The organism is Halomonas sp. RT37 (genome assembly GCF_040070525.1).
Taxonomy (GTDB): Bacteria; Pseudomonadota; Gammaproteobacteria; order Pseudomonadales; family Halomonadaceae; genus Halomonas; species Halomonas litopenaei.
Map to the genome: position 1 here is coordinate 4,864,969 of NZ_CP098827.1, position 57,671 is coordinate 4,922,639.

A 57,671-nucleotide genomic window follows, 5' to 3' on the forward strand; every position below is an offset into this window, starting at 1 on the left:
GCGCCACTCCGCGGGGCGTCGAGGACCCGGTGGAGGTAGAAGGCCTCAAGCTCGACCCGGTCAGCCATCGCGTCAGCGTCGACGGCAAGTCACTGGACATGGGCCCCACCGAATATCGCCTGCTGCAGTTCTTCATGACCCACCAGGAGCGCGCCTACACCCGTGGCCAGTTGCTCGATCAGGTCTGGGGTGGCAACGTCTACGTGGAAGAACGTACCGTCGACGTGCATATCCGCCGCCTGCGCAAGGCCCTGGGGGAACCCCATCAGCAACTGATCCAGACCGTACGCGGTACCGGTTATCGCTTTTCGGCCAAGGTCTGAGCGAGCCATCGACGCAACGCAGCACCAGGAGGGATGAGGTGAACGGAGCCGAGAACTGACGTGGGTCGTCTGTGGAGACGAGAAGTCTGGCGCCTGGCCGTGCTGGTGGGTCTCGGCGCCTTGCTGGGCTGGCCCTTCTCGCTGTCCAGCGTAGGCATCGGCCTGGGCCTGGCGCTTGGGCTCAGCTATCACCTGCGCAACCTGCACGCGATGCACGACTGGCTGACCCACCGCCCCCAGCAGGAACCTCCCACCGCCAGTGGCCTGTGGGGCGAGCTGTTCGATCGCCTCTATCGCTATCAAAAGGGCCAGCGGATCACCCAGCGCCGCCTGCGCTCGACCCTCCAGCGTATCCAGGAGTCATCCGAGGCAATGCGCGACAGCGTGGTGATGCTCGATCGCCACGGCGACCTGGAGTGGTGGAACAGCTCCGCCGAGCGCATGCTCGGCCTGAAGCCGGCGCTGGACCGCGGCCAGCACATCACCAACCTGCTGCGCGACCCGCGCTTCGTCGGCTACTTCAATGCCCGTGACTACCGCGAACCGCTGAGCCTGCCCTCCCCCATCGACGAGAACATGATCCTGCAGTTCCAGATCACCCTGTACGGTGACGATGAACGCCTGGTCATGGCCCGCGATATCACCCGTCTGCATCGCCTGGAACAGATGCGCCGCGACTTCGTCGCCAACGTCTCCCACGAGCTGCGCACGCCGTTGACCGTGCTCACCGGCTACCTGGAGACCTACAGCGACATGGCCGGCATGCTGCCGGAGCGCCTGGGCAAGGGGGTCGCCCAGATGCAGAGCCAGACGCGCCGCATGCAGAATCTGGTCAACGACCTGCTGCTGCTGTCACGACTCGAGAACGACCAGGGCGGCAGCGATCACGTTCGCCTCGACCCCACCACCCTGCTGCAGGCGGTCAAGCGCGACGCCGAGGCGTTGTCAGGCGGCCGCCAGCAGATCGAGGTCGTCGTCGAAGAATCGCGCAGCCTCACCGGCAGCGAGAAGGAGATGCACAGCGCGGTCTCCAACCTGGCCTTCAATGCGGTGCGCTACGCCGGTGACGGCGCCCATATCACGCTACGCTGGCGTGCCTACGGCGAAGGCGCCTGCCTCGAGGTGGAAGACGACGGCGAAGGCATCGATCCGAGGCACCTGCCACGCCTTACCGAACGCTTCTACCGGGTCGACAAGGGCCGCAGCACCGCCACCGGTGGTACCGGTCTGGGGCTTGCCATCGTCAAGCACGTGCTGCTGCGCCACGAGGCACGCCTGGATATCGACTCCCGGCTCGGCGAGGGCGCAACCTTCCGCTGCATCTTTCCCTCGAGCCGGCTGGCAGCGGCCGACCCGGTGGCGCTCGGCCGCGCAGGCGCTGTGCACTAGGCCCCGCCAGAACGAACCGAGCGTGCTCCCATCAGCTCCTGGGCCCCAGCAGGATGACCGCGGCACCCACCAGACACAGCGCGCCCCCGATCAGGTCCCAGCGATCCGGCAGGCGCTGCTCGACCCACCACAGCCAGCCCAGTGACGCCACGATGTAGACGCCCCCGTAAGCGGCAAAGGCACGCCCGGCGTAGTCGGCATCGATCTGACTGAGCAGCCAGGCGAAGGCCATCAGACTCGCCATCGCGGGCAGCAGCCACCATGCCGAGGCGTCATCTCGCCACCAGCGCCACACCGCAAAGCAGCCGGCGATCTCGGCCAGCGCCGCCGCGATATAGAGCAAAAGACTTGGCAACAGCGCCGTCATGGCCACTCCCTGCTATCCCCTTTTGACGCCGCACCATTATCGGCAGCACCGACAGTGCTGCTCAACGCCATACGTCCACAGGAAGTGCCTCTCAACGCCGAACCACCGGCAACTGCCGATAGTGCTGATCCCACATCAGCACCGCGCCGGCCACGGCCCCGGGGATCAGAAACAGGTTGGCCAGCGGGATCCAGGTGATCAAGGTCACCAGGCCACCGAAGCTGAGACTCGGCCACCAGCGCGCCGACAGGCGCTTGCGCATATCGGCGAAGCTGACCTTGTTGTTATCCATCGGGTAGTCGAGGTAGGTGATCGCCATGACCCAGGCGCTGAAGGCCGCCCACAACAGCGGCGCGATCAGGTTGATCACCGGAATCCAGCTCAGGATAAACAGCCCGATCATGCGCGGCAGGATGTAGGCCAGCTTCAACAGCTCCCTGCCCAGGGCGTCGAGACCGGTCTTGAGCCAGCCACGATCATCGATGGGCTCGCGGCCGGTCAGCTCGACCTCGGCCCGGGCCGCCAGGAAGCCGTAGAAGGGGGCGGCGATCAGGTGGGTAACCAGGGTAAAGCTGAAGAACACGATCAGCACGAGGCTGACCACAAACAACGGCCAGATCAGCCAGTCGAGCCATTCCAGCCAGCTCGGCACCATGGCCATCCAGCTATCGAGCCAGCCACCGAACTCACCGAGCACGTAGCTGAGCATGCCGGCGTAGACCAGCAGGTTGACCAGAATGGGAAGAAACACATAACGACGCAGGCCCTGGCTATAGACCAGGCGGGTTCCGCGGCGGACCGCCTCGAGGGCATTCAGCATGACATCGATCCTTGGCAGTGGCTGAAGATGACAGTGCCCCAACGACATCGGGCCATCGTCTCGACGATGGCCCGATGCTCAGAGTGCAGGCAACGACCCTGACGGGGCCGGCCTATTGACGCCGCTCAGGGCGTCGAGGTCAAGACGTGCTGCTGTCGTCGAGCAGTTCCTGGTTGAGGTCGTCAGGGGCGATGTGACGGATATCAAGGCCCTTGACCAGATAGATGACGTACTCGGCCAGGTTGTTGGCGTGATCGCCGACACGCTCCAGCGCGCGCAGGATCCACATGATGCCCAGTACCGGAGAGATCGAACGCGCATCCTCCATCATGAAGGTCATCAGCGAGCGCATGGCGCTCTGATACTCGCTGTCGACCCGCTCGTCTTCCTGCACCACCTGCATCGCCAGTTCGGTGTCGAAACGCGCGAAGGAGGTCAGGGCGTCACGCATCATGTGACGCACGTGCTCGCTGATATTGCGCACCTCGACGAAGCCGCGGGTGCCGTTGTTGCCGTCGACCAGTTCGATGGCGTTGCGCGCGATCTTGCTGGCCTCATCACCGATGCGCTCGAGATCCGACGCCGCACGAATCACCGCCAGTACCAGTCGCAGGTCCGAGGCCGCCGGCTGACGGCGTGCCAGCACGCGGGTGCACTCGTCGTCGATCTTGACCTGCATGTCATTGACCGCACGGTCGTTGTCGACCACACGAGAGGCCAGTGCAGAGTCGGCGTCGAGCAACGAACTGACGGCATCCTGCACCTGCTTTTCCACCAGGCCACCCATGGCCATCAGGTGGGTCTTGAGTTCCTCGAGCTCATGATTGAACTGCCTCGAGATGTGCTGGCTGTGGGTATCGCTGGTGATATCCATGAAGGTCTCCTGAAGAAGCATGGGACGGGACGCTAGCCCACCATGCGTCCAGTGATGTAGTTTTCGGTGCGCCTCAGGCGCGGATGCGTGAACAGGGTGTCGGTCGGGCCGTACTCCACCAGCTCACCGTTGTGCAAAAACGCCGTATAGTCCGACACCCGCGCCGCCTGCTGCATGTTGTGGGTCACCAGCACCAGGGTCAGGTGCGGCTTGAGTGTGCGAATCAGCTCCTCGATCTTCAGCGTCGAGATCGGATCCAGGGCCGAGGCCGGCTCATCGAGCAACAGCACCTCGGGTTCCACCGCCAGGGTCCGGGCAATGACCAGACGCTGCTGCTGGCCTCCCGAGAGCGACCAGGCCGACGCCCGTAGACGCCCCTTCACCTCCTCCCACAGCGCCGCCGACTTCAGCGCCCATTCGACCACGTCGTCGATGCGACGCTTGCTCAAGCCTCCCTGCAGGCGCAGGCCAAAGGCGACGTTGTCGTAGATCGACATGGGGAAGGGATTCGGTGCCTGAAACACCATGCCCACCCGACGCCTGAGCTCGGCCACCGCCACCCTGGGGTCATGGATATCGTGGCCATCCAGATGAATCTGACCCTGACGACTGACGTCCTCATTGAGGTCGTGCAGACGATTCAGGGCGCGCAACAGCGTCGACTTGCCGCAGCCGGACGGCCCGATAAAGGCCGTGACCCGATGGCGTGGAATGCGCAGGGTCAGATCCTTGAGCGCCGTCTTGCCGCCATAGGCCAGGGTCAAACCCTGGATATCCAGGCAGGTATCGGCCGCGGAAAACTCCATGACCGCCCCGCGTCGATTTCCCAGTCTTGCCTGGGCCAGCTGACGCTTGGGCAGCTCGCCATCGATGGACATTGCCTCTCCCTGCATCATCGGCGCACCGGGGCACCATGACGCTTACGCAAATAGTGACGCATGAATATTGCAGTCAGGTTAAGCACCAGAATCACCGTGACCAACAGTAGCGCTGTGGCATATACCAGCGGCATCGCCGCCTGGACATCGCTGGAGTGAAAGGCCGCGTCATAGATGTGATACCCCAGGTGCATGAACTTCCTTTCAAGGTGGAGGAAGGGGAACTCCCCGTCCAGCGGCACCTGTGGCGCCAGCTTGGCGACCCCGACCAGCATCAGCGGCGCTACCTCGCCGGCGGCCCGGGCCACCGCCAGGATCAGGCCGGTCAGCATCGCCGGCGTGGCCATCGGCAACACCACCCGGGTCAAGGTCTCGAAGCGCGTGGCCCCAAGCGCCAGAGCGCCTTCACGCTGGTGCAGCGGGATCCGCGAAAGACCTTCTTCGGTGGCCACGATCACCACCGGCAAGGTCAACAGCGCCAGGGTCAGCGAGGCCCACAGCAGCCCGCCGGTGCCGAAGGTCGGCGAGGGCAGCGTCGATTCGAAGAACCAGCGATCGATGCTGCCGCCGATGCCATAGACGAAGACCCCCAGGCCGAACACGCCGTAGACGATGGACGGCACCCCGGCCAGATTACGCACGCCGATCCGGACCAGTCGGGTCAATCGACCCTGGTGGGCGACCTCATTGAGATAGACCGCCGCCAGCACCCCAAAGGGCGTGACCAGAATCGACATCAACAGCACCATCAGGATGGTGCCGAAGATCGCCGGCCAGACGCCACCAGCGGTATTGGCGTCGCGTGGCCCCTGGGACAGAAACTGCCACAGCTCCCGCACCCAGTGGCCGAGTTTTTCATGCCAGGCCATGGCGTTGGGGCGCCAGGCCTCGAGTATCTCGGCAAGGGCTTGTTCCTGACGGCGCCCTTGACCATTCTCGAGCACCACCAGGTCACCCTGCATGCGCTGCTGAAGCTCACTGGCCCGGCGCTGCAGGTCGGCCAGACGCCGATCCTCCGAGCGGTGGCCATCCTGGTCTTCCATGCTGCGGATCAGCGGTAATATCTCGTCGTGGGTCAGACGCCGACGTTCGTCGCGCAGGGCATTGATCTCCTTCAGCCGGGACTCGAGCACCGTCCAGGCATCCGGACCGGTCAAGCGCTGATCACCCGACTGCAAGGCCACCAGACGCCCCAGGAAGGTGCCCCAGTGGCGCCGCTCCAGCACCACCAGATCCTCCGGCGTGGTGTCTTCGGTGATCTGGTCATTGGCGAGCCACCGCCAGATGCCACCGCCGTCATCACGATTGGCGGTCAGATAGCGCCGCTCCAGCCCCTGCCCGGAGGGTAGTTCGCGGGTCTCCAGGGGAACCCCTATCACCATCTCACCGCTCTTCAGGGTCAACTGGTGGACCGTCGCTGGCCAGAAATTGGCCAGGCCCTTGACGCTCAACAGCACCAGCAAGGCCCCCAGCATGATCAGCGACAGCGCCACCGAGGCCGCTGCCAACCAGGCCCAGGGGCCCTCTCGGGTGCGCCGCTTGCCGGGCATGCCCACCGCGGTGTGGCCGGGAATCTTCATGCGTCCCCCTTACGCCGGGTAAAACGACGCTTCAGGCGGGCGCGCACCACCTCGGCCAGGGTGTTGACCAGAAAGGTGAAGGCAAACAGGGCCAGCGCCGCCAGCAGCAACAGCCGATAGTGGCTGCCCCCGGGTGCGGCTTCCGGCAGTTCGATGGCGATGCTCGAGGCCAGCGACCTCAAGCCATCCAGCGGGCTCGCCGTCATCAGCGCGCTGTTGCCGCTGGCCATCAGCACGATCATGGTCTCGCCCACGGCGCGCCCGGCGCCGATCATGATCGCCGAAAAGACACCTGGCAGCGCCACCGGCAGCATCACCCGGGTGAGCGTCTGCCAGCGGGTCGCGCCCATGGCCTGGGCGCCTTCGGCCAACTCCCGAGGCACATCGCTCAGCGCATCCTCGGCAAGCGCGTAGATGCCGGGAATCACGGCAAAACCCATGGCCAGCCCGACGATCAAGGCGTTGCGTGCCTGCACGTCGAGCCCCCAGGACTCCTCGACCCACAGGCGCAGGTCGCCATCGAACCACCATCCTTCCCACATCGGCGCCACACTCATCGCCAGCCACACCAGCAGCAACAGACAGGGTATCAACCACAGGGCCGCCCAGCGTAACGTCAGGGCAGCCTTCAGCCGATCGGGCAACCACCGGTAGCCCAACGCCAGCAGCACCACCGCCGCGGGCAGCACCACCACAATCGACAGCGACTGCGCCAGGTGACGTTCGACCCAGGGCCCCAGCGCCAGACCCGCGATAAACCCCAGCACCACGCTGGGCATCGCCTCCATCAGCTCCAGCGTCGGCTTGAGCCGTGCGCGCAGGCCGGGAGACATGTACAGGCTGGAGTGCGCCGCAGCACCCAGGGCCAAGGGAATCGCCACCACCAACGCCCAGGCGGCCGCTTCCAGGGTGCCCCACAACAGCGGGGCCAGGCTCGCCTGGGGCACCGCGGCGTCATCCAGCCGATGGGGCAGCCAGCGATACTCGGGCTCGCCGCTCACGTCTGGCGATGACCACAGCGCCTCCAGCGGAAAGCTAGCGCCATCCGGCCAGAACAGCGGCAGCACTTCGACCAGCAGAAATACCGCAATGGCGACCACCGCCAACAGCACGCCAACCCCTCCGGCCGTGATCAGCATGGTCGCCAGGCGGTCACGTCGCTGTCTCGTCTGGTGCAGTGAGGTTATCGGAGAAGGGTCAGACATTGATCTTGGGCCATCGGTGTATAGCGAAAGATTACGACAACTTCATGACACCCAGATGACAACCCGGCCGGGGCCTGGCATCTCTCAAGGCCCGTCCCGTGGCAGTTCAGCCAGCCCCAGGGCATGTCGCTGAGCGGCCAGCACAGACGGCGGCAGCGCCACGAAACCCAGCTCCTTGACCACCCGTTGGCCCGAGGGTGACAGCACCATGTCGAGAAAGGCCCGTTCGACGTCGGGAAGCTCGCCCTCGGGTGGGCGATTGACGTAGATCAACAGGTCCCGTGACAACGGATAGCCGCCGCTTCGCAGCGATTGTCGGCGCGGAAGAATCCCGCCTTCGGCGTTGCCGATCGCTACCGCCTTGACGTCCGCATTCAAGTGATTCAGGCCGGCGTAACCGATGCCTGCGGGATCGTCACCCACGGCGGCCACCACGGCGGCAGAGCCCGCCGACACCATGACCGATACCTTGAATTCGCCGTCACACAGGGCGCGGCGACGAAACAATCCATGGGTGCCGGAGACCGCGTTGCGGCCATACAGGTGGATGGTGCCCCCCGGGCGCTCGAGCCCCAGCTGCTGCCAGCGCTCGATGCTCTCGCTGGCACCGCACGCGAGGGTGTCGGAAAAGATCGCATCGAGCTCTGCTCGAGACAGTCGAGACAAGGGGTTGTGGCGATTGACCACCACCACCAGGGCATCCTTGCCGACCACCACCGGCGTCGGCGCGTAGCCATGGCGCTCGAGAAAGGCCGCGGACTCGTCCTCCTGCATGGGTCTGGACATGGGGCCCAGCAGGGTGGTGCCGGCGATCAGGGCAGGCGGTGCACTGGCCGAACCGGCCACCTGAAGCTGCAGCCTGACCCCCGGTCGCTGTTCTTCGAACTGCTCGCCCCAACGTAGCATCAACTCCGCCATGGTATCCGAGCCTACCGCATCGAGAGAGCCGGCCACGTCATGGGCGGCAACCTTCGCCGACACCAGCATGGCGGAAAGCACCAGGCCCGAGACCAGCCTCGACGCCACTCTTGGCGCCACTCCCGGCGCCACTCTCGACACCGCTGCCGGCGCTTCGCTCGACACCGCTATCGACAGCGTTCTCGGCCCCCGGCTGGGAGCCAACAGCGTGCGCTTGAGCGCACCTATGCAACGCGACAACCTAGACATGCGCTCCCCTGGGCGTTTCATGACACCAACGGTAGAGAAAGACTGACCCGGGTGGGTACCATGACGACACAACAACATCCACGACCAGGCGCCGCCCACCATGATGACAGAACTCGATGACGTTCCCGTGCCAAAGGGACAGCTGACGCTCCAGCTGGCCGCGACACGACAGCATACCAATGCCCACGGCGATATCCCGGCAGGTTGGCTGGTGGGCCTGATGGATCAGGCCGCGGAATGGACCGCCAGCCGCGAGGCGATGGGACGTACCGCCACCGTCGCCATCGAAGGCATGGACTTTCTGTGCCCGGTGCGTGTCGGCTCGCTGGTCTGCGTCTACACCGAGGTGCGCGATATCGGCCACAGTTCCATCAAGATCGACGTGGAGGTCTGGATCCGGTCCCTCCAGGACGCCGAAGACGCCGACCTGCATAAGGTCACCGAGGCGCGCCATGTGATGGTGGCACTGGATGACAACGGGCGTATACGCGGCGTCCGATCCGATACCTGAGCGATACCTCAGCAAGAGCTGGGAACGCGACCGGCGAGAGAGAGGTGCGAGCTAGACCTGCAAGATAGCCCTTCAAGAGAGGCGCGCCCGTGGCGCGCCTGGTTTTCCGTCGCTAGCCTTCATCACCTCGCCAGGCCCGTCACCGCCGGGTCTGCGCCACCACTTTTGAGCCTTGCCTGGCGTCAGGACTCGCCTTGGCCAAGCACGCTATCGCGGGCCTTCAGGTAGGCGAACTCACCGACGTCAGAGAACTTGCGGACCTGGCGCTGGAAATTGCGATAGGACTCGTAGATCCGCGCCGACGCCTCGTCGTTGTCGACCTGCTTCTGCAGTACCTGCTGCGAGGAGTCATGCAGGGCCGCCAGTACTTCCTCCGGAAACGAGCGCAGCTTGACGCCATGCTCGTTGACCAGAGCGTCCAGGGCCTCGGCGTTGCGGAAGGCAAATTCGCTGATCATGGCCAGGTTGGAGGCCTTGGCGGCTTCGTTGACCACCGCCTTGAGGTCATCGGGCAGCGCATTCCAGGCATCCAGGTTGACCGTGCCTTCCAGCACCGCGCTGGGTTCATTCCAGGCCGAGGTGTAGTAGTAGTCCGCCACCTGATGCAGACCAAAGGCCAGATCATTGTAGGGCCCCACCCAGTCGGCGGCATCGAGCACGCCGGTCTGCAGGGAGGTGAAGATCTCGCTACCCGGAATGGTCAGGGTGGTCACGCCGATCCCGGCCATCGCCTCGCCGGCGAGCCCTGGCAGACGCAGCTTGAGGCCCTGCATATCCTCGAGCGAGTTGATTTCCTTCTTGAACCAGCCAGCCATCTGGGTGCCGGTGTTACCCACCGCGAAAGGCTTGAGGTTGTGGTCGGCGTAGAGCTCGTCCCACAGCTCCTGGCCGCCGCCGTAGTACAGCCAGGCGTTGGTCTCGGTGGTGGTCATGCCGAAGGGCACGGCGGTAAAGAACTGAGAAGCCGCGACCTTTCCCCGCCAGTAGTAGGAAGCGGAGTGGCCCATCTCGGCGGTTCCCTGGGACACGGCGTCAAAGACCTCCATCGGCGGTACCATCTCGCCGGCACCATGGACCCTGACCTTCATGCGTCCGCCGGACATCCGCTCGATACGCGCTGCCAGATCGTTGGCTCCGGTGCCGAGGGCCGGAAAGTTCTTGGGCCAGGACGTCACCATGTTCCAGGTGATGGTTTCCTGTGCGCTGGCGGTATTGACGAAGGGGGCGGCGGCCACGCCGGCGGCGCCGAGGCCGGCTGTCCTGAGGAAGGAACGACGTTCCATGGGGCGAGCTCCTGAAGCTTGTAGTGTCGACGCCGGGAGCGCAGAGAGCCGCGCTGAAGCGCCATTCCCCGCGCTCGGCGTGGTGTCCGCCAAGCAGTATGCGGCAAAGCGAAATTCGCCTGCAAGCCACCACCATGCAGGTCGGCCCGGCGATGGCCGGGCCGGTTTCCTGCGTCTTGCTCAAGTCACCTCAGGTCGCCTGCTCGCCCACCGGTCGAGCGCTTCCGATCAGGCGGTAGACAAGCGCACCCAGCACACCACCGATCAGCGGCGCCACCCAGAATAACCACAGCTGCGCCAGCGCCCAGTCACCCACGAACACCGCCACCGCCGTGCTGCGCGCCGGATTGACCGAGGTGTTGGTCACCGGGATGCTGATCAGATGGATCAGTGTCAGCAGGCCCATGGCGGTCACCGGCGCCTTGATGACTAGACTGAGACCCCGCTACAGTGCCTCCAGCTTGGCGAAGCCCAGCACCAGCCACTTGTCGCCGTGGCCTTCGAAGCTGACCTGGACACGGGCCCGCTCGCCCTCTCCTTCGGCGTTGAGGATGACCCCCTCACCGAATACCGGATGGCGCACCCGCTGGCCCAGCGACAAGGCAGGTAGATCGCCGCTCGCCTCCACGGTCGTCTGGGCGAAGCGCGACGGCGCTGGCCGGGCGCTGACCGGACGCGATACCTGGCCACGCAGACGCACCTCCTCGAGCAGCGACTCCGGCAGCTCACGCAGAAAGCGTGACGGGCGCTGAAAGGTCTCCTTGCCATGCATGCGCCGGATCTCGGCGTGGGTGAGGTAGAGCTTCTGCATGGCGCGCGTGACCCCGACGTAGCAGAGCCTGCGCTCCTCCTCCAGGCGCCCGGGTTCTTCCAGCGACATGCGGTGGGGAAACAGGCCTTCCTCGACCCCGGCCACGAACACGATGGGAAATTCGAGTCCCTTGGCCGAGTGCAGCGTCATCAACTGGACGCTGTCCTCGAATTCGTCGGCCTCGTGCTCGCCGGCGTTGAGGGCAGCTTCGGCCAGAAAGGCTTCCAGCGCGGCCATGCCCTCCCCCGCTTCGACGTTGTCCAGCGTCTCACCCTGGGTGAAGGCACGGGCGGCGTTGATCAGCTCTTCCAGGTTCTCGACCCGGGCCTGCCCCTTTTCACCCTTCTCGCTCAGATGATGGTCGATCAGTCCACTGCGCTGATTCACGTGGGCGATGATCTCGTGAAGCGCCATCCCCGAGGTGTCGTTGTCGAGGCCTTCGATCAAATTGGCAAAGGCACCCACGGCGTTGGCCGCACGCCCCTTGAGCGAGCCTTCGGCCAGGGTGTCGTGGATCGCCTGCCACAGCGACACTTCGGTACGACGGGCACGATCGCGCAGTCCCTCCACGGTGCGGGTACCGATACCGCGGGCAGGGACATTGATCACCCGCTCCAGCGAGGCATCGTCGTCGCGGTTGAGCAGCAGCCGCAGGTAGGCCAGGGCGTTCTTGATCTCGAGGCGCTCGTAGAAGCGCTGGCCCCCGTAGATGCGGTAGGGCATGCCCTGGCGGATCAGGGTCTCCTCGATGACGCGGGACTGGGCGTTGGAGCGATAGAGGATGGCCACCTCCTGGCGCTTGAACCCCTCGTCGACCTTTTCCTTGATGGTGTCGACGATGAAGCGCGCCTCCTCCATGTCGTTGAAACCGGCGTAGACCGAAATCGGTTCGCCACGACTGCCGGCGGTCCACAGCTCCTTGCCCATGCGATCCGAGTTCTGCTTGATCAGGGCGTTGGCGGCGTCGAGGATGGCGCTGGTGGAGCGATAGTTCTGCTCCAGGCGCACCGTTTTGGTGTCGCTGAACTCCTGCTCGAAGCGACGAATGTTCTCCACCCGTGCCCCGCGCCAGCCGTAGATCGACTGGTCGTCATCGCCGACTACCGTCATCGGCGTGCGCTGTCCGGTCAACAGCTTCAGCCAGGCATACTGCAGGGTGTTGGTATCCTGGAACTCGTCGACCAGTACGTGGGCGAAGCGCTCCTGATAGTGGGCCAGCAGAGCAGGATTGTCGCGCAACAGCTCGAGGCTCCTGAGCAGCAGCTCGCCAAAGTCGACCAGGCCGCCACGTTCGCAGGTCAGCTGGTAGACGTCATACAGCGCCACCATCTGCTCCACGTAGGCGTCACCGTTGATCCGGACCTGGTGAGGACGCAATCCCTCCTCTTTGCAGCCGCTGATAAACGACTGCACCTGACGGGGCGGAAAACGCTCGTCGTCGATCTTGTTGTCCTTCAACAGGCGCTTGATCAGACGTAGCTGATCATCGGAGTCGATGATCTGGAAGTGCTGGGGCAGACGAGCGTCCTGCCAATGGGTACGCAGCAGGCGGTGGGCGATGGAGTGAAAGGTACCCACCCAGACGTGGCGCAGCGAGATCCCCAGCAACGCCTCCAGGCGAGTGCGCATTTCCCTGGCGGCCTTGTTGGTGAAGGTCACCGCCAGCACCGCGTAGGGCGAGAGACCTTCCGCCTGCATCAGCCAGGCGATGCGATGGACCAGCACGCGGGTCTTGCCAGAACCGGCGCCGGCGAGCACCAGCATATTGCCCTGGGGAGCGCAGACCGCCTCATGCTGCGCCGCATTGAGGCCGTCGATGATCGCCGTGACGTCGTCCATGGAGAAGGCACCGCTCGAGATCGAAAATGGGCGCCCAGTCTATCACAGCGATGCTGGATAAATGGACAGGCAGGGCGCCCTCGGTCAGGAAGGATCGGACTCCGGATAGCGCAGTGGGTTGAGGCTGCGCTTTACCGCCTTGAGCTGCTCGGCGAGCTTGGGGCCCCGGGTCTTCGCCACTCCCACCGCCAGCACGTCGACCAGTACCAGATGGGCGATGCGGGAACTCATGGGCGTGTAGATCTCGGTGTCTTCGGGCACATCGATGTACAGCGGCAGGTCGACTTCGTCCGCCAGGGGGGAGCCGCTGGGACAAAGACCGACCACGGTGGCGCCCGCCTCCCGTGCCAGCTTGACGCTGGCCACCAGTGCCCGGGTGCGGCCGGTCTGCGAGATCGCCACCACCACGTCGCCTTCCTTGAGGGTCACCGCCGACATGTTCTGCATGTGCGGATCGGCGTAGGCGGCGGTGGAAATCTGCAGCCTGAAAAACTTGTGCTGAGCATCGAAGGCCACCGCACCGGAAGCTCCGTAGCCGTAGAACTCGACGCGATTGGCCATGGCCAGGGCGTTGATCGTCTTGTTCAACGCCTCGTTGTCGAGCCGGTCCCTGATCGACAGCAGGGTCCCCACCGTGGAATCGAAGATGCTGTGGGAAAACTCGGCCACGGAGTCGCTGTCATTCATCGAGAACTGCGCGAACTGGCTGCCCGACGCCAGCATCTGCGCCAACTTCAGCTTGAAGTCCTGAAAGCCGTTGCAGCCCAGGGCCCGGCAGAAGCGTACCACCGTGGGCTCGCTGACCTTGGCCTCGGTGGCCAGATCGACGATACGCATGTGGATAACTTCGTCGGGGTTGCGCAATACGAAGCGTGCGACCTTCTGCTCCGACCGACGGAAGTGCTCCATGCGACGTCGCATTTCATCAAACAGCGCGCGACTCACCCTCTACTCCTTTGACTGGCTGGGAGGACCCGGAGCTGGCAGGGCGCAATGCCCGTCGCTATCGATCCGGTCTGGTTCCAGTATGCCCCATGACGGCGTCAAATGCGCCCTGTGCTGCGTCATGCATCGAGCCCCCAGGCCGCCCCTGCTCAACCGGATGGATTTTTTTCTAGCGTTGGCAGAACGTTGCAGGATTGACGTCCACACCGTCATCTTTTTGTCAACTGGGGTATAGTAAAAGGGCAGTGTCGCGCAGCGTCCTGGATGCCGGCACATTCACTGCATAGGAGAATCGATCATGCGTAATGTCGAAAGGTTATCCTCCGTCAAGAGTGAACTCCTCGACATCTTCATGAGCATGGAAGTCGCCGAACACGAAAGGCGCTCCCGCACCGCGGCCCAACGCAACCTGCGAGCCCGCCGCGGCATCGAGCTTCATCGGGAATTCAAGCGTCTATCCGAAGACATCGCCGAACTGCCAGAAGACGGCAACGACGACGAAATGCACTGACCCGGTAGACTGAACCAGCACGCGTGGCCGCCGGCCCGACGTGCGCCAGACCGCCAACAACGCGGGTCTGTACCATAATTCGGGGCCTGGCCGCTGGCTCGAGCGACGGCCGGCCCATCCCTTGCGAGAATCGCACCGACGAGACTCGCCATCAGGTGTCTGTCGCCTGAAAGCCCCAGGCGCGTCAAAGGCACCGCCAAGCGTCCCTCCTGGCATGCTCTCCCAAATGCATGCCTTTGGCTGCAGGCATCAATGAACAAGCACTGACGTCTCGTTGGGCTCCCGCTGAGGCCCCACTGCCACCTCGTTGACGTCCGCCTCTGGTCACTCTGTACGGGCAGTCTTGCCCTGCCGCCCGGTTCCGATGGATCGCCTGGCATTGCCTGTCAACGCAGAGACCCGGCACAAGGCCGGGTCTCTGGTCTGGCATGCAGCAATGACGCCTGTTACAGGCTGGAGATGAACACCACCGCCACACCGATGGGCGCCACGAAGCGGGTCAAGGCGACCCACAGGGCTTCCTTGCCACCGGACAGACCGAGGTCTTCGGCCACGCCTTCGCGGTTGAGGAACCAGCCCGCGAACAGGATGGCACCCAGGCCGGTCAACGGCAGCATGAACTTGCTGGTCAGCTTGTCCAGCAGGTCGAACACCCCGAGGCCAAACAGTACCGGGTCACTCCACACGTTGAAGGACAGCAGAGCGGCGATACCCAGCGCCCAGGCGCCGATGCCGGAGACCACCGCCGACGCGGAACGCGACAACGGCGTGCGCTCTTCGACAAACTCGACCACCGGCTCGAGCAGCGAAATGGCCGAGGTCAGGGCGGCGAAGGTCAGCAACAGGAAGAACATCAGGCCCAGGATCAGGCCACCGCCCATATTGCCGAAGGCCAGCGGCAGGGTGACGAAGATCAGGCTCGGGCCGGAGGCCAGGTCGAGCTGATTGGCAAACACGATCGGGAAGATCGCCAGGCCCGCGCCGAGTGCGATCACGGTATCCATGATCACCACGGTGCGCGCGGTCTTGATCAGGTCGACCTTCTCGCCGAGGTAGGAACCGTAGGCGATCATGATGCCCATGCCCAGTGACAGGGTGAAGAAGGCGTGTCCCAGCGCTGCCAGTACCACCTCACCATTGAGTGCTGTCCAGTCCGGGTTGAACAGATAGTTCAACGCCTCACCGAAATGGCCGGTGGTCATGCCGTAGCCCACCAGCACCACCAGCAGCAGCGCCAGGGCCGGCATCAACACGTTGACCGCGCCTTCCAGGCCCTTGGTCACGCCGCGAGCAACGATACCGATGACCAGCAGCATGAAGATGGAGTGCCACAGCAGCAGCAGACCGGGGCTTGCCAGCATGCCGCTGAACAAGGCGCCGATACCGTCGGCGTCCTGGCCGCTGAAGTCACCGGTCACGCTGCCGAGGGTGTAGTACAGCGACCAGCCACCGATCACGCTGTAGAACGACAGGATCAGGAAGGCACCGATGACCCCGGCGACGCCGACCAGGGCCCAGACCTTGGGCTGACCGGCCTTGGCCGCGACGCTGGCCATGGCATTGACCGGATTGCTTTGCCCACGCCGACCGATCATCCACTCGGTGACCAGGATCGGCAGGCCGATCAGGCCGATGCACAGCAGGTAGACGAGCACGAAGGCGGCACCACCGCTCTCGCCCACCATGTAGGGAAACTTCCAGATATTACCAAGCCCGACAGCGGAACCGGTGGCGGCGAGGATAAAGGAAAAGCGCGATGACCACTGCGCGTGTGTCGTTTTGGACATAAATCACCCTTCGGATACGTGTCGTCATCGATCGATCGGATGCAATGACGGCGTTGTGTTTGTAGTCGCCACGTCCTCGATGGTCCGGGTCACGGATCCACCGATGTACAAGGGGTCTGACGGATGTCAGCAGGATCACTGCCGGCACACCACTCTTCCCCAGCGCAGGGTTCGCGCTGGTCGAGACCGGTGGGTCCAGGCGAGTCACCATCCAAGGATAAGGAGGCGACCGTCTCTGGCCCGTGGCAAGTGACGAACAGCCGACAAAACTAGCGTATGACAATAACAAACGCCAGCCAACAATGGTCAAAGCAGCTGATTCTGTCGATCTCCCGGAAACCCGGGCAATGCTTGCCACCCCATTCTATCGGCGACTCTGGCGTACAGGTTTCTGGCCAGTTCCGGAGCCTCGCGATTATCCGCCGTATGCACAAAAAGAAAAGGGGTTTTCCCCTGTTTTATCCACAAGGCGAGCTGGTCTATCCAGGGGGTGAAATAGTGCTCGTTGATGGCGCTGTCAAGATGGCCAATGAAACGTATCACAGGAAATTTTGCTGTAGAGATCACGTGTAGTGGGCGTCTTGGCTTTTCCGCACGAGCCTGGATCAATCCCGAATGGGCCTCGGGCGGTCCGGAAAACAACGGCCTGACATCCAGCATCACGCGATCGGCGCCATGACTTATCAACAGGGCGTTGATATCTCTCTCGGCGCTCCCCTTGTGGAAAAATTCACTGTGGCGCAGTTCTACTGCGCAGGGTACGTCTTGTGGCCAATCTCTTAGAACCTTCTCCAGAGCAGGCACCTCCTCAGGACCAAAGTCCCTGGGGAGCTGAATCATGACCGGCCCGAGGCGGTCCTTCAGTGGCCACAGGGCCTCGACGAAGTCACCCACATCGGTCTCGACCTGGCGTAATCGTTTTGCATGTGTCAGCGCCTGGGGCAGCTTGAAGCAGAAGCGAAAGCCCGGTGGCGCTTGGCGGGACCAGCCTTCCACCGTCCGTGGCCTGGGCGCCCCGCTGTAGAAGGTGGTATTTCCCTCGACGGCGTTGAATACGGCGGCGTAGTCGTTGAGCCAACCCTCGCGCCCGGCGTGGGGTGGGTAGAGACCACCACGCCAGTCTGGATTGGCCCACATCGGCAGACCAATGTACATGGGTGGTTGCGCTGATCGATCGTTCAAGAAGGCAGACTCGACGGTTTCAGGGGCGCCAGCATAGCATCGCCCCGCCCGGTGTTGCCGAACGTGGCGATGCTGACAAGCTTCAAGCGGCACCGAGCGTCGGAGCTTCTTTCCCTCAGCCGGGACTCTGTCCGAAAAGCCGACGGGTACAGGGGCTTTTCAGCCTTCTAGGCGCTGTCCGAAAAGTCGACGAGCGAAGGTTAGACAAGGCAAAAATCGGTGAGAAAGCGCAGTTTACGGGGTGTAAATGAGCATTTTGATCCGATTTTTAACGCCGTATTACCGAGCGCAGGCACTTTTCAGACAAGCCCTAGAAGTCGTACTTGGCGGAGAACTGAACCCTGTCCAGGTCGAAGGTATCGCCGTCCACCTCATCCAGGTCGTAGCGCTGGTACTCCGCCGACAGCGTGGTGTTGGCAAAGGGCGACCACATCAGGTTGAGGAAGAAGCTGTCGTAGCTGTCGGTGTCGTCGCCGGAACCGTTGCTGTCGAGTTCAGTCGCCGAGTAGGCGATGCTCGAGCGCAGCGTGTCGGTCCAGTAGTGACGATAGATGGCCGAGGCGCCCCAGGACTCCACCATCTTGATCTGACCGTCCTCCACCTTGGCGTTGGGGTAGGCGCCCAGCGCCATGTAACGCCCCAGGTTGCCGTAGTTGGCCTGCAGCATGAGGTCGTCTTTTTCGAACACCGGGAATCGACCGGTCAGGCTGTAACCGGCCCCCCAGCGACTGTCGTCGTCCTCGGCGTCATCCAGGCTGAAGCGCCTGACCACGGTGGCCGCTGAAACATGCCCCCACTCCTGATCCACATTGACCCGGGCCACCATGTCTGGGGTGTCCTGGTCATCGTCGCCGTCCTCGGGATTCTCCACCGCGAACTGCAGGCTGCCCCAATCCAGCGGGTAGGTATAGCGAAGCTGTGGCTGGCGCACGAAGATCGAGCCGGTATGGGTACTGAAGGCGTCGATCTCGCCGAGTCCCTTGAGGTCCATGAAGGTGGACCAGTACTGCCCGGCCAGCCAGTTGCCCCAGCTCAGGTAGGCGTGGCGCAGGCGCGGCGCGTAGGAGTGCGAAACAAATTCGTTGGCTTCGTCGTCGGCGCCATAGAAATCCGTCTCGATATAGGTCTTCATGGTATCGCCACCGAGCGGTGTACTGGTACCGAAGCTCAGACGCGTTTCCCGCGCACTGAAACTGACGCGGTTGTCGGCATCGTCGTCGGTGGCGCGCAACAGCCCCGCCGTCACCGTCTCGTTGGCCTTGCCGTCGCTGAGTCCATTGTCGGAGAACGCCGCCTGAGCCTTGATGTAGCCGCCAAAGGACACCGTGGTATCTCCCACCAGGAAGTCGCCACTGTCGGTGCGCTTGACCACGTTCTCGCTGACGTCGGCGACATCCTCCTGCATGCTGGCCTGCTGGTTGATCAGGTTATCGATCTGGGCCTGCTGCTGTTCAACCAGTTGCATGGCCGCCTGCTGTTGGGCCTTGAGCTGTTCGATCTGGGCCTTCAGGTCATTGAGTTCCTGCATCGACGTCTGCGCCTCGGCCACGATCGGCATCAGCACACAAAGGCCGGTTCCCGTCAGCAAGGCGCTTGTGGATCGCAATCCGCTCATCGCCGTCTCCCTTCATTATCGTTGTCGTGGCGGTCGTCATGGCAGCTGTCGCTGAACTGAATCACCGACGCCTGCACGCTCGGAGACCCAGGCATGACCGGCAATCCACTCGCAGGGATGGCGACCACGTATAACCAAGCGCTTAACTAACGACTATAGAAATGAAGGTTAGAGAACGGCGTTTGATATTGTGCCCAATGGAGCACGCAAAAGAAGCGTCCGAATTAGCAAAACAATAGAAATATATCTTATAAATTCATAATGCTAGAACCGAAAAATATGGAAAATTCTGAGCTTTCTTCTTTATTAAGTACCGGTACTGCATATATCGATAGGCAGTAGAAGCTGCGCCCAGGTTCTCGGGCCGGCAGCGCGGAGCCTGTCAACACAGATGACACATGAAATGCTTCTGACTCTTTAACACCCTGCCGCCAGGGGCGCCGCATTCCTCTCGGGATTCAGGTGCGCTACCTCTGGCAGGCCGAGGTTTCCGATGTCCCAGGACCAACACTCCGGATAAAGCTGCTTTGTCGCCTCAAAGACCTCCCGGCGCTGCGCCAGGATACCTATGGCCTCGCAGCTATGACGCTGACCCGTCGCGCCGTCGACGATACCTCGCTGCCGACGTCACTCTGGAAAGAGCTCTTCGTCACTTCATGTGGATTTGGGCTGCCGGCACCGAGCGCGTCACGCTCCAAGCGCCTATCTAGAAAAACTGAGTTAATTACCATCAATGACTTGAACATTGATCTATCGAGCTAAGCGGAGCCATACCCCGGTAGACGGAATATCGCGTTGTCCTCGACCGCACCTCCTGAATCTGTGGCGACACTTGAGCCTACGCTTCTCTCAGCACTACACAACAGGAAGGGAACAAGCCCGACCTGGTGAGGCCGGGCAAAGTTGAATGCAGCAAAACGGGATCAGTCGACGTTGTTGTGACAGCAGATAGAGTATTTACAACCGAGAAAATCCGACAGATTTCGCATGATGAGAGGACTCAGCCACCCCGGCGGCGTAACTGACGAAGCTCGCCGTTCAGCGCCTTGATGATGGTGTAGCACATCACAATCATCACCACCGAGAAGGGGATCGCGGTGGCCGTGACTCCGGCCTGGAGCGCCGAGAGTCCGCCGCCGATCAGCAGTACGATGGCAATCAGGCCTTCCACCGTGGCCCAGAACATGCGCTGAGGGCGCGGTGCATCAATCTTGCCACCGGCGGTGATGGTATCGATCACCAGCGAGCCGGAATCCGACGAGGTGACGAAGAAGATCAGCGCCAGGATGATGCCCAGGGTCGACATCAGGCCCGACAGCGGCAGCTCGTTGAGCATGCCGAACAGCGACAGCTCGGGGCTGTAGCTGTCGATCACGTATTCCTTGACCAGGCTGCCGGCCGGATTGGCATATAGCTGGTCGAGGGCGGTGGCGCCGAACACGCCCATCCAGATGAAGATGAACAGACTCGGGATCACCAGCACACAGATCACGAACTCACGCACCGTGCGCCCCCGGGAGACGCGGGCGATAAACATGCCGACGAAAGGCGCCCAGCTGATCCACCAGGCCCAGTAGAAGATGGTCCAGGATTGGCGATAGGCGTCGTCCTCGCGGCCGAAGGGGGCCGACAGCGGGATGAACTTCGTCACGTAGGTCTCAAGGCCGGCCCAGAAGCCGGCGAGCGCTGCCAGGGTCGGGCCGGCGAACAGCACGAAGAAGAAGAACAGCACGGCCATTCCCATGTTGATCTCGGAAAGCCGCTTCACGCCACCTTCCAGACCGCGCCACACCGAGACCAGCGCCACAGCGGTGACGGCTGCGATCACGACCACCTGAGTGGTGATGCTGACGTCCAGGCCGAAGACGAAGTTCATGCCGGCGTTGGCCTGCTGGGCGCCGAGGCCGAGCGAGGTGGCCAGGCCAAACAGGGTCGAGAATACCGCCAGGATGTCGATGACGTGGCCCCACCAGCCCCAGACGCGATCACCCAGCAGCGGGAAGAACGCCGAACGGATGGAGAAGGGCAGGCCCTTGTTGTAGGTAAAGATGGACAGCGCCAGCGCCATCACCACGTAGACGGCCCAGCCGTGGATGCCCCAGTGCAGATAGGTGCCGGCCAGCCCCATGGCGGTGGCGTCGGCGACGGCCTCAGCGTTCAGTTCCCCGTCGCTGCCGAAGGGCGAGGGCGTGCCCAGCGGCGAGGAGACGTTGGCGTGATAGACCGGTTCCAGCACGCCGAAGAACAGCAGGCCGATGCCAATGCCGGCCGCGAACAGCATCGCAAACCAGGACAGGTAGCCATACTCCGGCGTGGCGTCGGGGCCGCCCAGGCGGACCTTGCCGTATGGCAGCACGACCAGTGCCAGACAGAACAGGATGAAGCCGTCCACCACGATCATGAAGTAGCTGTCGAGGGTGCCGGTGGAGAAGCTGACAATGGACTGAAAGAGATTACCGGCTCGCTCGGGGAACAGCAGCGTCAGCACGATGAAGACAATCGAGGCCAGCGCCGAGATGGCGAAGACCCGGTTGTGTATATCGAAGCCGATAGGCCCCAGGCTGCCCTCTAAGTTGTCCTGCCCGACGGTATAGTCCGTCTGCATGTCGTCCGAAACCGGGGTTGGAGCCTGCTCGCTTTGAGTACTCATGAATGATGCTCCTGTGGATGGAAACACACTGGCCGAGTGAGTCTCGCACACGTCAGCTGTTGGTGTGACAGGACAAGCGATGAGAGCTGAGGCTCCCTTACCAGTAGCGGAAAGATTGAGCTCTCGGCGTCACTATGTGCACCGGAAACAGCAGCCCTCCCCTGAAACCATCTACCCCGTGCAGGTCAGCACAACAGGGGGGACCGCAAATAACGCGTGGAAATATCAACGAAAGCGACGCCGCTTTCCGTTCAGCGCCTTGATGACTGTATAGCACATCAGAATCATCACCACCGAGAACGGAACGAGATATCGTCAAATCCGGTGCCGGACTATTTGGCGGCAGTCCTGTCTGATTGTTCGGTGACTTGCTCTCCATCCTTGAACTGAAGCGGCCCCCATTCCCAGGCAAAAAAGAGCGCGGGACACCGGGGTGTCACCGCACTCTCTTTAGCCTCCAAGAACAAGAACGGACTGCATCAACACCTTCTCTGGAGTTGATGGGAAGATTTCCCTTCCGTCACGCCGAGTCTGCGACCGCTGCCGTACTATCGCTAGACGGTATGTCTACTCCACCGTCACCGACTTGGCCAGATTACGCGGCTGATCGACGTCGGTACCCTTGAGCACCGCCACGTGGTACGACAATAGCTGCAGCGGCAGGGTGTAGAGGATCGGCGCCAGTGCCTCGTGGACGTGGGGCAGATGCAGCACCTGGATGCCCTCGCTGGCGTTCAGGCCGACGTTCTCGTCGGCGAACACATAAAGCTCGCCGCCTCGAGCCCTGACCTCCTGCAGATTGGACTTGAGCTTGTCCAGCAGTTCGTCGTTGGGCGCCACCGAGATCACCGGCATCTCGCTGTCCACCAGCGCCAGAGGGCCGTGCTTGAGCTCGCCCGCCGGGTAGGCCTCGGCGTGAATGTAGGAAATTTCCTTGAGCTTCAAGGCGCCTTCCTGGGCGATGGGGAAGTGGGCGCCACGTCCCAGAAACAGTGCATGGTGCTTCTCGGCGAAGGCCGTGGACAGACGCTCGATGGCCTCGTCCAGCCCCAGCACCTGGCTGCACAGCGCCGGCAGGGTCCGCAGTGCGGCGACAATATCCGCCTGCTCGTCCTCATCCATGCCTCGCACTCGGCCGAGCGCCAGGGCGAACAGCATCAGCGCGGTCAACTGGGTGGTGAAGGCCTTGGTGGAGGCCACACCGATCTCGGGGCCGGCCTGGGTCATCAAAGTGAGGTCGGCTTCGCGCACCAGCGAGCTGCCCGGTACGTTGCAGATACCCAGGCTGCCCAGGTAGTTGTCCTGCTCCATGGCAAAACGCAGCGCAGCCAGGGTGTCGGCGGTCTCGCCGGACTGGGACAGGGTCACGAACAGGGTGCCCTGGGGCACCACCACCTTGCGGTAGCGATACTCGGAGGCGACCTCCACCTGCACCGGGATGCCGGTATAGCGCTCGAGCCAGTAGCGCGCCACCATGCCGGCGTGATAGCTGGTGCCGCAGGCCACGATATGGATCTGGCGGACCTGCTGGAACAGACGCTCGGCGTCGGGGCCGAAGCTTTCCACCAGCACCGACCGGTCGCCCAGGCGGCCTTCCAGCGCCGCAGCGATCACCGCCGGCTGTTCGTGGATTTCCTTGAGCATGAAGTGGCGGTACTCGCCCTTGCTGGCGGCGCCGTCACCATGCTCGAAGGTCTGGACCTCACGCTCGACCGCGGACCCCTCGGAATCGAATATCTCGATGCGACCATTGGCGGACAGGCGAACCACGTCGCCTTCACGCAGATAGATGAAACGATCGGTCACCGGCAGCAGCGCCAGCGGGTCGGACGCCAGGAAGGCCTCACCGATGCCGACGCCGACCACCAGCGGGCTGCCCTTGCGCGCGCCGACCACCACATCGGGCTCGTCCACCGCCAAGACGCCCAGGGCGTAGGCGCCGTCGAGGCCAGCGACGACCCGCTGGAAGGCGCTGAGCAGATCACCGTCGCGGCGAGACTCTCGCTCCAGCAGGTGGGCGATCACCTCGGTATCGGTCTCGGACTCGAACACATAGCCCTGATCGGTGAGTTCCCGACGCAGCTGCTCGTGATTTTCGATGATGCCGTTATGCACCACCGCCAGGCGGTCCCGCGACTGGTGAGGATGGGCGTTGGGCTCGCTGGGACGGCCATGAGTCGCCCAGCGGGTGTGGGCAATGCCACTGAGTCCCAGCAGTGCACACTCTTCCAGTCGCTCCTCGAGCGCGGCCACCTTGCCCACCGCGCGCTGTCGCTCCAGAGTCCCCCTGGAGCTGCGTACCGCCATGCCGGCACTGTCATAGCCGCGGTACTCGAGGCGCTTGAGGCCTTCGAGCAGAATGTTCTGTACGTTGCGCTGGGCCACCGCGGCGACGATGCCACACATAGGCGTCACTCCTTGAAAGTATCGTTATTGGCTACCACTGAACGGCGAAACAGGGACACCGCAGCGATAAAACCGGGCTCGCCGGCGATCGGCTGGCTGTCTAGCCCGGATCGGCGGCCATATCTCCGCCATCAGTCGTCCTTGAGCCCTTGGCCTTGGCCATCTGGCGGGGACGGCCCGCCAGATTGACGCCAAGCTGACAGGGACAGCGAATGTCCCTCAGTTCTCGTCCTTGGTCGGCCTCGGCCAGTTGGCCTTGGCGATCTGACGAGACCTCGTCACCGCCAGGCTATGATCGGCGACGTCGCGGCTGATGGTGGAACCGGCGCCGACGGTGGCACCCTCGCCGACACTGACCGGGGCCACCAGCGCCGAATTGGAACCGATGAAGGCGGCGTCACCGATCTCGGTGCGGTGCTTGTTGGCGCCGTCATAGTTGCAGGTGATGGTGCCGGCGCCGATGTTGACCTCGCGTCCCAGGCGGGCGTCACCCACGTAGCTCAGGTGGTTGATCTTGCTGCCCTCGCCCACTTCGGCGTTCTTGGTCTCGACGAAGTTGCCGACCTTGGCCTTGACCGCCAGGCGTGAACCGGGGCGCAGGCGGGCGAAGGGACCGATCTGGTTCAGCCCGGCCATTACTGCACCGTCGACGATGCTGTGGGCCTCGATGACGCTTTCGGCGCCGACATGGCTATTGCGTATCACCGTGTAGGGGCCGATGCGCACGCCTTCGCCGAGCTCCACCTCGCCTTCGAACACGCACCCCACGTCGATGAAGACGTCGTGCCCGCAGCTCAGCTTGCCACGCACATCCAGACGCTCAGGATCAGCCAGGGCCACGCCCTTTTCCATCAGTGCGTCGGCGATATCACGCTGGTGAGCGCGTTCAAGCCTCGCCATCTGCGCGCGATTGTTGACGCCTTCCACCTCCATCGGCCGCGACGGCTGGGCGGTAGCCACGGCGATACCCTCGGCGGCGGCCATGGCGATCACATCGGTCAGGTAGTACTCGCCCTGGGCGTTGTCCGACGAAAGCTCCGGCAGCCAGCGCTTCAGCTGGGCGCTGGTCATGGCCATGATGCCGGTGTTGCACTCGGTGATCGCAAGCTCGCTTTCAGAGGCATCCTTCTGCTCGACGATAGCCACCACCTCGCCTTGGTCGTCACGCACGATGCGACCGTACCCCGCCGGGTCGTCCAGGGTCACGGTCAGAAGCCCCATATGGCGCTCGTCTACCTGCTCCAGCAAGGCCGCCAGCGTTTGCCGACGGATCAACGGCACATCGCCGTAGAGCACCAGCACCTTGCCATCGCCGAGCTGGCCCAGCGCCTGGGCGACGGCGTGACCGGTACCCTTCTGCTCGGCCTGGTGGGCAAAGCGAACCTCGGTGTCGGCCAGGGCATCGCGCACCCGCTCGCCACCGTGCCCGATGACCACGTGGGTGCGATCCGCGTCGAGACCCTGGGCGGTATCGACCACATGACGGACCATCGGCTTGCCCGCCAGGGTATGCAGCACCTTGGGCAGGCTCGAGCGCATGCGGGTGCCCTGTCCGGCGGCGAGAATCACCACATCGAGGCTCATCGTGACTCCTTGTCAAAAACAAAAGATCGAAGCGAATATCGCTACAGTATCGAAGCTGAACCGCCAAACGGCGCCAGGGACCGATTGCATGAGAACAGCGCTTCTATTCTAGCGGGGTGTCGTCATCCGTCACCACCGTCAGCCCCAGCGTATCGACCATCTCCTGCCCGAAACGGGTCACAAAGGCGGGGCTGACCCGACTTTCCCACCCCTCACCCTGACGCACCAGCATCACCACCGGCAACTCCTGGTCGATGGCGGCCTGCATGCCTTCATCTTCGCCCATCACGCTCAGCGCGGTGGCCCAGGCGTCGGCCCATGCATTGGACGGATGCACCACCGTGACAGAGGCCAGGCGATGGGTGATCGGTCGCCCGTTTCGAGGATCGATGGTATGCGAGTATCGCTTGCCGTCGGCCTCAAAGTAGTGACGGTAGTCACCAGAAGTCGCCACCGAGACGTCATCGAGGCCAACCACGTGCTGAGCCTTGGGGGTGCCGTTCTCGGGCACCTCGATACCGATGCGCCACAGGCCCTTGCCGCCGTCACGCCGCCCCTTGACCTTGACCTCCCCGCCGAGGTTGACCAGGTAGTTGGCGATTCCCTGGCGATCCAGGTAAGCCGCCACCTCGTCGGTGGCAAAGCCCTTGGCCACCCCGGACAGGTCGACGTAGACGTCACGCAGGCGACGGGCCTGGGCCTCGGCGGTATCGATCTCGAGCGCGTCCATGCCGACCTGAGACAAGCGCTGCTCGAGTACGGCTTCATCGGGAATTTCCCGGGGACGGGCCTCGGGGCCAAAGCTCCACAGATTGACCAGGCTACCGACGGTGACGTCGAAGGCGCCGTGGCTCTGCTGGTTGACCGACTGGCTGATGGCCAGCACTTCCATGAATTCGTCGGAGATCGGCTGCCACTCCCCCAGCGGCGACTGATTGAAGGCAGACAGCTCCGAATCCTCGCGCCAGGTCGACATAGAGGCGTCGACCGCGTGCATCTCGTCGAGCACGCCCTGCTCGATCTCCTCGACCTGCTCGCGTGTCAGCGGGTCGGCCAGGGTGATCTGGTAGAAGGTGCCGAAGATGTCGCCTTCCAGGGTGATCGGCGAACGGGTAGTGGTCTCTTCGCTGCAACCGGACACCAGCAGTGCCATCAGGAGGGGCGCCAGCCAGGTTGTCAGCCATCCACGCCGAGCGGTCTTGAATCCAGTCATGAGGGGTCTCTTCAGATATATCAGCCAAACAGCCAGATCAAGGCGATACCAAGCAGCAGGCGATAGACGACGAAGGGCTGCATGCCGATGCGCTTGATGAACGACAGGAAGAAATGGATGCACAGGTAGGCGCTGACGCCGGACAGCAGCGTGCCGAGCGCCATGTCACCCCAGTGCACATCGACACCCGTCTGAATCAGCTCGCAGGCCTCGAGTCCCCCCGCCAGCACGATCACCGGAATCGACAGCAGAAACGAGAAGCGGGCCGCGGCTTCGCGCCCCATGCCCAGCATCAGTGCCACGGTGATGGTGATGCCGGAGCGCGAAGTGCCGGGGATCAGCGCCAGCGCCTGGCCGATGCCGATCCACAGGGCATCGCTCCAGCGCAGCTGATACTCGCTGCGCGAGCCCCTGAAGCGCCAGTCGGCCAGCCCCAGCAGCAGGCCGAAGAAGATCAGACCGAACGCCAGCACCATGGGCGAGCGGGCATACTGCTCGATGACGTCCTTGAACAGCAGTCCGGCCAGCCCCACCGGAACGGTGGCGAGGATCACCCACCAGGCCAACCGAGCGTCCTGATCGGAGCCGCGACCGGCGACGCTGGCACACCAGCTCGTCAGCATGCGCAGGATCTCGTCGCGGAAATAGATGACCACCGCGCCAAGGCTACCCAGGTGCAGCGCCACGTCGAAGGCCAGTCCCTGGTCCGGCCAGTCGCTGAACACGGGGACCAGTATCAGGTGGGCGGAGCTCGATACCGGAAGAAATTCGGTGATTCCCTGAATCAGGGAGAGAACGACAATCTGTAGCCAATCCATGGAGTGACCCGTAAGCGAGGGGTAACAGGCAAAACGCCCGCAAGAGCATACACTCCACGGGCGTTCTTGTCCGCTGTCAGGGGGCCCCTGGCCGCCCCCGCTGCGGTCGATCAAGTTCCCATCAGTACCAGCGTGGCGATGGAAAAGTAGATGACCACCCCGGAGGCGTCGATCAGGGTGGTGACCAGCGGTGCCGAGGCGGTGGCCGGATCCCAGCCCAGCCGATCGAGCACGAACGGCAGGCACATGCCGAGCAGGCTGCCGAACAAGACGATGCAGATCATGCTGATGGCCACCACCAAGGCCACCGCCTCACCACCTCGAATGACCCCGATGGGGGCCACCGCCAGGGCCATGGTCAGTCCCAGCGAGCCTGCCACCAGCAGTTCTCGGCCGAGCAGCTTGCTCCAGTCCTTGATGCCGACATCGCCGGTGGCCATGCCTCGCACCATCAGGGTAGCGGCCTGGGCGCCGGCGTTGCCACCGCTGCCGATCAACAGCGGCAGAAAGAACACCAGGGTCACCTGAGCGGCGATGGTGTCCTCGAAGTGGGCGATGCCGGCTCCCGAGAAGAGGTTGCCGAACACCAGCAATACCAGCCAGATCACTCGCTTGCGATACAGGCTCCACAGCGGCACCCGGGACACGCCGCCTTCCAGCTGGCCGATCGACATGCCCTTGTGGATGTCCTCGGTAGCCTCGGATTCGACCACGTCCATGGCGTCATCGTGGGTGACGATGCCGACCAGTCGCTCGTCGGTGTCCGTCACCGGCAACGCCAGCAGGTCGTAGCGCGCCACCACCCGGGCGACCTCTTCCTGCTCGGCGTCCACACCGATGCTGATGACGTCGTGGATCATCAGCTCGTCGATGATCGCCTGGGGCCGTGCCACCATCAGCTGTCTCAGTGACATGGTGCCGGCCAGGCGACCGTGCTCGTCCACCACGTACAGCTGGTAGACGGTCTCGGCGTCGGGAGCGGTCTGGCGCACCCGCATCATCGCCCGGGACACGGTGAGCCCCATCGGGATCGCCACATAGTCGGCGGTCATCAGGGCGCCGGCGGTGCCCTCCTCATAGCTCGCCAGGCGCTTGAGCGCCTCGCGCTCGCGCCTTGCCATGCGCCGTAACAGCGCCTCCTTGCGATCATCTCCCAGCACCTTGAACAGGTCGGCACGTTCGTCCGAGCCCATCTTGTCGAGGATTCGCGACAGCCAGGCGTCCTCGATGCGCGACGCCATGGCATCCTGGGCCTCGAACGGCAGGTGACCAAACACGCTGGCCTGGCGCCCCACCGGCAGGCAGGCCAACAGCGCCACGGCGCTGTCCAGGCGGTCCTCATCCTCGATCAGTCGCTCGAGGATCTCGGCCAGATCCGCCGAGCGAATCTCGGGCAGGCGGGCTTCCAGCGTTTTGCTGTCGCGGGGATCGAGGGCACGCAGCAGCACCTGCTTGTGCGCATCCAGGCTGGGGGTCAGATTCATGGGCGTCTCCTCATGGCCGGCGTCCTTGCCGCAAATCGCTGAGGCGCAGTGTCCCCAAGAGACGACCTATCGGGGCTGCTCGAAAAGGCGACATGATGCCACGTCTGGATGAACATTAGACACAAGGCAAGCATCGAAGAAGCGTCAGTCGCGGTTCGCTGTGGCCATCACCAACGAAAACGCCCCCCGAATGTCAGCCATTCGGGGGGCGTGGGGCATCGGCGCCAGGGAACTTAGCCCTTGCCGGCCTTCCTGCGCAGCTGCTGGATGGTACGCAGCTGGGCCAGGGCCTCGGAGAGTTCCGCCGCGGCGCGGGTGTAATCCAGCTCCGCCGACTTGTCCTCCATGGCCTTGATGGCCTGCTTGCGGGCCTCTTCGGCGGCCGCTTCATCCAGATCGGATGCGCGAACCGCCGTGTCGGCCAGCACGATCACCTTCTCGGGCTGCACTTCGATAAAGCCGCCGGAGACGTAGAAGTGCTCCTCGCTGCCTTCGTTGAGCACCCGCACAGGGCCCGGAGCCAGCTCGGTCAGCAGCGGCGTGTGGCCGGCCAGGATGCCAAGATCCCCCAGGATGCCAGCCGCCACCACCTGCTCGGCACTACCGGAGTAGACCGAGGCTTCGGCACTGACGATCTCGCATTGGATGGTTTTCGTCATGATGACGTCTCCCGGTTAGAGGGATTACTTCATCTGGTTGGCTTTCTCGACGGCCTCGTCGATGGTGCCGACCATGTAGAAGGCCTGCTCGGGCAGCTCGTCGTACTCGCCGTCCAGGATGCCCTGGAAACCACGGATGGTCTCCTTCAGCGACACGTACTTGCCGGGAGAGCCGGTGAACACCTCGGCAACGAAGAACGGCTGTGACAGGAAGCGCTGGATCTTACGCGCACGTGCCACGATCTGCTTGTCTTCGTCGGACAGCTCGTCCATACCCAGGATGGCGATGATGTCCTTGAGCTCCTTGTAGCGCTGGAGCACGCCCTGAACACCGCGCGCGACGTTGTAGTGCTCGTCGCCCACCACCAGCGGATCGAGCTGGCGAGAGGTGGAGTCCAGCGGGTCGATGGCCGGATAGATACCCAGCTCGGCGATGGAACGCGCCAGTACCACGGTGGCGTCCAGGTGCGAGAAGGTGGTCGCCGGAGACGGGTCGGTCAAGTCATCCGCGGGCACGTAGACGGCCTGCACGGAGGTGATCGAGCCGGTTTTGGTGGAGGTGATACGCTCCTGCAGAACGCCCATCTCCTCGGCCAGGGTCGGCTGGTAACCCACCGCGGACGGCATACGGCCCAGCAGTGCGGACACCTCGGTACCGGCCAGGGTGTAACGGTAGATGTTGTCGACGAACAACAGTACGTCACGACCTTCGTCACGGAACTTCTCGGCGATGGTCAGACCGGTCAGGGCCACACGCAGGCGGTTCCCGGGCGGCTCGTTCATCTGGCCGTAGACCAGTGCCACCTTGTCGAGAACGTTGGACTCCTGCATCTCGTGGTAGAAGTCGTTACCTTCACGAGTACGCTCACCGACACCGGCGAACACGGAGTAACCGCTGTGCTCGGTGGCGATGTTACGGATCAGCTCCATCATGTTGACGGTCTTGCCGACACCGGCGCCGCCGAACAGACCGACCTTGCCGCCCTTGGCGAACGGGCACACCAGGTCGATGACCTTGATGCCGGTCTCGAGCAGCTCGTTGGTGGCCGCCTGGTCGGCGTAGCCCGGAGCCTCGCGGTGGATCGGCATGCGCTCTTGCTCGCCGATCTCACCGGCTTCGTCGATCGGCTCGCCGAGCACGTTCATGATGCGGCCCAGGGTTTCCTGGCCGACCGGGACGGAGATGGCCGCGCCGGTGTTATCGGTGTTCATGCCGCGCTTGAGCCCTTCGGTCGAGCCCATGGCGATGCAGCGCACCACGCCGTCGCCCAGCTGCTGCTGGACTTCGAGGATGGTCTCCTTTTCGGTGACCTTCAGCGCGTCGTAGACCTTGGGAACATCGTCCCGCGGAAACTCTACGTCAATCACCGCGCCGATGATTTGTACGATACGTCCGCTCATCTTGGTTCCTCTCTAATACCTGCAAATGAAACCTGCATGCCTTAAACAGCGGCGGCACCGCCTACGATCTCGGAGATTTCCTGGGTAATGGCCGCCTGACGGGCCTTGTTGTACACCAGCTCCAGATCGTCGATCAGATTGCCCGCGTTGTCGGTCGCGCTCTTCATGGCAACCATGCGTGCCGCCTGCTCGCACGCTGTGTTCTCGACCACCGCCTGATACACCTGCGCTTCAACGTAGCGCACGAGCAGGCTGTCGAGCAGCGCCTTGGCATCCGGCTCATACAGGTAGTCCCAGCTGCTGGGACGCTTGTTCTCGTCGTCTTCCTCGACCTTTGCGGTGTCCTCGGTCAGCGGTAGCAGCTGACGGACGACCGGCTTCTGGGTCATGGTATTGACGAATTCGTTGTGCACCACGTAAAGACGATCCAGCTTGCCTTCATCGTAGGCATCCAGCATCACCTTCACGCTGCCGATCAGATCATCAAGACTCGGCGTTTCCCCCAGGCCACTCTTGGCGGCGACCAGGCTTCCCCCATACTTGCGGAAGAAGCTGCTGGCCTTGCTGCCGAGGGCACAGAAGTCGAGCTCGGCGCCCTTCTCGTGCCACGCCTGAGCGTCCTTGACCGTCGCCTTGAACAGGTTGACGTTCAAGCCGCCACAGAGACCACGATCGCTGGAGACGACGATGTAACCGACGCGCTTGGCCTCACGCTCTTCCATCCACGGATGCTTGTATTCCGGGTTGGCCTGGGCGAGATGACCCACCACGTGACGGATCTGTTCGGCGTAAGGCTTGCTCGCCGACATCCGTTCCTGGGTCTTGCGCATCTTCGACGCCGCCACCATCTGCATCGCATTGGTGATCTTCTGCGTGTTCTTGATGCTCGCAATCTGCGTGCGAATCTCTTTTCCGACTGCCATGGCGATCTACCCTTGTTCGGTGACCCTCAGAATCCTGTTCGACCACCTGGCCCGCCTTGCGGCGGGCCAGTGGACGCTTACCAGCTCTGAGAGGACTTGAACTTCTCGAGACCCTGCTTCAGGCCGTCCTTGATCTCGTCGTTGTAGTCGCCAGACTCGTTGATCTTGTCGAGCAACTCGCCGTGCTCGGACTTCATGTACTCGTGGAGTGCATGTTCGAAGTCCAGCACCTTGTTGACGTCGACGTCGTCCAGGAAGCCTTCGTTGGCGGCAAACAGGGAGATCGCCATCTCGGCAACCGACATCGGCGAGTACTGCTTCTGCTTCATCAGCTCGGTCACGCGCTGACCGTGCTCGAGCTGCTTGCGAGTGGCTTCGTCCAGGTCGGAAGCGAACTGGGAGAAGGCCGCGAGCTCGCGGTACTGGGCCAGAGCCAGACGCACGCTGCCGCCGAGCTTCTTGATGATCTTGGTCTGTGCCGAGCCACCCACACGAGACACCGACAGACCGGCGTTGATGGCCGGGCGGATGCCTGAGTTGAACAGGTCGGTCTCGAGGAAGATCTGACCGTCGGTGATCGAGATCACGTTGGTCGGAACGAAGGCAGACACGTCGCCGGCCTGGGTCTCGATGATCGGCAGTGCGGTCAGCGAGCCGGTCTTGCCCTTCACTTCACCGTTGGTGAACTTCTCGACGTAGTCGGCGTTGACACGCGCGGCACGCTCGAGCAGACGGGAGTGGAGGTAGAAGACGTCGCCAGGGAAGGCTTCACGGCCCGGCGGACGACGCAGCAGCAGGGACACCTGGCGGTAGGCCACGGCCTGCTTGGACAGATCGTCGTAGACGATCAGCGCGTCTTCACCGCGGTCGCGGAAGTACTCGCCCATGGTGCAGCCGGAGTAGGCGGCGAGGAACTGCATCGGGGCCGGATCGGCGGCGCCGGCGGCGACCACGATGGTGTGCTCCATGGCGCCGTGCTCTTCGAGCTTGCGCACCACGTTGGCGATGGTCGACTGCTTCTGACCGATGGCCACGTAGACACAGGTGACGCCGGTGCCCTTCTGGTTGATGATCGCGTCGATGGCGATCGCCGACTTACCGATCTGACGGTCGCCGATGATCAGCTCACGCTGACCGCGGCCGATCGGCACCATGGCATCGATGGACTTGAAACCGGTCTGGATCGGCTCGTCGACGGACTGACGAGTGATGACGCCAGGTGCGACCTTCTCGACCGCGTCGGTTTCCTTGGTGCCCAGGTCGCCCTTGCCGTCGATGGGGTTACCGAGGGCGTCGACCACACGGCCGCGCAGTTCGGGACCCACCGGCACCTCAAGGATGCGACCGGTACACTGGGCAGTCATGCCCTCTTCCAGCTGCAGGTAATCACCCAGAACCACGGCACCGACGTTGTCGCGCTCGAGGTTCAGGGTCATCCCGAAGATGCCGCCGGGGAATTCGATCATCTCACCGAACATTGCGTCGGCGAGGCCGTGAATCTGCACGATACCGTCAGATACGCTGACGATCGTGCCCTGATTACGGGCTTCGGATGCGACGTCAAGCTTCTCGATACGCTGCTTGATGATGTCGCTGATCTCGGAAGGATTCAGTTGCTGCATGCCATGTCCCTCAGACTCAGGCGGAAAGGGCTTCCTGGAGGCGGTTCAATCGACCACGTACCGAACCGTCGATGACGGTGTCGCCGGCACGCAGGATCACGCCGCCCAGGAGCGTCTTGTCCACCTGAGTGGTAATGGAGATTTCGCGGTTCAGACGCTTGGCCAGTGCACTCGCGAGCGATTGTTCCTGGGCTTCGGCCAGCGGGAAGGCGGAAACGATTTCCACCTCTACCCGCTTTTCCTGCTGGGCCTTGAGCACCTCGAACTGCTCGGCGATGGCGCCGAGCGCCGCCAGGCGACCCTTCTGGCCGACCAGGCGAACGAAGTTCTTGAGGTCGTCATTGACGGCGTCACCACAGACGTCGACGACAACATCAGCCTTCTGTGCGCTGGACAGCTTGGGATTGCCGAGCACCCGGGCGCGCATGTCGTCGTCGCCGACGACCTGCGCGACCCTGGCCAGCATGCCGGACCATTCGTCGAGCGCGTCCTTGGCCACTGCGTGCTCAAAGGCAGCCTTGGCGTACGGGCGAGCGATAGTTGACGTTTCCGCCATGGGGCACCTCCTCAGAGCTCTTTGGCGAGTTTGTCGACGATGGCAGCGTGCTGCTTCTCGTCGATGGAGGACTCCAGGATTCGCTCAGCGCCCAGGACCGCCAGACGGGACACCTGTGCGCGCAGGTCTTCCTTCGCGCGTGCCACTTCCTGCTCGATCTCGGACTTGGCCTTGGCAATCATGCGCTCGCCTTCAAGGCGGGCGTCTTCGCGTGCCTGCTCGAGCTTCTGGTTGGCCTGTTTCTGGGCCTGTTCCAGGATCTCGGCCGCCTCTTGCTTGCTCTTGCGCAGGGTCTCGTCGGCCTCTTTCTCGGCCACCTCGAGATCACGCGCCGCACGGCTGGCAGCATCCAGACCATCGGCGATCTTCTTCTGGCGTTCCTGCAGAGCTTGCATGACCGGCGGCCATATAAACTTCATGCAGAACCAGACGAAGAACGCAAAGGCGATAGCCTGGCCGACTAGGGTAAGGTTCAGGTTCACGCCAGCACCTCTCGCGTTACGGGTTTGGGGTTAACGGATCGACGGCTCGGGACGAGCGGTCGGACATTAACCGACAAACGGGTTAGCGAAGGTGAAGAACAGCGCGATACCAACACCGATCATGGTCACGGCGTCCAGCAGGCCGGCGACGATGAACATCTTGACCTGCAGCATCGGAACCATTTCCGGCTGACGTGCAGCGCCTTCCAGGAACTTGCCGCCGAGGATACCGAAGCCGATGGCGGTGCCGAGTGCACCCAGGCCGATCAGCAGGGACACGGCGATGGCGGTCATACCCAGAACTTGTGCTTCCATGGTGGTCTCTCCAGTTTTTAGTTGAAACTAAGGTTTATCAGTGGGTTAGGGTTAAGGGTTTAGGGTTGAAGCGAAACCGTCAGTGCTTCTCCACCGCCATACTCATGTAGACGATGGTCAGCATCATGAAGATGAAGGCCTGCAGGGTGATGACCAGGATATGGAACACCGCCCAGGTGAAGTGCAGCGGCAGCTGCCACAGGCCGATCATCGCGATCAGGATGAAGATCAGCTCACCGGCGTAGAGGTTGCCGAACAGTCGCAGGGCCAGGGAGATCGGCTTGGCGATCAGGGTCACGGTCTCGAGCAGGAAGTTGACCGGGATGAACAGCGCCTGGACCAGCTTGTTGGGTGAGTTGAACGGGTGCAGGGTCAGCTCACCGATGAAGCCGGAGAAGCCCTTGGCACGAATGGTGTAGAAGATGATCAGGCCGAACACGGACAGCGCCATGCCGAGGGTGGCATTGACGTCGGTGGTCGGTACCACCTTGAAGTAGACGTGGGCCGGGTCCGCGCCGAACAGGGCGCCGATCTTGGCCGCCAGCAGCGGCAGGAAGTCCACCGGCACCAGGTCCATCAGGTTCATCAGGAAGACCCAGCAAAAGATGGTCAACGCCAGCGGCGCGATCAGCTTGCTCTTGCCGTGGAAGGTGTCCTTGACCGAGTTGTCGACGAACTCGACCATCAGCTCGACAAAGTTCTGCAGCGCACCAGGCACGCCGGTGGTAGCGGTGTTGGCCGCCTTCTTGAACAGCCACAGGAAGATCAGACCGAGACCGACGGACCAGCCGAGGGTATCGAGGTGAACGGCCCAGAAGCCCATGTCGGAAGCTTCCTGGGCGGAATGGGCGATCGACCAGCCATTGTCCGGGTGCAGCCCGAAGGTCAGGTTCTGCAGGTGGTGCTGGATATATTCCGTCGGAGTCGGATTCGTGCCTGCCATGTCTGCCTCGTTGTCAGGTGTGCGACGGTCGTTTCACCAGCCAGGGCCCCAGCCAATGAACGAACAGCGTCACCACATAAGCGCCAAAGAAAAAAGTCGGGTTTGAGGGAGGCACTGCGATGAACACCAGGGTGAACAGCGCCGCCGTCAAACCGAACTTGCCGGCTTCCGCACGATAGAAATTGTTGACGATGGCCTTGGAGTAGCGCGCGCCCTGCGCCCGGAACACACACCAGGCAAAGAACACATTGGGCAAAAAGGCCACCAGCCCGCCCAGGGCCGCCGAGGAAGCGCCGGAGATACCGTCGATGCCAGCCGCCGCAACGCTGGTCAGCGCCAGCACAGCGAGCTGTGCCATCAGCAGGCGCTGCACCTGGGGTCGTTGGATCCTGGCCGCCAAGTGTCTCTCCCGACGCGCCTCTTGGCGCGAACTCGTCATCCATCGTGATCGCCGGCGACAGACCACCGGCAGACTCCGGCGCGATTATAGGGAAGCCCCCTAACGGCTTCAACCAAAGACGTGACGATTTGTCGTCACTTCGCGCTGGCTTACGACCAAATGCGGAGAAAAGGCCGCTAAAGTGATTAGCGACCTAAGTGGTTTACTGCGCTTATACGCGCAACCCGGTCGCCGTCTCTGGTCGTCGCCACTCAGCGGATGTGGCCCAGGATGCCGTCGAGCTCGTCGAGGCTCGAGTACTGGATGGTGACCTTGCCCTTGCCGGCCTTGCCGTGGCTGATCTTGACCGGGGCGCCGAGCAGGTCCGCCAGACGGGTCTCCAGCCGGGCCACGTCCTGATTCGGCGCAGTCTTGGCGGCCTTTGGCTTGCCATTGGCCAGTTGCTTGACCAGCGCCTCGGTGGCGCGCACGGTCAGGTCCTTGTTGACCACCTCATGGGCCGCCTTGCGCTGCTTGGCCGCCGGCAGGGTCAACAGGGCGCGGGCATGGCCCATGTCCAGGTCACCGCGTTCGAGCAGCGTCTGCACCTCGGGGTCCAGCGCCAGCAGGCGCAGCAGGTTGGTCACCTGGGTACGCGAACGGCCCACGGCGTCGGCGACCTGCTGCTGGGTCAGTTCGAATTCGTCGAGCAGACGCTTGAGCGCCAGCGCTTCCTCCACCGGGTTGAGGTTCTCACGCTGGATGTTCTCGATCAGTGCCAGCGCCAGGGCCACCTCGTCGGTCACCTCGCGGATCACCGCCGGGATGACGTCCAGTTCGGCCAGCTGGGAGGCCCGCCAGCGGCGTTCACCGGCGATGATCTCATAGCGGTCGGGACCGATCGGACGCACCACGATGGGCTGCATCACGCCCTGGGCGCGGATCGAGTCGGCCAGCTCCTCCAGCGCCTCGGGCTGGATATCGCGCCTTGGCTGGTAGCGTCCACGGCTGAGCTGGCCCAGCGGCAGGCGCTCCAGACGTTCCTCCGGCGCGGGAGGCGGCACCACCGTGGCGTCTTCGTCGCCGTCGGTCGTCAGCTCGGCATCCACCTCGGGCAGATCGAGGCTCTCGCGGCGGCGGGCACCGGCCCCGATCAGCGCATCCAGTCCTCGTCCCAGGGCGCGTTTGCGCGTCATCGATTCATCCTCATCACAGCACGCTCAAAAATTCGACACTGCTGGCCCTTGCCACCCTGGCCGGGGCTACAGCGACAGCCGACGAATCAGTTCCTTGGCCAGCACCCGGTGGGCCTGGCTGCCCCGCGAGAAGCGTGCGTACTTGGTAACCGGCAGGCCGTGACTCGGCGCCTCGGCAACCCGCACGTTGCGTGGAATGGTGGTCTTGAGCAGGGCATCGCCGAAGTAGTCCCGCAGCTGCTTGCTGACGTCCCGGGTCAGGCTGTTGCGGGCGTCGAACATGGTGCGCAGGATCCCGAAGATCTCGAGGCCCGGGTTCACGCTGTCCTTGATCTGCTCGACGGTGTCGAGCAGTGCCGACAGGCCTTCCAGTGCATAGAACTCGCACTGCAGCGGTATCAGTACCCCATCGGCGGCGGTCAGCGCATTGACGGTGAGCATGTTCAGCGACGGTGGGCAGTCGATCATCACCACGTCGTACTCGCCGGCGACTTCGTCCAGCGCCTTGGCCAGCGCCCGCTCGCGGCCTTCACCACGATCGAGCAGCTCGACCTCGGCGGCGGTCAGGTCGCCATTGCCGGGCAGCAAGGCGTAGCCCGCCTCGGGGCAGTCGAGGATGACCTCCACCGGGCGCTTGTCGCCCAGGATAACGTCGAGCACGCTGCCCTCGAGGCTGTGCTTGTCGACACCACTGCCCATGGTGGCGTGGCCCTGGGGATCGAGATCGACCAGCAGTACGCGGCGATCCAGCGACGCCAGACTGGCGGCCAGGTTGACGGCAGAGGTGGTCTTGCCGACCCCACCCTTCTGGTTGGTCAAGGCGATGATTTTGGTCACGACGTCATCCTTGCGTGGAAATTCTCGGGTGGCTGGTGGCGGCAAAATCGTGAAAACCGAACCCCAAGCCCGAGCCTAGCGGCCCCCGGCCTCGGGTTCCAGCATAACCAGTTCTCGACCCGCTGACTCGTACGGCACCCTCAACGCATGGCGCGAGACACAGCGCACGTCGTCCTCCAGGCGTTCAAGCTCGCCGTCCACCGCCGGCCCCTTCATCGCCAGCCACTGGCCGTGGGGCGCCAGCAGCGGCCGGGTCAGCTCGACGAAGTCCTCGAGGCTGGCAAAGGCCCGCGAGATCAGTTGATCGAACCCGCCGTCGGCCGGGGTATAGGCTTCCACTCGCGCCTGGATCGGGGTCACCCGGGCAAGCCCAAGTTCCATCACCGCCTGACGCTGAAAGCGTACCTTCTTGCCGTTGCTGTCGAGCAGACTGACGTCGAGCTCGGGGTTGAGGATCGCCAGCACCAGGCCGGGCAGGCCAGGCCCCGCGCCCACGTCGAGCACCCGTGGGCCCTTGACCCAGGGCAGCACCGCGGCGCTGTCGAGCACGTGGCGAGAGACCATGTCCAGCGGATCGCGTACCGCCGTGAGGTTATAGGCCCGGTTCCACTTGTGCAACAGACCCACCAGGGCCAGAAGCTGGTCAAGCTGGGGGGCGGTGGCCGTGATCTCGAGGGCGGCAAGGCCCTCGCTCAAGCGCTCGTGCAGTCGCTGCTGCAGGGCCGGGGACATCGCCTGACTCATCCGCTGGCTACCTCGCGATCATCGAGCAACCGGCGTTTCTTGAGGTGAATCAGCAGGATCGATACCGCCGCCGGGGTCACCCCGCTGATCCGCCCGGCCTGGGCCAGGGTCTCGGGGCGCGCCTCGGCGAGCTTCTGGCGAATCTCGTGGGACAGCCCCTCGACTCGGCTGTAGTCGAGATCCGACGGCAGGGCCATGGACTCGTGACGCTTGAGCTTGTCGATCTCGTCCTGCTGACGATCGATGTAGCCCTGGTACTTGGCCTGGATCTGGACCTGTTCGGCGACTGTCTCGTCGCTCACCGGCTCACCCTTGGCCGCAGCCACGTCGGCATAGCCGAGTTCCGGGCGCTTGAGCAGGTCCATCAGGCTGTACTCGCGGGCCAGCGGCTTGCCGGTGATTCGCTCGATGTCGGCGGCGGCATCGGTCCCGGGCTGCACCCAGGTGGCCTTGAGGCGGGCGCTCTCGCGCTCCACCGCTTCACGCTTGTCGCTGAACCGCGCCCAGCGCTCATCGTCCACCAGACCCAGTGCGCGACCGTGTTCGGTCAGGCGCATGTCGGCGTTGTCCTCACGCAGCAACAGCCGGTACTCGGCGCGGGAGGTGAACATCCGGTAGGGCTCCTTGGTGCCCAGGGTGATCAGGTCATCCACCAGCACCCCGAGGTAGGCCTCGTCGCGGCGCGGACACCAGGCGTCGAGCGCCTTGGCGCGACGCGCGGCGTTGAGCCCGGCGAGCAGGCCCTGGGCCCCCGCTTCCTCGTAGCCGGTGGTGCCGTTGATCTGGCCGGCGAAAAACAGGTTGTGGATAAATTTGGTTTCCAGCGAGTGCTTCAGGTCCCGCGGATCGAAGAAGTCGTACTCGATGGCGTAGCCCGGACGGGTGATATGGGCCCGCTCGAGACCTTCGATGGAGCGCACCACCTGGAGCTGCACGTCGAAGGGCAAGGAGGTCGAAATACCATTTGGGTATAGCTCATGGGTATCCAGACCCTCCGGCTCGACGAACACCTGGTGGCTGGTCTTGTCGGCGAAGCGGTGGACCTTGTCTTCGATGGACGGGCAGTAACGCGGCCCGACCCCTTCGATCACCCCGGAGAACATCGGCGAGCGATCGAGATTATCGAAGATGATCTCGTGGGTGCGCTCGTTGGTATGGGCGATATGGCAGCTGACCTGACGCGGATGCATGTCCCGCGATCCCAGGTAGGACATCACCGGAGTCGGACTGTCGCCCGGCTGCTCCTCGAGGCGCGAGAAGTCGACGCTCTTGGCATCGATGCGCGGCGGGGTGCCGGTCTTCAGGCGATCGACCCGAAACGGCAAGGCGCGCAGACGCTCGGCCAGGGCGTTGGAGGGCGGATCCCCGGCACGACCACCACGGCTGTTGTCCAGCCCGATGTGGATCACCCCGCCGAGGAAGGTGCCGGTGCACAGCACCACGGTTTCGGCCAGGAATCGCAGTCCGGTCTCGGTGACCACGCCGCGCACGGTGTCCTGGTCGACGATCAGGTCGCCGGCGGCCTGCTGGAACAGCGTCAGGTTCGGCTGGTTTTCCAGCATGCCACGAATCGCGGCCTTGTAGCGCACACGATCGGCCTGGGCACGGGTCGCCCGTACCGCGGGGCCCTTGCGGGCGTTGAGCACGCGAAACTGGATCCCGCCCAGGTCCGTCGCCAATCCCATGGCGCCGCCGAGGGCGTCGATTTCCTTGACCAGATGACTCTTGCCGATCCCGCCGATGGCGGGATTGCAGGACATCTGGCCCAGGGTCTCGATGTTGTGGGTCAACAGCAGGGTCTGGCAACCCATGCGGGCAGAGGCCAGGGCAGCTTCCGTTCCAGCATGGCCACCGCCGATGACGATGACGTCAAAGCGGTCGGGATACTCCAAGGTTCACCTCGTTCGGCGCAGCGCGCCAGCGGTCTGGATATTGGGTTCGTACGAAAAATAGCCGGCCAGTATAAACCCTCCTGTGGGTAAACGTCAGGGTTTTCCACACCCCGTCTGTCAGGCAGGAGCTTCACTTACCTACCTATAAAAAAATAAAAGAATAAGAAAGGAAGTTCTGTAGTGGTTGTAACTACTGGTGTGGACACTTTCTGTGGAAAAACCATTTAAATCTACAAAAAACAAATAGATACAATGTTGATCCTTTGTTGGACAAGGGACGTACCAACGTTTGATGGCGTGTTATCTGCCTGTGGACACAATCATGACTTGCCCACAAGGCTCGGCTTCCACCAGTTATCCACCGAGCTCGGGGGCGGTTGTCACCGCGACGGTGAACAACTCGCCGACTTGCCCACAGCCCCCGTGGCAGTGGGCTTAGCAGCAAAATGTGAAAAATCTTGTCCACAGCCCCAAAAAGCCAAAAAAACGCCCTGTCGATCACTCGACAGGGCGTTTCAGAGGCTCGAACGGGCGGTTTTTTCAGTGCTTGAGCACCCGCGCCAGGAAGCTCTGGGTACGTTCATTCTGCGGATTGTCGAAGACTTCTTCGGGCTTGCCCTGCTCGACGATCTCCCCCTTGTGGATGTAGATCACGCGGTCGGCGACCTCCCGGGCGAAGCCCATCTCGTGGGTCACTATCATCATCGTCATGCCTTCTCTGGCGAGCTCACGCATGGCGTCGAGCACCTCACCGATCATCTCCGGGTCCAGCGCCGAGGTGGGCTCGTCGAACAGCATCAGACGGGGCTCCATGGCCAGTGCGCGGGCCAGCGCCACGCGTTGCTGCTGACCGCCGGAGAGCTGGGTCGGGTACTTGTCGGCCTGGTCCTTGATGCCGACCCGATCGAGCAGCCGTTCCGCGGTGGCCTCGGCCTTGTCACGGCTTTCGCCGCGCACCTTCATCGGGGCCAGGGTGACGTTGTCACGCACGCTGAGGTGAGGGAACAGGTTGAACTGCTGGAACACCATGCCGACCTCGGTGCGGATGGTCTGCAGCGCCTGGCTGGCCTTGCCGTCGGGCTTGAGGTCGTTGCCGTCGACCCTGAGGGCGCCCTGCTGGAATTCTTCCAGGCCATTGACGCAGCGGATCAGGGTCGACTTGCCGGAGCCACTGGCGCCGATGACGACCACCACTTCGCCCTGGGCCACCTCAAGGTCGATGTTCTTGAGCACGTGGAGCGAGCCGAAGTGCTTGTTGAGTTTGTCGATACGGACGATGGGCTCGCCCTGGGCGTGAGAGGCTGGGTTCATGTCGGAATTTTCCATGGGATGTTGCACCTCACTGGCCCACCAGGCCCTTGCGCTCGAGCATGCGCAGGGCGAAGGACAAGGAAAGGGTGATGGCAAGATAGAGCAGCGCCACCATCAGATAGACCTCCAGGGCGGTGAAGGTGGTGGCGATGTAGATCTGGCCCTGGCGCACCAGCTCGCCCACGCCGATGACGGCGAACAGCGAGGTGTCCTTGATGCTGATGATGGCCTGGTTGCCCAGCGCCGGGATCATGCGGCGGAAGGACTGGGGCCAGATGATGTAGCGGAAGGTCTGGCGGCGGGACAGCCCCAGCGACAGGCCGGCCTCGCGCTGGCCGCGCTCGATGGACTGCACACCACCGCGAACGATCTCCGAGATGTAGGCGCCGGAATTGACGGCGATGGCAGCGATACCTGCGGTGACCGCGTCGATGGGGCCACCAAGGATGCTCGGCAGGCCATAGAAGATGAACAGCACCTGTACCAGTACCGGGGTGCCGCGGAAGATTTCGATGTAGGCCACGGCGGGAACACGCAGCCAGGCGCTCGGGGAAATGCGCAACAGGCCGAAGATGATGCCGATGACAAAGCCGATGGCCAGACCGCCGAAGGAAATCAGCAGGGTATAGGGGATGCCGGTCAGCAGCTGGGGGATGGAGGACAGCGCCGCCGACCAGTCGAATTGGAAGTTGACGTCCACGAGTGGGTCTCCGTCATGCACGTGAAATCAGGACAAGGCGAGAGGCCTTGATGCCGGGGTCGAGACAGTGCCTCGGGGTGACGTCCGGGTAACACCAAGGGGGCCGGTCGTGTACCGGCCCCCATGAATCCCAGGTCGGTTGCCCAGGTCGCTATGGACTGCGATCACTCGCTGGTGGAACCAAACCACTTGGCGTGGATCTCGTCGTAGGTGCCGTCTTCCTTCATCGCCGCCAGGGCCTCGTTGACCGGCTCTACCCACTCGCTGCCCTTGACGAAGACGATGCCGTACTGCTGGCCTTCGTACAGCGGACCAACGACCTTGACCTTGCCTTCGCCACGGGTCTGGGAGAAGTAGCCGACGTTGGGGGCGTCGTAGAAGGCGGCATCGACGCTGCCACCGAGCAGGGCCATGTACATGTCGCTGGTGCCCGGATAGGGGGTGATCTCGGCGTCCTCGCCCAGGTTTTCCTGGAGGAAGTCATAGCTGGTGGAGCCGATCTTGGTGCCGATACGCATACCGGACAGGTCATCGATCTCGCTGACGCCTTCTTCGTCGGCGTTGACCAGGATCTTCAGACCGCTGTCGTAGTAGGGGGCGGAGAAGTCGACGATCTCGGCACGTTCGTCGGTGATGGTGATACCGGCGATGGCGATGTCGACGTTACCGGTCTGGACGGCGGGAATGATGCCGTTGAAGTCCATGGTGCGCAGTTCGTATTCGAAACCGGCACGCTCGGCCAGCTCGGCAATGATGTCCATGTCGAAGCCGACCATTTCGCCGGATTCCTGGTCCATCATCTCGAACGGCACGAAGCTCGGGTCGGTGGCCACGTTCAGGGTCTCGGCCTGGGCGCTGCCGATGACACCGAAGGTGAGCAGGGCGGAGGCAAGAGCGGCAGAAGTAAGGGCGGTTTTCATGATTTTCCCCAGTTGACGTTATTGTGAAATCCTCAACTACCATGGCGAGTTGCGGGGAAGGGGTCAAGTTGGGGGAGAATCCGCTGGGCCAACGCTGGCGGCGCTACAACACAACGCAAGACGCAGCCGGGAGGCTGCGTCGAGGGTGACATCAAGGGCTGCATCAAGCGCTATCTGGAGAGGCGTGTCGCTGTCGCGTCGGCTGACGCGCAGCAAGGTTGCTAAACCATAAAGGAGGCGCCGCAACCACAGGTGGTGGTGGCGTTGGGGTTCTGCACCAGAAAGCGTGCGCCGGCCAGGCCTTCCTCATAGTCGATGGTGGAGCCGACCAGGTACTGGTAGGACAGCGGGTCGACCACCAGCGAGACATCGCCGAAGGGAATCTCGGTGTCGTCGTCGTTGACGCCGTCGGCCACGTCGAAGCCGTACTGAAATCCCGAGCAGCCGCCTCCCGTGACATAGACGCGCAGGGCGATGTTGCTGGCGCCGTCTTCGGCCATCAATGCCTTGAGTCGGCGCTGGGCGTTGTCGGACAGCAGTAGCGGGGTGGGGACAAAGGATTCGGCACCGCTCATGAGAGCTCCCGGGGTCGAGAAACAGGGTCAAAGCGGTCGATGTCGTCGATCAGCCGACGTCGACCGCATCGGTCATTATCCCCAAGCCAGAGTAAAAGGGTCAACTTTTCCTCGGAGGTAAGGTGCCTGGTACGTCGACATCCCCCCGCAGCAAGCGGGGGGATGGGCCTCAGGGCATCATCGCCGGGGCATCGAGACCGGCGGTCTCGTCGAAGTCGAACATCAGATTGAGGGCGTGGATGGCCTGGCCGGAGGCGCCCTTGACCAGGTTGTCGATGACGGCCAGCACCACCACGGTGTCGCTGTTGCCGGGGCGATGTACGGCGATGCGGCAAAGGTTGGCGCCCTTGACGCTACGGGTCTCGGGGTGGCTGCCGGCGGGCATCACGTCGACGAAGGGCTCGTTGGCGAAGCGGTCTTCGAACAGGCGCTGGAGATCACCGGGGTCGCCGGTCAGGCGCCCGTACAGGGTGGCATGGATGCCGCGGATCATCGGCGTCAGGTGGGGCACGAAGGTCAGCCCGACCTCACCCCCGGCGGCGTCGCCGAGCCCTTGGCGAATTTCCGGCAGGTGGCGATGGCCGGAGGCGCCGTAGGCCTTCATCGATTCACTGGCCTCGGCCAGCAGCGAGGGCACCTTGGCGCCACGGCCGGCTCCGGTGACGCCGGACTTGCAGTCGGCGATCAGGTGGTCGGCGTCGATCAGCCCGGCTTCTAGCAGCGGCAGAAAGCCAAGCTGCACCGCGGTGGGATAGCAGCCGGGGACGGCGATCAGGCGGGCCTGGCGAATCTGATCGCGGCTGACCTCGGGCAGGCCGTAGACGGCTTCCTCGAGCAGACCCGGGGCGCCGTGAGGCTGGCCGTACCAGTCTGCCCAGACGCCGGCGTCGCGCAGCCGGAAGTCGGCTGACAGATCGATCACCCGGGTGCCTCGCTCCAGCAGGTCGCCGGCCAGCGCGTGGGCGACGCCGTGGGGGGTGGCGAAGAACACCGCATCGCAGCGCGCCAGGCGCTCCGGGTCAGGCTCGGAAAAGCGCAGCTCGTCGTAGTGACCTCGCAGGTTGGGATAGAGTTCGGCCACGCCGAGGCCGGCTTCGCTTCGTGAGGTGATCGCGTCCACCTCCACCTCGGGGTGGCGCGCCAGCAGCCTGAGCAGTTCGACGCCGGTGTAACCGGTGCCGCCGACGATTCCAACCTTGATCACGTAACGCTCCTTTGCACTTTGCTGTTTCAGCGCATTGCCATGGAAATGTGGCCGCCCGCAAGGCGAGCCGAATGGCCTGGCCACAGGCCTGCCTGGAGATTCTCGGGCCAGGCGATGGGGGTTCCGAGAGACGACGATGACGGCGGCCTGGGTGCCAAGTCACGTTCTATGATACACAAGAGATAGTCACCTAAGGTAAGCCTGCCTTTCATCTTGCGTCAGGGACTCGACCCTTCGCTCTCAAGGAAGCGACCCACACCTCCATGCGCCTGCCCGATCTCAGTCTTGATGCCTTCCGTCGCCAGCTGGCGAGCGTCGACGCCCTGCCGCAACTGTGCGTGCTGGGGGTGGTGACGGGGCTGATCACCGGCAGTCTGATGGTGGTCTTCCGGCTGGCGTTGATGGTCGGCGCCATGCTGGTGATGCCCTACGACGATCCTGAAGCCTTCGAGCAGTTGTCTACCGGCCTGCGCATGGTGCTGCCGATCATCGCGGTGACGGTGATTGGTGTGCTGCTGTGGCGTCAGCCACTGGCCGCCCGCAAGATCGGCGTCAGCCATGTGATCGAACGCCTGACCTATCACCAGGGCCGCTTTCCGCTGCGCAACTGGTTGAACCAGTGGTGGGTGGGGGTGGTGTCGGTGGTCGGGGGGCTGTCCGCCGGGCGCGAAGGCCCGGCGATCCACCTGGGCGCCGCCGCCTCCAGTGGCCTCGGCCAACTGCTGCGCCTGCCCCACAACAGCCTGCGGGTGCTGGTGGCCTGCGGTACCGCGGCAGGCATCGCCGCCTCCTTCAATACGCCCATCGCCGGGGTCATCTTCGCCATGGAGGTGGTGATGATGGAATACACCATCGTTGGCTTCATGCCGGTCATCCTGGCGGCCTGCATGGGAGCCCTGGTCTCCCAGTTGGTCTATGGCGCCGACCCTGCCTTCGCGGTTCCCGATCTGTCCATGGGCTCGCTGTTCAATATCTACTGGATCGCCGCCATGGCCTTCGGTATCGGCCTGCTGGCGGGTCTGTTCATCCATGTATCGCGCTCGGAGCGCATCGCCAGCCTGCCGCTGTGGTGGCGCCTGGCACTGGTCGGTGCCCTGGCGGCGCTGCTGGCCTGGTGCTACCCCCAGGTCCAGGGCATCGGCTACGACAGCCTGTCTGATGCGCTGTTCAATCGTTTGACGCTGGATATTCTGATGGCGCTGGTGCTGGGCAAGCTGCTGCTGACTGCCTTCGCGGTAGGCTGCGGGGTGCCGGTGAGCATCATCGGCCCGGTGCTGGTGGTGGGCGCGGCCGCCGGGGCGCTGTTCGGCATTGCCGGGGGCTGGATGTGGCCGGACAAGGCCGCAGACCCTGGGCTATTCGCGATGATCGGCATGGCGGCGATGATGGGGGCGGTATTGCAGGCGCCGCTGGCGGCGCTGATGGCGCTGCTCGAACTGACCCATATGCCGCATATTCTGTTGCCGGGCATGCTGGCGGTGGTGGTGTCCTGCCTGACCGCGCGCCAGCTGTGTCGCTGTGACGGCTTCTTTATCAGCGTCAAGCGCCATGGTCTGCACCCCCTCCAGCAACCGTTGATGCAGGCGTTGTCGCGGGTGTCGGTGCCGGCGGTGATGGAGCGCAGCCTGGTGCGCACCAGGCGACGGATCTCGGAGACCCAGGCTCGGGCATTGCTCGAGGCCAAACCGGTGTGGATCATCATCGAACGTTCCACCGACGACAAGCCGACCCTGGCGCTGAAGGCGGCCGACCTGGCGCGTTATCTGCTCGAGCAGCAGGAGCAGCAGGAACAGCGGGAGAAACAGGAACACAAGGCGGCGCCGGAAGATCAACGCGAAGCCAGCGACGACAATGCCGCCATGGACGTGTTGATGGAGAAGGGGGGCGCCGCTGGTGGCCAGGCGGATGTCATCGCGGGCAAGAACGTCGATCGCTCGCCACCGCCGGTGTCACCAGCGGCGGCCAGCCCCGATGAAGACAAGGAGGCGTTGCTGGACCTGCTGGAAATCCCCGGCCAGCGACTGGACCTGGTGGCCATCCACCTGCAGGCGACCCTGACCGAGGCGCTGAACGTGCTGAACGAAAGCAAGGTGGATGGACTCTACGTGGAACACGGCTATCGACCGAAGCAGAAGCGAATTTCCGGTATCATCACCCGGGATGCCATTGAGCGGTACTACCGCCTGTCTGATCCATCCACAGCCTGAGGAGTCGCCATGTATCTGTGGATAAAAGCCTTTCATCTGATGTCGATCGTGACCTGGTTCGCCGCCATGTTCTATCTGCCACGGCTCTATGTGTACCACGCCATGGCCCGGGACAAGGGCGAGTACGCCAGCATGGATACCTTCATGGTGATGGAACGCAAGCTCTATCGCGGCATCATGACACCTTCGATGGTGGCGGTATTGCTGCTGGGGGCCCTGCTGGTGTGGTTGAACCCGGCCCTGATGAGCCAGGGCTGGCTGCACGCCAAGCTGGCGCTGGTGGTGGCGCTGGTGGCCTATCACCATGTCTGCCTGATCTACCTGAAGCAGCTGGCCGAGGATCGTTGCCGTCGCAGTGCCACCTTCTTTCGTGTGTTCAATGAACTGCCGGTGCTGGCACTGGTGGCTATCGTGATCCTGGCCGTGGTGAAACCCTTTTGAATAGCCTGAGTCCTTCGACTTCGCCCCACCTGCCGATGGTGCTGGTGCTGGCCGGGCATGACCCGACCGGCGGTGCCGGCCTGGTGGCCGACGCCGAGAGCGTGGCCGCCTGCGGAGGCTGGGCACTGACCGTGCCTACCGCACTGACGGTACAGGACCTCGTCGACGTCCAGGCGGTGCACCCGGTGCCGGCCTCGACCATTCGCCAGGCGGCCGCAGCGCTGGAGAGCCTGCCGATCGCGGCGATCAAGATCGGTTTGATCGCCGACCTCGAGGCGCTGGACGCGGTGGTCGATGTGGTGCGGCGCCGGCCCGGTGTGCCGGTGGTTGCCGATCCGGTGCTCAAGGCGGGGGGCGGATCACCGCTTGCGACCCAGGAGCTGATCGACGCCTACTTCGAGCGTCTGCTGCCGAGGGTCGATATCCTGACCCCCAATCGCGGCGAACTGGCACGCCTGGCCGGGCTCGACTACCAGGATGATACCGAGCGCTGTGTCAGTCTGATGCACCAGGGCTGCCAGGCGGTGCTGGTGACCGGCACCGATGATCCCCAGGGCCAGACGGCCAAGGGGCGCGTCGCCCATACCCTGCATACTCCGGACAGCGATCGTCAGTGGACCTGGCCCCGCTTGCCGGCGACCTTTCATGGTTCCGGTTGTACCCTGGCCGCTGCCGTGGCTACGCGACTGGCGGCGGGAGAAAGTCTGGTGCAGGCTTGTGAGCAGGCTCAGGTGTTTGCCTGGCAGGCGCTGGCCCATGGCTGGACGCCCGGCCAGGGGCAGTCGTTGCCTCGCCGGCTGTGGAAAATGCCGACGCCGCGCTTTTCGCCGGACGAGGTCAAGGTATGATGGCGACACGGCAGTCGGCATGAGAGACCCCGATCAGCCCCTGTTGGAAGGTATTGGCGCCCAATTCACCGGGTTATCCCATGCCCTCCACAGGGTTATCCACAGGCGGTGTCGCGCTGAATCGATGTCTGTGGCATCGATGATTGAATTTCACTTTTGGGCAAAGAGGTTGCCATGACCACATCCGCTGAGCTCTTCGAACAGGCCTGTCGGCACATTCCCGGTGGCGTCAACTCACCGGTGCGCGCGTTCAAGGGGCTGCATCGTCCGCCGGTGTTCATGGAGAGCGCAAAGGGCGCCTACCTTTTCGATGTCGAAGGCAAGCGCTACGTCGACTACGTGGGCTCCTGGGGACCGATGATCACCGGCCATGCCGATCCCGACGTGCTGGGCGCGGTGCGCGAGCGCCTCGACAAGGGCCTGTCCTTCGGTACCCCGACCGCGGTCGAGACCACCATGGCGGAGCTGATCTGCGAGATCATCCCGAGCATCGAGATGGTGCGCATGACCAACTCGGGCACCGAGGCGACCATGTCGGCGATTCGCCTGGCCCGTGGTTTCACCGGGCGGGACAAGATCGTCAAGTTCGAGGGCAACTACCATGGCCACAGCGATTCGCTGCTGGTCAAGGCGGGGTCCGGCGCGCTGACTCACGGTGAGCCCAGTTCTCCCGGGGTGCCTGCCGCTCTGGCCGAACATACCATCACGCTGTCCTACAATGACATCGACGAGGTGGAGCGCTGTTTCGAGGAGATCGGCAGTCAGATCGCCTGCATCATCGTCGAGCCGGTGGCCGGCAACATGAACTGCATCCCGCCGAGCGCCGACTTCCTCAAGACCCTGCGCCAGGTCTGTGACCGCCACCAGAGTGTGCTGATCTTCGACGAGGTGATGACCGGTTTCCGTGTCGCCCTGGGCGGCGCCCAGGCTCACTTCGGCGTGACCCCGGATCTGACCTGTCTCGGCAAGATCGTCGGTGGCGGCATGCCGGTGGGTGCCTTCGGTGGCAGCCGCGAGATCATGAGCGAACTATCGCCGCTGGGACCGGTGTACCAGGCCGGCACCCTGGCCGGTAATCCGCTGGCCATGGCGGCGGGGGTGGCACTGCTGACCAAGCTGAAAGAGCCGGGCTTTCACAAGGCCCTGGCGCAGCGTGTCGAGACCCTGTGCAACGGGCTTGAAAGCCGGGCACGCGAGGCTGGTATCGACATGATCACCCAGCGTGCCGGAGGGATGTTCGGGGTATTCTTCACCGCCCAGAGCAGCGTCGAGAACTTTGCCCAGGCCACCGCCTGTGACGCCGATGCCTTCCGCCGTTTCTTCACCGCCATGCTCGAGCAGGGAGTCTACCTGGCGCCGTCGGCCTACGAGGCTGGCTTCATGTCCAGTGCACACACGCCGGAGGATATCCAGGTGACCCTGGACGCTGCCGAGAAAGCCTTCGCCCAGATGACGACCCAGGCCTGACAGGAGCCGACCATGACTGGCAATGACGCCGCTTCGCCGGACACCGCGCTGGAGCCATTTACCCTGGAAGAACTGCTGGACGCGCTGGCCGAGTTTCACGCCGAGCCGTTGCCGCCGGAGAGCGATTTGCCGGAACCGCTGACGGTGCTCAAGCACCGCAGCGAGGCCGAGTTCTCGGCCTGTCGATCACTGCTGACCGGGGACGAGGACGTCGAGCGCCTGGATGCCCTCAAGGTGTGGCTGGATCAGGAATTCGATCGTCTCGCTCCGATCATCGAGGTGCGCAAGGATCGCCTGCGTCCCAGCCGTTGGTACATGGAGTACTCCGATGTACGTCTGTGTGACAACGGGCGTCTGGTAGTCGCCCAGAGTGCCGCCCAGGATCCCAAGCCCTTCGACTATCCCGAGATGGCAGATCCCGGCCATGACCTGGCGAGTCTCAGGGTGGAACTCGAACTGCGTGGCGAGATGACGCTCTCCCATCAGGCTCTGGATGGCTATCTACGTCGCAGTGGCGACTACGAGCTGGCACGGATCCTGTCACTGTTGCAGGTCATCGAGTCCATGGCGGGCATGCGCCGTGCGCTGCAGCGTCGCCAGGTGAGCGGCCAGGAGCGTCCGTCGCTGATGGCCGAGACCATGAACAGTTTCCGCCGCTACCTGACCCTGGCGGAGCGCCACGCGGAGTTCCGCTTTCCGCCGCTGGTGATCGGCGTCGGGGTGTCGGGCAGCGGCAAGAGCCGCTTCACCCGTACCCTGGTGGGACGCCAGGGTGCGGTGCGACTGAGCTCAGATGTTCAGCGCCTGGTGCTGCATGGATTCAATCCACAACAGGGTAGTGACGATCTGCCTGTGGATATCTATACCCGCGAGGCCACCGACAAGACCTACCAGCGCCTGGCCGCCTGCGCCGGGATTCTGCTGGACGCCGGTTACATGGTCTGTGTCGACGGCACCTTCCTCGAGCGCAAGCAGCGCGAGCTGTTGCGCTGGCAGGCCGAGGCCAGGGGACTGCCGGTGCTGCTGGTAAGCTTCGAGGCGGACGACGAAACGCTAAGACGTCGCATCAGCAAACGCGCGGTGCGCAATGAGCGGGACGAATCGTTGAGCCTGGCGGTGCTGGCGGCACAGCAGGACGCCTTCGAAGACTTCACCGACGAGGAACGCCTGCACCTGGTGCGGCTGGACAGCACGGCCGACAACGCGGCGGAGACCTTGGCCAGCCTGATCGAAGAGCACATACGCGTGCTGTAAGAGACCAGCCAGGTATCTTGCTCCACCAACAAGGAAGCCGGCGATGCCGGCGTCCTTGTTGGCTGCACCTGTGTTGTCGATGCAGTAGCGTTATTCCATTGCTCGATCTCGGCCCTAAGGCGTCTGTGCCCCCGTAGGTCCGGGGCTCGGTCGTCCAGTCTTAGCGTGTCGCAGTGGAGCGTCGAGGTGGCGGTGCGCCGAGATTCTGGCGTGCCCAGTTGACCGCCTGCAGGCGATTGCTGACGCGAATCTTCTTGAACACGTTGTACAGGTGAGACTTTACGGTGTGTTCGCTGACGCACAGGCGTTCGGCAATTTCCATGTTGGAGGCGCCGGAGCCCAGCAGTCCGATGATCTCCATCTCGCGCTGGGTCAGGCCACAGGCCGGTCGATAGGCATTGAGCTGCTGGCGGCGGGAAAACTCGATCAGGCGAGTCATCAGCGAGCGCGACATCCACAGATCGTCGGTCTCGAACAGCTTGGCGATGCCCTTGCAGATACTGTCGAGGCTGTCCTGACGATAGAAGACCCCTCGCAGATGCATGAAGGACAGCACCTCCAGCGCATGTTCTTCGTCACGCAGGTTGAAGGCGGTGAGCAACAGGCCGCTGTGGCGTGCACTGACGTCCTGCCAATGCTGCATGGCGGCGTCGTCGACGTGGTCGGCGTCCATCAGTACCAGCACCTGCTGACTGTCATCGATTTCGATGGTGTCGGCGGGGGCGGCGATGGAGACAGGGCAGTGGAATTGGTCCTTGATATAGTTGATGAAGAGCAGTGACTGAGGGTTGTGGTCAGTCACCAGCACTATCTGTCCTGTGTTGTTGCTCATCGTCGTGTCTCCGTGCACCCGCAGACGCCTGCTGACAGGGATGGGTATGACTAGTAAGTGGTGACCATTATGGGCCTATTCCATTCATTTTGTAAGGTTCTGTAACTACTGCACAGTAAAGTTAGGCTTGATACACGGCTTTACCGAAATTATTCATACCTTGGTCCTAGAAAATAGCGAATTTTCGGACATTTTCCCGGTATTTTTTGAATCTTTTTTCCAACTTTGTGCTTAAACGGCATTCAAACCACGCATGATAGAGTATAGGCAAACATGCCGGCATAGTGCCGACGTGTCTTCTATCGAACTACCCATCAAGAGCGACGCCATGAGTCAACTTACCGAACTGGTGCTGGCCAGTGGAAACGCCGGCAAGCTCAAGGAACTGGGCGCGCTGCTGGCGCCACTGGGCATCAAGGTTCACGCCCAGTCGGAGTTTGCCGTTCCCGAGGTCGAGGAAACGGGACTGACCTTTGTCGAAAATGCCCTGCTCAAGGCGAGGGAAGCCAGCCGGATCAGCGGCCTGCCGGCGCTGGCCGACGACTCCGGGCTCGCCGTGGATGCACTCGATGGTCGCCCCGGTATCTATTCCGCCCGCTTTGCCGGTGAACCCAAGGACGACGGTCGCAATAACGACAAGTTGCTCGAGGCCATGGCCGAGGTGCCCGAAGGGAGTCGTGGTGCCAGCTACTGGTGCGTGCTGGTGCTGCTCGAGCATCCCGAGGATCCAGTGCCACTGATCGTCCAGGCCGACTGGCGTGGCGAGATCCTGGCCCATCCGCGCGGTGAGGGCGGCTTTGGCTATGACCCACTGTTCTGGCTGCCGGATCAGGGCGCCAGCGCCGCCGAACTCGGCGCGGCGGAGAAGAACCGACTGAGTCATCGCGGTCGCGCCCTCTCGGCGCTGCTGCTCGAACTCGAGCGTCGGTCGAGTTCGTGATGGTGTCTCGTCTTCCGCCGCTGGCGCTGTATGTCCATGTGCCCTGGTGCGTGCGCAAGTGTCCCTACTGTGACTTCAATTCCCACGGTGTCGGGCGCGGCGCCGAACTCCCCGAACAGGCCTACCTGGCGGCGTTGATCGACGACCTGCGCAGCGATGCCAGGCTTGCCGACGGACGCGAGCTGGTCAGCATCTTCATCGGCGGCGGCACGCCGAGTCTGATGTCTGGAGATTTCTATCGCCGATTGCTGGATACGGCGAGCCAGCTGGTGCCTTTCGCCTCGGATATCGAAATTACGCTGGAAGCCAACCCGGGGACGCTGGAGCGTGGCCGCTTTGCCGACTATCGCCGTGCCGGCATCAACCGGCTGTCGCTTGGCGTTCAGAGTTTTCACGACGCACAGCTTTCGGCGCTGGGTCGTATCCATGGCGGCGAGGACGCCGAGCGCGCCTTCGATGAGGCTCGCCGAGCCGGATTCGACAATCTCAATCTGGACTTGATGCATGGCTTGCCGGGGCAGACCCCGGAGCTCGCGCTTGCCGACCTGGAGCGGGCCATCACGCTGGCGCCGGAACACCTGTCCTGGTATCAGCTGACGCTGGAGCCCAATACCGAGTTTCATGCCAAGCCACCGCGGCTACCGGAAGAAGAGGTGCTGTGGGATATCCAGGACCTGGGCCACGAGCGTCTCGAGGCGGCAGGATTTCAACGCTATGAGATCTCGGCCTACTCGAAGCCCGGACGTCGGGCGCGTCACAACCTCAACTACTGGCGCTTCGGCGACTACCTGGGGATCGGCGCCGGTGCCCACGGCAAGATCAGCCAGCCGAGCGAGTCGGGTTTCCACATCGAGCGCCGCTGGAAGACTCGCCAGCCCGAGGCGTACCTGCGGCGACATCAGGACCCACGGGGTTTCGTGGCCGGTCATCGACGGGTGAAGCCCGACGAGGTGGCGCTGGAATTCGCGATGAACGCACTGAGACTGGTCGACGGGGTATCGCTGGATACCTGGTGTGCACACACAGGACGCTCTGTGGCAGAGTTGTCGCCAAAGATCGACAAGGCGCGTGAAAAGGGACTTATTGTGCAAGACGCCGCCAGGGTTCAAGCTTCTGCGCAAGGTCTATTATTCTTGAACGACCTTTTGACCCTGTTCAGCGAAGACTGAAAGGGATGATGTACCACATGGAAGGAGACGTTGACGCCATGAGCAGCAAGACTCGACTGATCGCCCCGCTGGCAGCCGCCGTGATTCTGGCTGGCTGCTCCACAACGGATCCTTACACTGGCCAGACCGATCGCAACAACACCGGCATTGGCGCCGCTGTGGGTGCCGCCGTCGGTGCCGCAGCCGGCGCCATCAGTGGCGACGGCAGCACCAGCAAACGTGACCGTGCCTTGATTGGTGCCGCCGCAGGTGCCGCCGTGGGCGGTGGTATCGGTGTCTACATGGATCGCCAGGAAGAACAGCTGCGTCAGAGCATGCAGGGTACCGGGATCGAGGTTGAGCGCCAGGGTGACAACATCGTGCTCAACATGCCGAGTAGCGTGACCTTCGGTTTCGACTCCGCCGACCTGACCGGCGGCGCCACCAGCGCCCTCAACGACGTGGCCAACGTGCTGACCCAGTATCCGGAAACCCGCGTCAATATCGCCGGCCACACCGACTCTACCGGCGACGCCAGCTACAACCAGCGTCTGTCCGAGCGTCGTGCCCAGTCAGTGGGCAGCTACCTCCAGGGGCAGGGTGTCGCCTCCGGTCGTCTGTATGTGAGCGGTTACGGTGAAAACCAGCCGATCGCCAGCAACAACACCGAAGAAGGTCGTGCCCAGAACCGTCGCGTCGAGATTACCCTGACGCCGACCGGCCAGCAGGGGTAAGGCGACTCGGCTGCCTGACCTGTATGAGGGAGGCCCGCCACCTCGGTGGGTTTCTCTCGCTTGCGTCGATAGCCCGTAGCTGAAGTCGCGACGTTGCAGCGACTGCAACGGCAAGGCCCGCACCTCTCGACAGAGGCGCGGGCCTTTTCGATACCTGCCTTTCTCTTCATTCCTGCCCGGTCTCTCCAGGACCCTCTAGATCTCTCTTGATCTTGTCTGGCCTGGTCTCTCCCAAGCCCTGCTGCTGCCCCAACCTTGGTCACAGCGCTATCTGGCGACGGCTCCATGATATTCAACGGCTCGGGTTCGTGGGGGGACAGCGTACCTACTCGGACAAAGCCCAATGTCTGTCATGAGTCTATACGTCTGCACGCAGACCCCTACTTGCTGTTATCGTAAAGCCATCGACTCGGCGAACGATTTTCGCCCCACGACCAGGTCAGACCATCCATGCTTTCCTATCAGCACGCCTATCATGCCGGCAATTTCGCCGACGTTCATAAACACTTGTGGCTTTACGCCACGATTGATCATTTATTACGTAAAGATAGTGCTATTACGTTTATGGATACTCACGCCGGGCGAGGAAGCTATCCGTTGGCGGCTGAAGAAACCGCGCGGCTCAAGGAGTACCAGACGGGCGTCAAGCGCTTGTGGGACAGCCGCACCGAGACGGGCAAGGCGGGCGCGCAGAATCCACTGCTGACGACCTGGCTTGAGGCGATCGACTCCGTTCAGACGCGGCCACAGCAATTGACCCACTACCCAGGCTCGCCCTGGTGGCTGGGTCATCGGCTGCGTGATCAGGACCGATTGACCCTGTTCGAGTTGCACCCGGGTGAGCACGGCCACCTGGCCCGGCAGTCACTGGCAGGCGAAGGGCAGCAGGCGAATATTCGACGCGTGCATGGCGACGGCCTGGCCGGGCTCAGGTCACTGCTCCCGGTAAAGACACCGCGGCTGTGCGTGCTGGTCGACCCGAGTTTCGAGCGCAAGTCGGAGTACCAGGAGGTCGCCGAGACCATGATTCATGCCCTCGGCAAGGTCCGCCACGCGGTGCTGCTGCTGTGGTATCCACTGCTGCCCGCCGGGCGCCACCAGGAGCTGTTGGACAGGCTGCGAGCCAGCGGTGTGCGCAAGCTATGGCGCAGCGAGGTGATCCTGCACCCCCCGGGAGGGGCGAGTCACGGCATGTACGGCAGCGGGATGCTGGTGGCCAACCCGCCCTGGGGTGTCAGCGACAGCATGCAGGCCGCCATCGCTGACTGGCTGCCGCTGCTCGGTGACGCAGCGCGCCACGAGCAGCGCTGGTGGGTCGGGGAGTAGCGCCTGGTCGTCGGTCATCTGGCCAGACGCCAATCGGATCATGGTGCCTCGAACATCAAGCGAAAGCCCACCGGTGAGGTTCGGTCGATGGATGAGAGGCCGGCAATTTCCTGCAAGGCGGCGATGCCGTCCTCGAAGCCCAGCGATTCTGCGCTTAGCCATACCGGCTGATCCGACACCACCAGCCAGCGTGTGTCGGCGAGTCTTGCCACCAGTACCTGGGCCTCCTGCTCGGTCGACGCCGAGCCGAGACTGATATCGACTGGGATACTGGTCGCCAGGGTCTCGCCTACGCCAAGTGAATCGAAGCTGGAGGTATCGACCTGGGCCGAGATCGCGAAGCTGGCCGCGGCCAGCAGGTGCTCGAGCATCCGTTCATCACGGATATCGATGCCCGTGTCCAGCGATTCTGTGGCCACCTCGATGGTGACCTTGCCGCTATCGTCGATACCGCCGGACAGACCGTCCAGGTGGTGGGTCTCACCTATGCTCTGGTTTTTCACCGAGCCGAACCACAGGCGTGAATCGTCACCGGACAGCTGCCAGTCCGCCAGGGCGGAAAGCGAGACGCTG

Annotated in this window: 54 protein-coding genes (2 of these 54 only partly in view); 14 read left to right on the forward strand and 40 right to left on the reverse strand. The window is 63.4% G+C overall.

Features of this window, described 5'->3' with window-relative positions:
- Both phoB and phoR read left to right on the forward strand, forming a co-directional pair.
- Nucleotides 1-323, forward strand: the 3' portion of a protein-coding gene (gene phoB, locus NFG58_RS21250; protein ID WP_045991649.1) for a phosphate regulon transcriptional regulator PhoB. 367 nt of this gene lie to the left of the window's left edge; the window shows 323 of its 690 coding nt (coding positions 368-690); the start codon falls outside the window, past its left edge; it ends in the stop codon at nt 321-323.
- Nucleotides 324-383: 60 nt separating this feature from the next.
- A complete protein-coding gene (gene phoR, locus NFG58_RS21255; protein ID WP_045991648.1) occupies nt 384-1,712 on the forward strand; it encodes a phosphate regulon sensor histidine kinase PhoR in 1,329 nt (442 codons plus the stop codon).
- Nucleotides 1,713-1,743: 31 nt separating this feature from the next.
- On the opposite strand, the gene NFG58_RS21260 is transcribed toward phoR, so the two are convergent.
- The 7 genes from NFG58_RS21260 to NFG58_RS21290 all read right to left on the reverse strand — a co-directional run bounded on the left by NFG58_RS21260 (nt 1,744) and on the right by NFG58_RS21290 (nt 8,423).
- Nucleotides 1,744-2,079 carry a YnfA family protein gene (locus NFG58_RS21260; RefSeq protein ID WP_348827325.1) on the reverse strand — a complete coding sequence of 112 codons (336 nt, stop codon included), beginning with the start codon at nt 2,077-2,079 and terminating at the stop codon, nt 1,744-1,746.
- A 91-nt stretch (nt 2,080-2,170) separates the two neighbouring features.
- Nucleotides 2,171-2,899: a sulfate transporter CysZ gene (gene cysZ / locus NFG58_RS21265; RefSeq protein WP_124804542.1), complete on the reverse strand. Its 729-nt coding sequence runs from the start codon at nt 2,897-2,899 to the stop codon at nt 2,171-2,173.
- Between the two features lie 139 nt (nt 2,900-3,038).
- Nucleotides 3,039-3,773, reverse strand: a complete 735-nt coding sequence (phoU, locus tag NFG58_RS21270) for a phosphate signaling complex protein PhoU (RefSeq protein WP_108131973.1) — start codon at nt 3,771-3,773, stop codon at nt 3,039-3,041.
- Nucleotides 3,774-3,805: 32 nt separating this feature from the next.
- Complete coding sequence (gene pstB / locus NFG58_RS21275) at nt 3,806-4,579, reverse strand: phosphate ABC transporter ATP-binding protein PstB (RefSeq protein WP_348828149.1); 774 nt, start codon at nt 4,577-4,579, stop codon at nt 3,806-3,808.
- Between the two features lie 86 nt (nt 4,580-4,665).
- Nucleotides 4,666-6,231 (reverse strand): phosphate ABC transporter permease PstA, encoded by a 1,566-nt coding sequence (gene pstA / locus NFG58_RS21280; protein WP_348827326.1) that lies wholly within the window; start codon nt 6,229-6,231, stop codon nt 4,666-4,668.
- Nucleotides 6,228-7,370: an ABC transporter permease subunit gene (locus NFG58_RS21285; protein WP_231498563.1), complete on the reverse strand. Its 1,143-nt coding sequence runs from the start codon at nt 7,368-7,370 to the stop codon at nt 6,228-6,230. Before NFG58_RS21285 ends, pstA begins: the two co-directional genes overlap by 4 nt.
- A 150-nt stretch (nt 7,371-7,520) precedes the next feature.
- Nucleotides 7,521-8,423, reverse strand: coding sequence for a phosphate ABC transporter substrate-binding protein (locus NFG58_RS21290; protein ID WP_348827327.1), 903 nt, complete (start codon nt 8,421-8,423; stop codon nt 7,521-7,523).
- On the opposite strand from NFG58_RS21290, the gene NFG58_RS21295 reads away from it, so the two are divergent.
- Entirely contained in the window at nt 8,422-8,649 is a 228-nt protein-coding gene (locus tag NFG58_RS21295) for a hypothetical protein (RefSeq protein WP_348827328.1), read from the forward strand. The two genes, NFG58_RS21290 and NFG58_RS21295, sit on opposite strands and share 2 nt — an antisense overlap.
- 57 nt (nt 8,650-8,706) lie before the next feature.
- On the forward strand, nt 8,707-9,114 hold the full coding sequence (locus NFG58_RS21300; protein WP_124804648.1) for a hotdog domain-containing protein: 408 nt from the start codon (nt 8,707-8,709) through the stop codon (nt 9,112-9,114).
- A gap of 182 nt (nt 9,115-9,296) precedes the next feature.
- On the opposite strand, the gene NFG58_RS21305 is transcribed toward NFG58_RS21300, so the two are convergent.
- The 4 genes from NFG58_RS21305 to hexR form a co-directional block, all read right to left on the reverse strand.
- Complete coding sequence (locus NFG58_RS21305; RefSeq protein ID WP_108131970.1) at nt 9,297-10,397, reverse strand: TRAP transporter substrate-binding protein; 1,101 nt, start codon at nt 10,395-10,397, stop codon at nt 9,297-9,299.
- A 190-nt stretch (nt 10,398-10,587) separates the two neighbouring features.
- A complete protein-coding gene (locus tag NFG58_RS21310) occupies nt 10,588-10,803 on the reverse strand; it encodes an aquaporin (RefSeq protein WP_258183932.1) in 216 nt (71 codons plus the stop codon).
- Between the two features lie 39 nt (nt 10,804-10,842).
- The gene (gene uvrD / locus NFG58_RS21315) at nt 10,843-13,047 is read right to left on the reverse strand and encodes a DNA helicase II (protein ID WP_108449567.1); all 2,205 of its coding nucleotides are present in this window, start codon (nt 13,045-13,047) and stop codon (nt 10,843-10,845) included.
- Nucleotides 13,048-13,131: 84 nt separating this feature from the next.
- The gene (hexR, locus tag NFG58_RS21320; RefSeq protein WP_045994481.1) at nt 13,132-13,992 is read right to left on the reverse strand and encodes a transcriptional regulator HexR; all 861 of its coding nucleotides are present in this window, start codon (nt 13,990-13,992) and stop codon (nt 13,132-13,134) included.
- Nucleotides 13,993-14,290: 298 nt separating this feature from the next.
- Between hexR and NFG58_RS21325 the strand changes: the two genes are divergently transcribed.
- Nucleotides 14,291-14,503: a hypothetical protein gene (locus NFG58_RS21325; RefSeq protein WP_045994480.1), complete on the forward strand. Its 213-nt coding sequence runs from the start codon at nt 14,291-14,293 to the stop codon at nt 14,501-14,503.
- A 446-nt stretch (nt 14,504-14,949) separates the two neighbouring features.
- Here NFG58_RS21325 and NFG58_RS21330 read toward each other — a convergent pair whose 3' ends face one another.
- From NFG58_RS21330 to argC, 27 genes are all read right to left on the reverse strand, one after another.
- Nucleotides 14,950-16,290 (reverse strand): sodium-dependent transporter, encoded by a 1,341-nt coding sequence (locus NFG58_RS21330; protein ID WP_222567988.1) that lies wholly within the window; start codon nt 16,288-16,290, stop codon nt 14,950-14,952.
- 306 nt (nt 16,291-16,596) lie between these two features.
- Nucleotides 16,597-17,445, reverse strand: a complete 849-nt coding sequence (locus NFG58_RS21335; RefSeq protein WP_348827329.1) for a DUF72 domain-containing protein — start codon at nt 17,443-17,445, stop codon at nt 16,597-16,599.
- Nucleotides 17,446-17,782: 337 nt separating this feature from the next.
- Nucleotides 17,783-19,087: a DcaP family trimeric outer membrane transporter gene (locus tag NFG58_RS21340; RefSeq protein ID WP_348827330.1), complete on the reverse strand. Its 1,305-nt coding sequence runs from the start codon at nt 19,085-19,087 to the stop codon at nt 17,783-17,785.
- A gap of 1,000 nt (nt 19,088-20,087) precedes the next feature.
- Nucleotides 20,088-21,737, reverse strand: coding sequence for a BCCT family transporter (locus NFG58_RS21345; protein WP_348827331.1), 1,650 nt, complete (start codon nt 21,735-21,737; stop codon nt 20,088-20,090).
- Between the two features lie 567 nt (nt 21,738-22,304).
- Nucleotides 22,305-24,143 (reverse strand): glutamine--fructose-6-phosphate transaminase (isomerizing), encoded by a 1,839-nt coding sequence (glmS, locus tag NFG58_RS21350; RefSeq protein ID WP_348827332.1) that lies wholly within the window; start codon nt 24,141-24,143, stop codon nt 22,305-22,307.
- Between the two features lie 219 nt (nt 24,144-24,362).
- Entirely contained in the window at nt 24,363-25,727 is a 1,365-nt protein-coding gene (glmU, locus tag NFG58_RS21355) for a bifunctional UDP-N-acetylglucosamine diphosphorylase/glucosamine-1-phosphate N-acetyltransferase GlmU (protein ID WP_348827333.1), read from the reverse strand.
- Between the two features lie 103 nt (nt 25,728-25,830).
- Nucleotides 25,831-26,940, reverse strand: coding sequence for an FAD:protein FMN transferase (locus NFG58_RS21360; protein WP_348827334.1), 1,110 nt, complete (start codon nt 26,938-26,940; stop codon nt 25,831-25,833).
- 20 nt (nt 26,941-26,960) lie between these two features.
- The gene (locus NFG58_RS21365) at nt 26,961-27,758 is read right to left on the reverse strand and encodes an undecaprenyl-diphosphate phosphatase (RefSeq protein WP_348827335.1); all 798 of its coding nucleotides are present in this window, start codon (nt 27,756-27,758) and stop codon (nt 26,961-26,963) included.
- A gap of 110 nt (nt 27,759-27,868) precedes the next feature.
- The gene (mgtE, locus tag NFG58_RS21370; protein ID WP_108131960.1) at nt 27,869-29,242 is read right to left on the reverse strand and encodes a magnesium transporter; all 1,374 of its coding nucleotides are present in this window, start codon (nt 29,240-29,242) and stop codon (nt 27,869-27,871) included.
- 233 nt (nt 29,243-29,475) lie between these two features.
- Complete coding sequence (locus NFG58_RS21375; protein ID WP_045992706.1) at nt 29,476-29,901, reverse strand: F0F1 ATP synthase subunit epsilon; 426 nt, start codon at nt 29,899-29,901, stop codon at nt 29,476-29,478.
- 24 nt (nt 29,902-29,925) lie between these two features.
- Nucleotides 29,926-31,302 carry a F0F1 ATP synthase subunit beta gene (atpD, locus tag NFG58_RS21380; protein ID WP_045992707.1) on the reverse strand — a complete coding sequence of 459 codons (1,377 nt, stop codon included), beginning with the start codon at nt 31,300-31,302 and terminating at the stop codon, nt 29,926-29,928.
- 41 nt (nt 31,303-31,343) lie between these two features.
- Entirely contained in the window at nt 31,344-32,225 is an 882-nt protein-coding gene (gene atpG / locus NFG58_RS21385) for a F0F1 ATP synthase subunit gamma (protein WP_045992708.1), read from the reverse strand.
- Nucleotides 32,226-32,302: 77 nt separating this feature from the next.
- Complete coding sequence (gene atpA / locus NFG58_RS21390; RefSeq protein ID WP_045992709.1) at nt 32,303-33,847, reverse strand: F0F1 ATP synthase subunit alpha; 1,545 nt, start codon at nt 33,845-33,847, stop codon at nt 32,303-32,305.
- A 16-nt stretch (nt 33,848-33,863) separates the two neighbouring features.
- On the reverse strand, nt 33,864-34,403 hold the full coding sequence (locus NFG58_RS21395) for a F0F1 ATP synthase subunit delta (RefSeq protein ID WP_045992710.1): 540 nt from the start codon (nt 34,401-34,403) through the stop codon (nt 33,864-33,866).
- 11 nt (nt 34,404-34,414) lie between these two features.
- Entirely contained in the window at nt 34,415-34,885 is a 471-nt protein-coding gene (locus tag NFG58_RS21400; protein ID WP_045992711.1) for a F0F1 ATP synthase subunit B, read from the reverse strand.
- A 66-nt stretch (nt 34,886-34,951) separates the two neighbouring features.
- Complete coding sequence (gene atpE, locus NFG58_RS21405; protein WP_045992712.1) at nt 34,952-35,200, reverse strand: F0F1 ATP synthase subunit C; 249 nt, start codon at nt 35,198-35,200, stop codon at nt 34,952-34,954.
- A 79-nt stretch (nt 35,201-35,279) separates the two neighbouring features.
- Nucleotides 35,280-36,143, reverse strand: coding sequence for a F0F1 ATP synthase subunit A (gene atpB, locus NFG58_RS21410; RefSeq protein WP_045992713.1), 864 nt, complete (start codon nt 36,141-36,143; stop codon nt 35,280-35,282).
- Nucleotides 36,144-36,156: 13 nt separating this feature from the next.
- Entirely contained in the window at nt 36,157-36,516 is a 360-nt protein-coding gene (locus NFG58_RS21415; protein WP_231498561.1) for an ATP synthase subunit I, read from the reverse strand.
- A gap of 278 nt (nt 36,517-36,794) precedes the next feature.
- Nucleotides 36,795-37,718: a ParB/RepB/Spo0J family partition protein gene (locus NFG58_RS21420; RefSeq protein WP_045992715.1), complete on the reverse strand. Its 924-nt coding sequence runs from the start codon at nt 37,716-37,718 to the stop codon at nt 36,795-36,797.
- Between the two features lie 66 nt (nt 37,719-37,784).
- Nucleotides 37,785-38,555, reverse strand: a complete 771-nt coding sequence (locus tag NFG58_RS21425) for a ParA family protein (RefSeq protein WP_045992716.1) — start codon at nt 38,553-38,555, stop codon at nt 37,785-37,787.
- Nucleotides 38,556-38,630: 75 nt separating this feature from the next.
- On the reverse strand, nt 38,631-39,287 hold the full coding sequence (gene rsmG, locus NFG58_RS21430) for a 16S rRNA (guanine(527)-N(7))-methyltransferase RsmG (protein ID WP_348827336.1): 657 nt from the start codon (nt 39,285-39,287) through the stop codon (nt 38,631-38,633).
- Between the two features lie 8 nt (nt 39,288-39,295).
- Nucleotides 39,296-41,191, reverse strand: coding sequence for a tRNA uridine-5-carboxymethylaminomethyl(34) synthesis enzyme MnmG (gene mnmG / locus NFG58_RS21435; RefSeq protein ID WP_348827337.1), 1,896 nt, complete (start codon nt 41,189-41,191; stop codon nt 39,296-39,298).
- Between the two features lie 540 nt (nt 41,192-41,731).
- Nucleotides 41,732-42,502, reverse strand: a complete 771-nt coding sequence (locus tag NFG58_RS21440) for an amino acid ABC transporter ATP-binding protein (RefSeq protein WP_045992719.1) — start codon at nt 42,500-42,502, stop codon at nt 41,732-41,734.
- 28 nt (nt 42,503-42,530) lie between these two features.
- Nucleotides 42,531-43,202: an amino acid ABC transporter permease gene (locus NFG58_RS21445; RefSeq protein ID WP_045992720.1), complete on the reverse strand. Its 672-nt coding sequence runs from the start codon at nt 43,200-43,202 to the stop codon at nt 42,531-42,533.
- A gap of 164 nt (nt 43,203-43,366) precedes the next feature.
- Nucleotides 43,367-44,122 (reverse strand): transporter substrate-binding domain-containing protein, encoded by a 756-nt coding sequence (locus NFG58_RS21450; RefSeq protein WP_348827338.1) that lies wholly within the window; start codon nt 44,120-44,122, stop codon nt 43,367-43,369.
- 221 nt (nt 44,123-44,343) lie between these two features.
- Nucleotides 44,344-44,697: an iron-sulfur cluster insertion protein ErpA gene (gene erpA, locus NFG58_RS21455; protein WP_222516265.1), complete on the reverse strand. Its 354-nt coding sequence runs from the start codon at nt 44,695-44,697 to the stop codon at nt 44,344-44,346.
- 169 nt (nt 44,698-44,866) lie between these two features.
- Nucleotides 44,867-45,901: an N-acetyl-gamma-glutamyl-phosphate reductase gene (gene argC / locus NFG58_RS21460; protein ID WP_045992723.1), complete on the reverse strand. Its 1,035-nt coding sequence runs from the start codon at nt 45,899-45,901 to the stop codon at nt 44,867-44,869.
- A gap of 263 nt (nt 45,902-46,164) precedes the next feature.
- Here argC and NFG58_RS21465 point away from each other — a divergent pair, with 263 nt between their 5' ends.
- The 5 genes from NFG58_RS21465 (at nt 46,165) to NFG58_RS21485 (ending at nt 52,118) form a co-directional block, all read left to right on the forward strand.
- Nucleotides 46,165-48,108 carry a chloride channel protein gene (locus tag NFG58_RS21465; RefSeq protein ID WP_348827339.1) on the forward strand — a complete coding sequence of 648 codons (1,944 nt, stop codon included), beginning with the start codon at nt 46,165-46,167 and terminating at the stop codon, nt 48,106-48,108.
- A 9-nt stretch (nt 48,109-48,117) separates the two neighbouring features.
- Nucleotides 48,118-48,549, forward strand: coding sequence for a protoporphyrinogen oxidase HemJ (gene hemJ, locus NFG58_RS21470; RefSeq protein WP_045992725.1), 432 nt, complete (start codon nt 48,118-48,120; stop codon nt 48,547-48,549).
- Between the two features lie 35 nt (nt 48,550-48,584).
- On the forward strand, nt 48,585-49,397 hold the full coding sequence (locus NFG58_RS21475) for a hydroxymethylpyrimidine/phosphomethylpyrimidine kinase (protein WP_213229534.1): 813 nt from the start codon (nt 48,585-48,587) through the stop codon (nt 49,395-49,397).
- Nucleotides 49,398-49,571: 174 nt separating this feature from the next.
- Complete coding sequence (gene hemL, locus NFG58_RS21480; protein WP_348827340.1) at nt 49,572-50,864, forward strand: glutamate-1-semialdehyde 2,1-aminomutase; 1,293 nt, start codon at nt 49,572-49,574, stop codon at nt 50,862-50,864.
- Between the two features lie 12 nt (nt 50,865-50,876).
- Nucleotides 50,877-52,118 (forward strand): bifunctional aminoglycoside phosphotransferase/ATP-binding protein, encoded by a 1,242-nt coding sequence (locus NFG58_RS21485; protein WP_045992728.1) that lies wholly within the window; start codon nt 50,877-50,879, stop codon nt 52,116-52,118.
- Nucleotides 52,119-52,278: 160 nt separating this feature from the next.
- Here the strand turns inward: NFG58_RS21485 and NFG58_RS21490 are convergent, their stop codons facing one another.
- Nucleotides 52,279-52,950, reverse strand: coding sequence for a LuxR C-terminal-related transcriptional regulator (locus NFG58_RS21490; RefSeq protein ID WP_045992729.1), 672 nt, complete (start codon nt 52,948-52,950; stop codon nt 52,279-52,281).
- Between the two features lie 328 nt (nt 52,951-53,278).
- On the opposite strand from NFG58_RS21490, the gene rdgB reads away from it, so the two are divergent.
- From rdgB to rlmJ, 4 genes are all read left to right on the forward strand, one after another.
- Nucleotides 53,279-53,890, forward strand: a complete 612-nt coding sequence (gene rdgB, locus NFG58_RS21495; RefSeq protein WP_045992730.1) for an RdgB/HAM1 family non-canonical purine NTP pyrophosphatase — start codon at nt 53,279-53,281, stop codon at nt 53,888-53,890.
- Nucleotides 53,890-55,059 carry a radical SAM family heme chaperone HemW gene (hemW, locus tag NFG58_RS21500; RefSeq protein WP_348827341.1) on the forward strand — a complete coding sequence of 390 codons (1,170 nt, stop codon included), beginning with the start codon at nt 53,890-53,892 and terminating at the stop codon, nt 55,057-55,059. The genes rdgB and hemW overlap by 1 nt, the downstream gene beginning before the upstream one ends.
- 38 nt (nt 55,060-55,097) lie before the next feature.
- Nucleotides 55,098-55,772, forward strand: a complete 675-nt coding sequence (locus NFG58_RS21505) for an OmpA family protein (protein WP_108131951.1) — start codon at nt 55,098-55,100, stop codon at nt 55,770-55,772.
- Nucleotides 55,773-56,222: 450 nt separating this feature from the next.
- A complete protein-coding gene (rlmJ, locus tag NFG58_RS21510) occupies nt 56,223-57,098 on the forward strand; it encodes a 23S rRNA (adenine(2030)-N(6))-methyltransferase RlmJ (RefSeq protein WP_348827342.1) in 876 nt (291 codons plus the stop codon).
- Nucleotides 57,099-57,136: 38 nt separating this feature from the next.
- Here rlmJ and NFG58_RS21515 read toward each other — a convergent pair whose 3' ends face one another.
- On the reverse strand, nt 57,137-57,671 hold the 3' portion of the coding sequence (locus NFG58_RS21515; RefSeq protein WP_253028346.1) for a hypothetical protein. 38 nt of this gene lie beyond the right edge of the window; only the last 535 of its 573 coding nucleotides appear in the window; its start codon lies off the right edge, out of view; its stop codon occupies nt 57,137-57,139.

Coding starts and splice junctions, on each gene's coding strand:
- atpG (WP_045992708.1), bottom strand. CDS start 32,225: ATGGCAGTCGGAAAAGAGATTCGCACGCAGATTGCGAGCATCAAGAAC.
- NFG58_RS21420 (WP_045992715.1), bottom strand. CDS start 37,718: ATGACGCGCAAACGCGCCCTGGGACGAGGACTGGATGCGCTGATCGGG.
- pstB (WP_348828149.1), bottom strand. CDS start 4,579: ATGGAGTTTTCCGCGGCCGATACCTGCCTGGATATCCAGGGTTTGACC.
- atpE (WP_045992712.1), bottom strand. CDS start 35,200: ATGGAAGCACAAGTTCTGGGTATGACCGCCATCGCCGTGTCCCTGCTG.
- NFG58_RS21475 (WP_213229534.1), top strand. CDS start 48,585: ATGGTGCTGGTGCTGGCCGGGCATGACCCGACCGGCGGTGCCGGCCTG.
- rdgB (WP_045992730.1), top strand. CDS start 53,279: ATGAGTCAACTTACCGAACTGGTGCTGGCCAGTGGAAACGCCGGCAAG.
- hemJ (WP_045992725.1), top strand. CDS start 48,118: ATGTATCTGTGGATAAAAGCCTTTCATCTGATGTCGATCGTGACCTGG.
- rlmJ (WP_348827342.1), top strand. CDS start 56,223: ATGCTTTCCTATCAGCACGCCTATCATGCCGGCAATTTCGCCGACGTT.
- erpA (WP_222516265.1), bottom strand. CDS start 44,697: ATGAGCGGTGCCGAATCCTTTGTCCCCACCCCGCTACTGCTGTCCGAC.
- uvrD (WP_108449567.1), bottom strand. CDS start 13,047: ATGGACGACGTCACGGCGATCATCGACGGCCTCAATGCGGCGCAGCAT.
- atpB (WP_045992713.1), bottom strand. CDS start 36,143: ATGGCAGGCACGAATCCGACTCCGACGGAATATATCCAGCACCACCTG.
- cysZ (WP_124804542.1), bottom strand. CDS start 2,899: ATGCTGAATGCCCTCGAGGCGGTCCGCCGCGGAACCCGCCTGGTCTAT.
- glmS (WP_348827332.1), bottom strand. CDS start 24,143: ATGTGTGGCATCGTCGCCGCGGTGGCCCAGCGCAACGTACAGAACATT.
- NFG58_RS21360 (WP_348827334.1), bottom strand. CDS start 26,940: ATGACTGGATTCAAGACCGCTCGGCGTGGATGGCTGACAACCTGGCTG.
- NFG58_RS21345 (WP_348827331.1), bottom strand. CDS start 21,737: ATGAGTACTCAAAGCGAGCAGGCTCCAACCCCGGTTTCGGACGACATG.
- NFG58_RS21490 (WP_045992729.1), bottom strand. CDS start 52,950: ATGAGCAACAACACAGGACAGATAGTGCTGGTGACTGACCACAACCCT.
- NFG58_RS21375 (WP_045992706.1), bottom strand. CDS start 29,901: ATGACGAAAACCATCCAATGCGAGATCGTCAGTGCCGAAGCCTCGGTC.
- NFG58_RS21310 (WP_258183932.1), bottom strand. CDS start 10,803: ATGGGCCTGCTGACACTGATCCATCTGATCAGCATCCCGGTGACCAAC.
- NFG58_RS21395 (WP_045992710.1), bottom strand. CDS start 34,403: ATGGCGGAAACGTCAACTATCGCTCGCCCGTACGCCAAGGCTGCCTTT.
- NFG58_RS21285 (WP_231498563.1), bottom strand. CDS start 7,370: ATGCTGATCACGGCCGGAGGGGTTGGCGTGCTGTTGGCGGTGGTCGCC.
- NFG58_RS21290 (WP_348827327.1), bottom strand. CDS start 8,423: ATGCTGGTGTCGGCGAAGGTTGCCGCCCATGACGTGGCCGGCTCTCTC.
- NFG58_RS21305 (WP_108131970.1), bottom strand. CDS start 10,397: ATGGAACGTCGTTCCTTCCTCAGGACAGCCGGCCTCGGCGCCGCCGGC.
- NFG58_RS21340 (WP_348827330.1), bottom strand. CDS start 19,087: ATGAGCGGATTGCGATCCACAAGCGCCTTGCTGACGGGAACCGGCCTT.
- mgtE (WP_108131960.1), bottom strand. CDS start 29,242: ATGAATCTGACCCCCAGCCTGGATGCGCACAAGCAGGTGCTGCTGCGT.
- NFG58_RS21505 (WP_108131951.1), top strand. CDS start 55,098: ATGAGCAGCAAGACTCGACTGATCGCCCCGCTGGCAGCCGCCGTGATT.
- NFG58_RS21450 (WP_348827338.1), bottom strand. CDS start 44,122: ATGAAAACCGCCCTTACTTCTGCCGCTCTTGCCTCCGCCCTGCTCACC.
- NFG58_RS21365 (WP_348827335.1), bottom strand. CDS start 27,758: ATGGATTGGCTACAGATTGTCGTTCTCTCCCTGATTCAGGGAATCACC.
- rsmG (WP_348827336.1), bottom strand. CDS start 39,287: ATGTCCCCGGCCCTGCAGCAGCGACTGCACGAGCGCTTGAGCGAGGGC.
- NFG58_RS21330 (WP_222567988.1), bottom strand. CDS start 16,290: ATGTCCAAAACGACACACGCGCAGTGGTCATCGCGCTTTTCCTTTATC.
- phoU (WP_108131973.1), bottom strand. CDS start 3,773: ATGGATATCACCAGCGATACCCACAGCCAGCACATCTCGAGGCAGTTC.
- atpD (WP_045992707.1), bottom strand. CDS start 31,302: ATGAGCGGACGTATCGTACAAATCATCGGCGCGGTGATTGACGTAGAG.
- NFG58_RS21335 (WP_348827329.1), bottom strand. CDS start 17,445: ATGTACATTGGTCTGCCGATGTGGGCCAATCCAGACTGGCGTGGTGGT.
- glmU (WP_348827333.1), bottom strand. CDS start 25,727: ATGAGCCTCGATGTGGTGATTCTCGCCGCCGGACAGGGCACCCGCATG.
- pstA (WP_348827326.1), bottom strand. CDS start 6,231: ATGAAGATTCCCGGCCACACCGCGGTGGGCATGCCCGGCAAGCGGCGC.
- NFG58_RS21440 (WP_045992719.1), bottom strand. CDS start 42,502: ATGAACCCAGCCTCTCACGCCCAGGGCGAGCCCATCGTCCGTATCGAC.
- hemW (WP_348827341.1), top strand. CDS start 53,890: ATGGTGTCTCGTCTTCCGCCGCTGGCGCTGTATGTCCATGTGCCCTGG.
- NFG58_RS21325 (WP_045994480.1), top strand. CDS start 14,291: ATGCGTAATGTCGAAAGGTTATCCTCCGTCAAGAGTGAACTCCTCGAC.
- NFG58_RS21465 (WP_348827339.1), top strand. CDS start 46,165: ATGCGCCTGCCCGATCTCAGTCTTGATGCCTTCCGTCGCCAGCTGGCG.
- NFG58_RS21300 (WP_124804648.1), top strand. CDS start 8,707: ATGACAGAACTCGATGACGTTCCCGTGCCAAAGGGACAGCTGACGCTC.
- NFG58_RS21260 (WP_348827325.1), bottom strand. CDS start 2,079: ATGACGGCGCTGTTGCCAAGTCTTTTGCTCTATATCGCGGCGGCGCTG.
- atpA (WP_045992709.1), bottom strand. CDS start 33,847: ATGCAGCAACTGAATCCTTCCGAGATCAGCGACATCATCAAGCAGCGT.
- NFG58_RS21295 (WP_348827328.1), top strand. CDS start 8,422: ATGGCGGAAAGCACCAGGCCCGAGACCAGCCTCGACGCCACTCTTGGC.
- NFG58_RS21485 (WP_045992728.1), top strand. CDS start 50,877: ATGACTGGCAATGACGCCGCTTCGCCGGACACCGCGCTGGAGCCATTT.
- hemL (WP_348827340.1), top strand. CDS start 49,572: ATGACCACATCCGCTGAGCTCTTCGAACAGGCCTGTCGGCACATTCCC.